We start from the raw sequence: 57671 nt of genomic DNA on the forward strand, positions 1-57671 counted from the left end.
ATGAACGAAGTTATAAATTAGTAAATCCTTCATACCTTTATATACGACAAAACGAGGGAAAACCGGACATTATTTTTTAAAATTTTTGAAAATTCTAAAAACTTGCCATATTCGTCGGTTTTTATTTTTTGGTAAAGAGTGCTTTTTACAGGCATTGACTGAATGATGTTGAATAACACAATCGAAAATTGGATGTTTTTGAAAGAATTTGATGACTTTACTTCCTTTCTCCAAAAAGAAACGCCCTGAATCGTAGGCACAGGGCGTTTTGTTTGGATCTATAGATTTTGCTGGAGCGCGCGCACTTGCTCGATGGAAAGCTCGGTATCCTCGGCAATTTCCGCAATGGGAAGGTTGCGCGCAAGCATTTTTTGAGCGAGCTGAATTTTTACAGCTTGAGAAATTTCGTCGCGAATCTCGTTCTTGACTTCGCTTTTCACTTCGTCGCGAATCTCGCTCTTCATTTCGTCACGAATCTCATTTTTGACTTCGCGCTTCACTTCGTCACGCAATTCCACCCGCATTTCCGCGCGGACTTCTTCCCACACCGAATCGGTAAACGTCATCATACTTTTTCGCTCCTTTCCATATTTGACTTGTCGCATTTTATCCCGCAAATTATCATGAAACAGCTGGTTTGGATTGCACTGCCGGAAATCGTGGATCAGTTTTCCCAGCGCAGTGTCCGTTTTTTCATAAGCTCCATTGACACAAACGATTTTTAAATGGGTGTCGACCACTTCTCCTGTTTCCAGTATACTACGTCCTAACGTATATTTGGGTAGATTCATTCCAAATACATCCGTTTCGGTAAAAAAGATGACCGTCACATCCGGAATCTGCTCATAGCTCGCTCCTTTGTTCAAGGCGGCGATAAACGTCAGCGCCGCATAAAACTCCATTCGCGGAAACAAAATGACGAGCCGGCCGTTGCGCTGCATTTCCAAAATATCAATTTTGTTTTCTTTCATCGCAGCATGCAGGTCAAAGACGCCATCGTGCTCTTTCAAGCTGTTAATGACACGATATTCGACTTTGGCATCCACACAAACAAGATCCGGTTCATCCAAAATCGTCCGGAACACGAATTCGACAAGCGGAATATCGTCGTGGAACATCATTTGAAACAATCCCGAATCCAAAATACGAAGCCGGTCAATGAGAGTGGAAATTTTGTCATAGTTTGTTGGCATAGCTTTTCTCCTTTCCGTAGGAGAAAGACCTCTACACCTTTCTATACGACAAAAAGGAGGAAAAGGGGAGAAAAAATGAAAAAAGTGAATGTTTCCGATTTTAAAGAAAACATCACACTTGAACAAAGCGTTTTCCTAAAACTGCTGCTTTTCCAAAAAGTTCAACAAATCATGACGAAAATGTCGAAGGGCGGACTCGTTAGCCCCGGTTTCTAAATAAAAGCGCATTTGCGTGACATATTCGTTTTCCAGCAATTCCATGGATTTTTTCTGTTTCTCCTGCTTCACATAGTGAAACAAGGAAAGAAACGTAAACAAATTGATGATAAACAAGACGCCAAGAACGATCCAGTAGTTTTTTAGAAAAAACAACACGTTGAAGGGTTCGAAAATATGACAGGCGCATAAAGCGACTAAAATCACATTCAGCATGAGTGAAATCAAATATCCGCTCATTTGCACGCTCGCAAGCCGGGCTTTGGAAAACCCGCGAATCATGCCAAACAACAAGAGAAGAAGCAGGCATGAAGCGAACAAATAGACAGAAAACATGTCGCCCATGTTCAACGCGTCGAATTCCGCCAATTCCGGCGGGCGATGCAAAAGAAAGTAGGTGAAAGAAACTGCTAGAATCTCCGAAACCACTAAAGCGATTTGACAAAGCAAAATACCGAAAAGCAACCGCTTTTTCGGCTCCTGCCGGATCGTCTGGCATAAAAACAAAAACTCCAGGGCGCAGTTGAAAACGTTTCGGAAAATCATGGCGCGACTTGGGATTAGATTGTTCACAGGGTACACCACGATCATCATGAACAATGTCATTTTCCAAAAAAATGAGAACCTTCGCTTCATAGAAAAAAACAGCGAATAAAAGAAAGCGATGGTCGCGGACTGGAAAGTCAAAATCAAAACAAACAATCCAAGTTCCATCAACAATCACGCTCTTCTTTCCAATGTCGTTCCCGGGCGCCCAGAATCCACAAATAAACCGCCAGCGCGAACAAAAAGGCGCTATACAAAAAGTAGCCCGGACTGATGCCGGCCACCCCGTTGGCTTTCAAAATAAACAACGTGATTTGAAGCGCGATGGAAGCGATCAGGCAAACAACACCACAAAGCGTCAACATACAAATTCCCCCTTTTTTCTATTATACCAAACTGCTTTCTTTTCCATGGAAAAAGAAAGGTTAAAATATAAGTTAGTATGATAAAAAAAGAAAAATATTTAAAAACAAAGACGTGTTTTCCATTCTTTCATCGGATAAAATAAAAAAGAGGAAAACCACATCCAAAAAGAAAGCGAGGAGGATGAAAAGACAAAAGGGAACAAAAAGCAAATGAATGGAAGTGAAAAAACCAGCGTTCTATAATGATTTTAAAGATGAAAGTAATCTCAAGTAAGGAGGACTTCTATGGATTTTGAAAAAATGTCCGAGAATCTGCAAAAGATCCTGATGAACGCCGTCAACGACGCGAAAGCGAATCAACACGCTTCCGTGGATACGATCGACGTTTTGGAAGCGATGTTCAAAGCCGACATTCTCGACGGTTTGTTCGACCGGTTGAATGTGGACAAGAAACTCGCCCTGACGATCATTGCGGATGAAGAAAAAAAGATCGTGAAGAGCTCTTCTCAAAACATCAATTTGTCGAACGAGGTACAAAAATCAATCGACAAAGCGGCAAAATGGGCGAGTCAGCACGATGAAATCTACTTATCCGTAGCTACACTGTGGATTGCGTTGATGTTCAACCGTTCCTATATTTCCCGCCGTCTCGTTCAAACGTTCAACTTGACGGAAAAAGCTTGCGAGCAAGCCGAACTCGATCGTCGAGGCGGACGCAAGATGGATACGCCAAACGCCGAAGACAATCTGGAAGCGCTGAAAAAATACGGACGCGACTTAGTCGCCGAAGTGCGCGAAGGAAAAATCGACCCGATCATCGGCCGTGACGACGAGATCCGGCGCGTGATGCAAATCCTGTCCCGGAAAACGAAAAACAATCCGGTTTTGATCGGTGAGCCAGGCGTTGGTAAAACCGCCGTCGTCGAAGGACTGGCTTGGCGAATCATGAAAGGCGACGTGCCTGAATCGTTAAAAGATAAAACTCTGATCGAACTCGATATGGGTTCCCTGATCGCCGGCGCGAAATACCGCGGCGAGTTCGAGGAACGCCTGAAAGCCGTATTGGATGAAATCAAAGGATCCAACGGCCGGATCATCGTCTTCATCGACGAGATCCACAATCTGGTCGGCGCCGGAAAGACCGAAGGGTCGATGGACGCCGGCAACCTGCTCAAACCAATGCTCGCGCGTGGCGAACTGCATATGATTGGCGCCACCACGTTCAATGAATATCGTCAATACATCGAAAAGGACGCCGCACTGGAACGTCGTTTCCAAAAAGTCAACGTCCGTGAACCGAACGTCGAAGATACGATCGCCATCCTGCGTGGATTGAAAGACCGCTTCGAAGGCTACCACGGTGTCCGTATTTTGGATGACGCGCTCGTTTCCGCCGCCACAATGTCCGACCGCTACATTACCGACCGGTTTTTGCCGGACAAGGCCATCGACCTTGTCGACGAGGCGTGCGCGACTTTGAAAGTCCAAATGGAAAGCATGCCGCAGGAACTCGACGAACTGGAACGTAAGATCATGCAGCTCCAAATCGAAAAGACGTCGCTCATGTCGGAAACGGATAAAAAAGCCGTGGAACGCCGCAGCGAAATCGAAGAGGAAATGGGCAAGCTTCAGGAAAAGCGCGACGAGCTCCACTCCAAATGGGAAGACGAGAAACGCATTCTCAACATGGCGCAGGAAGACAAGCTCGCGCTTGAAAAAGCGAAACTCGATCTGGAACAAGCGCAAAACGACCTTCGCTATGAGGATGCCGCCAAACTGCAATACCAGATCATTCCGGAACTGGAAGCGCGCATCAACAAAGACAATGGCGGATTGCCAAACGATGAAGGCGCCTTGATTCAGGAAACCGTCAACGAGGAACTCGTATCCAAAATCATTTCCCGCTGGACCGGTGTGGAAGTGACCCGTCTTGTCGAAAGCGAGCGCGAAAAGCTGCTCAACCTGCAAAAGGTTCTCGAGCGCCGCGTCGTAGGACAAGACCACGCGATCGAACTTGTTGTCGACTGCATTTTACGATCGAAAGCGCAAATCCAGGACGAAAACCGTCCAATCGGTTCGTTCATGTTCCTCGGTCCTACCGGTGTCGGAAAAACCGAAGTCGCCAAAGCTTTGGCCGAACAGCTGTTCGACGACGAGCGCCACATCGTTCGAATCGACATGTCCGAATACATGGAGAAACATAGCGTCGCCCGTTTGATCGGAGCGCCTCCAGGATACGTCGGCCATGAGGAAGGCGGACAGCTGACCGAAGCGGTACGCCGCAATCCATATTCGATCGTCTTGTTCGATGAAATCGAAAAAGCGCATCCGGATGTGTTTAACGTATTGCTGCAAATTCTGGATGACGGACGAATCACCGACTCCAAAGGCGTGACGGTTGATTTCAAAAACACGATCATCATTTTGACGAGCAATCTGGGAAGCCAGTACGCGTTCGAATACAAAAACGAACCGGAACTTCTTCAAGAGAAATACATGGAAGCGGTGAAAGCGCACTTCCGTCCGGAATTTATCAACCGAATCGACGAAATCGTCGTATTCAACGCCCTTCACGACAAAGCCTTTGTCAAGATCGCACGCAAGTTCATGGGCGAACTCATCGAGCGTTTGAAAGAAAAAGACATCACTGTCCATGTCAGTGACGCCGTTTACGACCGGATCGCGGAAAATGGCGTGGATCCGTTGTTTGGCGCCCGTCCGATGAAACGGTACATCCAGCGTCAGATCGAGACGGAAATCGCCCGTCAAATGATCAAAGAAGGCGCGATGCAGGACGCGACGATCCGCATCGACGTCCGCGATGGACACTACGACATCAAAGTGACAAAAAACAAAAAGTAAATCCTCAAAACCAAAGCCGGGAAGTCGATTTCCGGCTTTTTTCCAGCCAGAACGATCCCGCTTTGCATCGAGGAAAAAGAAGACTACAATAAAAGAAACAAGGAGGAAACAGTATGAATCCAATCAAGCAGTTACACGATATCATTGAGAAATCCGACAATATCGTTTTTTTTGGCGGAGCCGGCGTGTCGACCGAAAGCCACATCCCCGACTTTCGCAGCGACAACGGGCTGTATAAACGAAAGTATCCTTATCCGGCGGAAACGATGCTGAGCCACACGTTTTACACCCAGCATCCCAAGGAGTTTTTTGAATTTTATTTTAACGAGATGATTTATCAAGACGCCGTTCCCAACAAAGCGCATGCCGCGCTGGCCAAGCTGGAACAGGAAGGAAAGCTCAAAGCCGTCATTACGCAAAACATCGACGGCCTGCATCAAAAGGCCGGTTCTTTGAACGTGCTTGAGCTGCATGGTTCCGTGCTCCGCAATTTCTGCACCCGCTGCCATAAGGCGTTTACGCTCGAGGAAACGATCGCGCGCCGTGATCAGGACGGCATTCCGCGATGCGACGTGGACAACGCCATCATCAAGCCCGACGTCGTGCTGTACGAAGAAGGGCTCGATGAATCGGTCATTTACGCGGCGGTGGACGCCATCTCGCACGTCGACACGCTCATCGTGGGCGGCACAAGCCTGGTTGTGTATCCGGCCGCGGGACTCATTCAGTATTTTCGAGGAAAAAACCTTGTCCTCATCAACCGGGACAGCACGCCAATGGATGGAAAGGCGACACTGGTCATTCACGACGCCATCGGCAAAGTGCTCGACGAAGCCGTCAATGGATAAACAGAAAAGATCAAAGGAGAAGTAGAAACGCGCTTCTCTTTTCTTTTTCATAAAACGGCGGCTAGAACGTTTTGTCTTGTTCTATGGCGCGGACGTTTTCCATCCGATAGGACAAATGCTCGTCATAGTGGCGGGCAAAATAAGCCGAATACAGCAAATCGAGCAAAAAGAGAATGGAAACTTCCGAAGAATACGACGCGATTTTCGCAAACCAGTCTTCCTTGGAAAAAATCGTCAAAACGACATCCGCGCTTTGCCGCAAAACGTTATCGTGCCGTCCTGTCAAAGCGATCATGGGCACGCCGCGCGCCTGACAAAGCGGAATTAAAGCCATCGGCTCTCTTTGAGGCGGCATTCCGGAATAGGAAATCAAAATCGCGCAGTCACGAAAAGTCAATGTGTTGACGAAATAGCGGGCGTCGGCCGGCTCGCATAAGTCGACACGTTTTCCAAGCTTTACCATTTTTTGAATGAAGATCCGGCTCAAAGAGCGGTTGGCGCCAATGCCCAAAACAACGATCCGCTCGCTTTCATCCAAAATCGAGGCCGCCTTTTCCAACGCGGCGTCTTCGCACAAATCGTTCGTTAAATAAACGCTTTCCATATAGATTTGCGCCAAGTGGCTACGCATTTGCGCGGTGCGATCCTGCTTTGAAAAAGGAATGTTTGTGTCGACCCCCTCGAACAACCGTTCCGTTTCCTTTCTTTCGAAAACATACGCCTTGTGAAAGGCGGTCCAGCCAGAAAATCCGAGCGCTTTCGCGACCCGTACCAAAGTCGCCTTGGACGTAAAGGTCGCTTCGGCGACTTCTTGCATCGACATGTTTTCTAGTGCGTTGGCTTCCAGCAATAGAAAGCGGGCGACCGCGCTACGCGCGTCGTGGACTTCCTGGGCCAGACGCTCGATTTTTTCCCGAATAAGCATTGCGTTCCTCTTTCTAAAATTTCGTTTCAAATTTTTTCGTGGTTTTTCATTATTTTATCATGAAAGCGTAAAGACCCGAAACCGGATTTCAGCGCCATCGGGTACAATAAAAGCGAAAAGGAGAGTGTTGAAAGATGAGAACCATTCAAGTTGGAATGATTGGCAATGGAAAAAGCGCAAATCGCTACCACGCGCCGTTTTTGCTGGATCTACCCGAAAAATTCAAAATCAAAACAATTTATAGCCGGAACCATGCCCGGGATTCGTGGGCTGAAATAGAGGGTGTGTGCTACACGAACCAAATGGAACACGTGCTGCTGGATCCCGAGATTGAGCTTGTCGTGATTGCCACCAGACACGACACGCATTATGAATTCGCGAAACAAAGCCTGCTGGCCGGAAAGCACACGCTAGTCGAAAAGCCTTTTACCATGACCAGCGCCCAAGCCATTGAATTGTTCGCTTTAGCCCGCGAGCGAGACGTCATGTTGCAAGGCTATCAAAACCGGCGATTCGACAGCGACTACCTGACGATGAAAGCCGTGATCGAAAGTCAAAAGCTCGGTACGCTGCTCGAAGTGGAATTGTATTATGACTATTACCGGCCGGATGTGCCGCAAGCTGTCGAATCGTATTCGCGCATGAGCTCGTTTGTATACGGACACGCCTGCCACACGCTAGACCAAATGCTGGCGCTCTTTGGAAATCCCCAACGCGTTGTCGGGGATGTTCGCTCGCTGCTTGGCGCGGGCCGGATGAACGATTATTTCGATTTTGACTTATTTTACGAAGAGCCCTTGAAGGTTTCCGTGAAATCCAGTTATTTTCGCGCGAAGGCGAGGCCGAAGTTCATCGCATACGGGACGAAGGGAATGTTTATCAAAGAAACGGAAGACCGGCAGGAGGAAGATTTGAAACGATTTTACTTTCCGCAAGGACATCCGGATTTTGGAAAAGACCGGCCTTTCGAGTTTGGCACGCTCATATACTACGATGAACAAGGCGCGTATCACGAGGAAAAGGTGCCGACGGTCGAAAGCCGGTATTCCAGTTTTTACGAGGCGGTTTACGATACGATCGTTGAAGGCAAAAAACAGCTTGTAACGCCGGAACAAACGATTGCGCTCATGCGCCTGCTCGAAAACGCGTGCGCCGGTTTGGAAAACAAAAGCGAGGATTTAAAATGATCTTCGCTTTTATTCGTTGTCCTGTTCCAGAAAATTGAGCAAATCGTGACGCAGCCGCCGCCATCCGTCCTTGGAAGACTCGTTATTTAAATAAAAGAGCAGCTGGCCGTGATAAATGGTTTCCAGGCGCAGCTGGCTTTGGCGCAATCTTTCCAGCCGCGCAAAGCGGGAGAGCGAGAAAAGCGTCAAAACGTTCAGAACGAGCAGGATCGCCACCACGAATGGATAGGAAACGGAAAAAAAATCATCCCGCCTCGTTCCAAGCAGCTGGCAGACGCACAACACGAGCAAAATATTGTTTAAAAGCAGGCAGCCCAAATATGTGATCATTTTCGTGCTGGCAGTCAGCGTTTTGGAAAAGATTTGCAGCAAAGCGAAAACGATGAGCGTCATCCATCCGCACGCGATCCAAGTCATGATTTTTTGCACGTTGTCAAAAGCCGAAAAGTCCGTTGTTTTTCGCGTCAAGAGATACAGCATCGGAATGCCGCAAATTTCGACGAGCACAAGCGCGGTTTCATATAAGAGAACGGCGAAAACGATTCTTCTTGTCGTTTCCTGCCAAAAAAGAAACCGGCACAACACGCCAAGAAAGACGCAGTTGAAGAGATTTTTAATGATTAAATCCATTTCAGCCAGCCGCAAGTCGATTGGAAAGATGACGCCCACAAACGCGATCCATAAAACGAGAAATTGACGCCATGGTCGTTTGGCGCGCAAATACAAGGCGAATAAAGCCGATTGAACGGCAGACTGGTAAAACAGCGCCGCAATGTACCAGCCGGGCATCAGGATTCCTCCTTTGTCGTTTCCCAGAAGTTCAGCAAGTCGTGGCGCAGCCGGCGCAACACATGCTCGTCAGACTTGTCACGCACATAACAGGCCAGTTGTTTTTGATAGACGGATTCCAATGCGCGTTGTGCGCTTTGCGCTTTTTGGATTCGGATAAACCGGCGCAAAGAAACGAAAGTTGCCCCGTTAAAAACGAAAAGAAACGCCAGCGCGATTCCATAGGAACGGGCGAAGAACACGTGCTCGTCTGGGACGACGATGAACGCGCCGCAAAGCGCCGTAAAACCAACGTTCAGCAGCATGCCCAGCAAATACAAAAATCCCTTTTTCCGGGTCACCAGTCCGTTAGGAAACACTTGAAGCATGACAAGATACACGATGGTCAGCGCGAATGAACCGAGGGCATACATAAAGCTTTGATCGACGTTGAACCGTGTTGGATCCGGGCTGTGGCCGGTAAAGACGTAAAACGCGAAAACCGAAACGATTTCCGTAAGCACGAGTCCGAATTCGTACAACGCCGTCGCCATGATGATCGTGCGCCTTTTCAACGAGCGAAATACGATTTGGCTCGCGACGACAAGCAGTCCGAAGTTGAATATGTTTTTTAGCAGCGGCCACGTGGCTGGAAACAACGTGTCGAGCGGGTAGAGAACCAGCATGAACAATCCCAAATAAAACAGAAAGAGCCGCCGTTTTTCAGGCGAAGGATAGTAAAGCGCGAAAAACGCGGATTGCACGACGCTTTGATAAAGCAGCACAACAAAAAAAGCGGATGTCATCTGGATTCCTCCTTTGCCGCTTCCCAGAAGTTCAGCAAGTCGTGACGCAAGTGCCGCCACGCCATCGCGTCTCTTTCGCGACTGGCGTACAAGGCCAGCTGTTTTTTGTATTCCCGTTCCAGCCCCGAAAGCGTATGCTGACGGCGCGCCGCGTGGAAATGATGGTGCAGCGAACCGAGAATACCGGCCATCAAGACAACCATAAAGCCCGTTAAAAGGCTGTATGCGAGCGGATCGAAAGACAAAATCAGCAGGGATGCGCATAGCGCGGTCAAAATCACGGATACAAGCAGCCAGACCACATTCGTGGCGACTTTTATTTTGGCGGTGACTCTTTTCGAAAAGATGGCGAGCAAAACAAAGAAGACGAAGGTGGCGCCCAACGAGCCAAGTGTGTAAGTCAAAAGCTGGTTTTGATCCAAAGTGGATGGATCGGGCACAAAACCAAACGCGAGGTACAAGACCAAAATCAAAACCACCTCCGTGAGAAAGTAACCGATTTCCAGCAGGACGATTCCAAACGTAAGGACAAACCGCGGGACATCCCAAAGCAAAAGCGAGCTGGCGAACCATAAAATCAAAGCGTTCGCCGCGTTTTTCACAATGGGCTGCCGGGCGAAAAGCCACGTGTCCAGCGGAAACAGCACCAACACGAAAATGCCCATATAGCCTAGTCCAGTTTTTCTTTTTCGCGGAGCGTCGAAATAAAGTGTCAAAAACAGAGAGGAAATCAGCGCCTGGTATCCAACGAGCGCGGCATACCAAAGCGTCATGACTGGTTTTCCTCCCAGAAATTCAATAAATCGTGACGCAGCCGGCGCCAGCCTTCCTCGCGCTGGTCGTTTTCCATATAAAGAAGAAGCTGCTTCTTGTATTCGTATTCCAGCCGTTCCGCGACTTGACGCTGCCGTTCCCGCCGAATCACGCGAGTCAGCGAAAAAAGAGTAGCCAGATTGGCGCCAATCAAAACCGCGACCACGCCCCAGTAGCTGGATTCGAAAAACGAAGGGTTGTACGGTATGAAAATCTGGCAAACGGCCAACACGAGCAAAATGACGTTAAAGAGCAGGCAAGCCAAATACCAGAACATTTTCGTATGGGCGGACGGCGCTTTGGAAACGACAGAAAGCGTCCCAAAAACAAACACGGCCAGCCAGATGCAGGCAATCAACGTGAACACTTTTTGAATCGGTCCGTACATGCGCAAATCGGGCACGAAACCAAAAAGAAGATACATCGTCGGAACGGCGAGGATTTCAAAGAGCACGAGCATGATTTCATAAAGCAGCACAGCCAATATGATTTTTCTCATTTTCTGGTCGCGAAACAGAAACCGGCAAAGCACAACAAGGGACCCGCAAAAAAACGCGTTTTTGATAAAAAGGTCGTATTCGCCAATCCAGGAACCAATCGGAAACAAGACGAATACAAGCAGCGTCCACAAAATCCCAAACGCGCGGGCCGGATGCTTGCCGTTGAGAAAGACGATAAAAAAGATAGCGTGAAGCGCGGATTGATAAGCCAGCGCGGCGGCGTACCAGAGTGGCATAGCGACCTCCTTCACCCGTTGTTTTCGCACAGCGTGGCCGTGCAGCGGCACCGGGTTCCATCGGTTTCGTGTGTAAACAATCCATTGTGGGTTTTGCATGTGTGCTCGATGATCGCCAGGCCGAGGCCGTGCTGTTTTTGGTCTTTTTTCGTGGAACGGCCTTTGACCAGCGCCGCGTGGGCCGGAATGGTGTTTTCCACCTGGCAGACGAGCACGTTGGCACGCGTATGCAAGTGGATGTCAATCACCCGGTCTTTATCCAAGGCGAGCACCGCTTCGATGGCGTTGTCGATCAAGTTGGAAAGGACGCTTAAAATGGCGTAACCATCCAAATTCAGCTCAGCGGGCACGGCCGCGACAATCGAGTAGTCGATGCCATGCGATTTCATAATAAGCGATTTATGGTAAAGCAAGGCGTCCACGATTTTGTGCGGACAATAGTTGACGAACAGCGAATCGGCTTCCTCGTGAAGAAGCTCGTCGATTTTCGCCCGTCGAACCATCTCGTCCTGCGGGATATCCTTCATCATGGTTTTTAGTTTTTCCTGCAGTCTGGCCATGTCCTGCTCGGCTTTCATCGTCGCTAAAAGATGTTCTTTTTGAATCGCGTTTTGCGCGCGGAGCACTTCCTTGCGGGTGTCTTCCTGCATTTCCTCCAGCAGCGTGCGAATGAGCCGGACCGCGAAAAATCCCGAACCGCAAAAAAGCGCGAGAACGCAAAGAACCCATCCGGGAGCGAAGGTGATGCGAATCGTCCGGTTGGCAAGCGGAATGAGAACGATGAGCGCGGCTTCGAACAACAAATACATCGCCACGTTGAAGCGCGGTGAAGAAAAGCGTTTTTTCATAAAATTCCCTCCTTTGGATCGGTTAAATAGCGATGAAAGGAGGTCTTGATCGGCTGGATATAGCCTCTGGAAACCGAAAGAAGCTTGCCGTCGTCCATTTTCAAATCGTGAACCATATAAGAGCGGACGTAACGGAAGTTGACGACAAACGAGCGGTGGCAGCGGTGAAACGAATCGGGAAGCTGCCGGATCAGCGTTTCCAAATCCTCTTTGACTTTGATCGTTTCCGTCCGGCAGTACACGAGCGTGTACCGCTTGATGCGCTCCAAATAAAGCACCCTGTCGGGATCGAGCCGAATCGTCGAAGTGCCGGTGTGGGCGACGATTTCCTTTGGCCGGCTTTTCAGCAGCCCCACCGCCTTTTGCATCGCCGCTTCCAGACGGGTTTCTTTTTGTGGTTTGTAAACAAAATAGCAATGGTCGACTTCGTACACGTCGCACGCCTTTTCCAAATACGAGCTTAAAAACACGAGGATGCACGAAGGGTCGATTTTCTTAATGGTCTTGGCGGTTTCGATTCCGCTGACGTCGTTTTTGAGCATGATGTCCATGAGTACGATGCGCGGGATGCGCGCGGTTTGGATGTGCGCGATCAACGCGTTCTCGTCGGTAAATCCATGGATGGCGCCTTCCGGAAAACGGGCGCGAAGCCAGTCGATGAGCTTTTCGTTTTGCACGGGATCGTCTTCGCAAAGATTGATTTCATAATCCATAAAATTCCTACTTTCTTTATAAATAAAATTATAATTCAAGCGAAAAAAAGAAGGAAGCGGAACTTGAAATAAACACGGAAATTATAATTTAATACTTATATATTTGGATCAAAAAAGGCAGAATTGGCGGGTTCTTATGTTTTTTGGGTCAAAAAGCGTGCATTTGGGGACATAGAGGGGACAAATCGCATAAAAATCGGTAAGATATACTTAGAAGACGAGAACTGTTTTGTGGGGAAGCTGTTTGAATCTTGTTTCAAAAAAAAGCCGGAGGTAAAAATCCGGCTTTTTGCTACTGAGGATAGTGAAGGGAATCCGGTCCAATCGAATCCAGCGTTTGCGAAAGGTAGCGCCGGGCGACAAAACGGGCCATGGGCAAGTTCATATCGAGATAGTTGCCGCAGTCTTTCGGACTCGCGCCAGGGACATCGCCCTCGAAAGTGGCGATCCAGGCGAAAAGGGAGCGGACGAGTTCGACAACGTCCTCGGATTCCAAGTCGCCAGCCAAAATCAAATAAAAACCGGTCCGGCAGCCCATAGGGCCAAAGTAAATGACGTTTTCTTTCCAGTCCGGATCGTTGCGCAAATACGTGGCGCCTAAATGCTCGATCGTATGGACTTCTGCCGTGTTGAGCACCGGCTCGTCGTTGGGACTTGTCATGCGGATGTCGAACGTCGTCAGCGTCGTGTTTCCGGCATGGTCTTTGCGGGAAACGTAAATCCCGGGTTTCAATTTCAAATGATCCACAGTAAAGCTCGCTATTTTTTCCATCGGTTCCTCCTTGTTTTTGATTGATCGAAAAGGTGTTTTCAAATTTCTAGTAATTCAGCATTTCAAAATCGGACGCGCCAACCGGTTCAAGCGTCTGCACATCCACCGATTGGATTCGAATCCGGGGAATGCTTTCCATTTGGGAAATCAAGGCGTCGATTCGCGCTTTCGGCCCTTCGAGTTCCGCGTCCACCGAGCCATCTTCGTTGTTTTTGACCCAGCCCGCCAGCTTCATGTTGATCGCCCGGCGCCACATTTCAACCCGGAAGCCGACGCCTTGCACCGTTCCGGTAAAATGATAGCGGCGGCGGACTATGTCGTCTGTAGGCAGCGAATCGTACGCGTTCGCAACCGGATTTTTAGGATATTTGGTTTGATATTTTTTAAAGAAATTCATAGGGATTCTCCTCGTTTCTTTATTATACCATTCTTCAAAACAAGCGATGGATTTCTTTTTTAGAAAAAAGGCTGGCAAAAGCTGGAAGAATATTGTCTTTTTCGTATAATTGCCAGAAAAAATCGAAGACAATACAATACTTATGATATGATCCGTAAAAAGGAGGTTTTGCCATGTCAAACCAAACCAAAAACAGCGAGACGCTCTCCTGGGTATGTCTGGGCGTCGGCGTCGTTTCATGGCTTTTTAATCCATTCGCGCTGCTTTCGATCCTCGGCATCTTTTTGTACGTGTACACCCGTTCGACGTATGGCGTCAAAAACATCAAGCTGACCGCCGGAGGGCTTTTGTCCGGCATCGCGCTTTTGTTTTTTATACTCGCCATCTTGAAAATCGTAGGCTGGTAAGTGTTATACTGATAGCAATAGAAGAGAGGGTCCACGATGAAAACGTCAATCAAAAGCCAAATCGAAACGCAATGCGATCAAGGGCTGTCCGAATTTGAGGCAATTAGCGAATTTGTTTTCGCCCATCCCGAACCGGGAGGAAAAGAAGAGGTGTGCGCCCGGTATTTAAGCGACCGGCTCGAACAAAACGGCTTCAAGGTTTGGCGGGCGTACCAAGGCATGCCGACCGCGTTTCGCGCCGAATGGGGAAGCGGGCCGGTTACGATCGCGTTTTTAGCCGAATACGACGCGCTCCCAGGCTACGGGCCGGGCCATGACGAATGGGCGCACGCCTGCGGACACAACTGGATTAGCGCCACCGCGCTTGGCAGCGCCATCACGCTTTCACGCGTGTTCTCTTCCCGGGACATTCGTCTTGTCGTCTTTGGCACGCCGGCCGAGGAAACGTTGGGAGGAAAATGCGAGCTCGTTCAAAACGGGGCGTTTGACGACGTCGATTTCGTGCTCCAGGCCCATTTGGGCGGCCATACGATGGTCCGCCCGAAAACGCAAGCGATGGATTCCATCGAGTTTTCGTTTTTTGGCCGCGCCGCCCACGCCGCCATGTCGCCTGAGCAAGGCATCAACGCGCTTGAAGCCGTCTTGCTGCTTTTTCAAGGCATCAACGCGCGCCGGCCCTACTGGAAAAAAAGCGCTTCCGTCGCCGGGATCATTACCGATGGCGGGCAGGCGTGCAATATCGTTCCCGATTACGCCGCGTGCCGCTTTTATGTCCGCGACGCGACCCGCCAAGAGGTCGAAACGCTGACGTCCACGCTGCAAGCCATTGGACAAGGCGCGCAAGCGATGACCGGCGCGCGGATGGAAACGCGCTTTTTTGAAAACTCGTTTGACGAATTGCGCAACGACGAAACGCTTTGCTCGGTTGTCGAAGCCAATTTGCGCCGTCTTGGCATCGAGCGGTTTTACGAACCCGAGTATCCGGGTGGAAGCTCGGACATCGGCAACGTGTCCCACGTCGTGCCGACGATGTATTTTGAACTCGAAACCGGCATGGTTCCACCTGTCTACGCGCACGAGAGCGGATTTCTCGAGGCGGTTCACGGCCCGCTGGCCCGGTCCAGTTTACGGCAGGCGGTTTTGGCCATGACGTGGAGCGTAGCCGATATTTTGGAAGCCGGGAACAAAGAATAAATAAAAAAAGGCGGGTTTGAGAAAATCGCCTTTTTATAAGGTGTCGGATGGTTCGGTGTACAGCTTCCAGCCATCGCTTTCGCGCACGAGAACCGTCTTTTTGTTGGTGGCGCTGGCGTCCAATGCGTTTGGCGGCAGACGGACTCCGTTCGGATGGCTTTCATCGAACAAGAAAGGCGTTTGCCCGTCCCGAACAAAGACGGCGTCGTTGCCAACCGGGAAGGCGTCCTGAAAGGGTCCGCACATTTTGCCGCCGTCAATCACCAGAAACCCATCGTCGGTTTGAACGGGATACATGCCTTGGACCGGCGCGTAAAAGCGGGAAAGGCCATAGTTTTGAAACAAGTCGTTTTGATGGTGGTAAACGGCGTTTTGAAGCGGTCCGTACACTTCGCCGGTTTGCCGGTTCCAAATCCGGTACGCGCCATCGAGTTTTCCTTGCGCCACATCGTCCAGATCGTAAACGATATACGCCTCGCTTGAAAAGAGATCCGAAGGAATGTCCGTCCACGAAGCCCCCTTTGGATCCAGCAAATCGCTTGTGGTCGTATACCGTACTTTTTCGCTGTCCGGGTCGTACGCGAGCACGTTGGAGTCGACGCCGCCAATGCCTTCCAGCGCCTCTTTCTTTTTTCTCCCGGTCGCGTAGTCGAAACTTTGGGAATCGCCATCGCTTGTTCGAAGCAGCACGTCCTCCTCGATCCATAAGGCGTGGGTATACGTCGTTCGTCCCGCCTCGTTGCCTTCACTGTCCAAAATATGCAGGAGGCCGTCGTCCTGCTGCGCCAAATAGTAGCCTTTGTGGACTTGGGGGATGGAACGATCCGCCAAATGCGGCATGTCTTTTTTCAAAATATACGGACTGCCGGCTTGCCCGGGGCGGGCGCACGCAACCATCCCGCCAAGCAAGCACGCCATTCCAATCGTTTTCCATTTTTTCATCGCGCTCATTTCCTTTTTTCTTATCTTAGCATACAAAAAAGACAGTTTCGACGGGAAACTGTCTTCGGGTTCTTTACTGCAATGGCATGGCAGTCTGGACGCGATTGTCCTGCGCCAGTTGCGGCAAGGCAAGGTCGAGCGTTTCGCGCAAGACGTCTTCTACGGTTTTCACAGGGACGATCGTCAGGCTGTCCTTGATTTCCTGCGGCACTTCAGCCAGATCGGACTGGTTGTCCCATGGAATGAGAACTTTGACGACACCCGCGCGCTGGGCTCCAAACAGCTTTTCCTTAAGGCCGCCAATCGGCAGCACGTCGCCGCGCAGCGTCAGCTCGCCCGTCATCGCGATGCGCGCGTCCACTGGTTTGTTTAAAACGAGGGAAGCCAGCGCCGTAAACAAAGTGATTCCCGCGCTCGGTCCATCCTTTGGCGTGGCGCCAGCCGGCACGTGGATGTGCAAGTCCTGCGCTTTCAATCCGCTCGTCAAAGCCGGCATTCTCGATTTGAGCACGCTCAAACTAATGCGCGCCGACTCTTTCATGACGTCCCCGAGCTGGCCGGTCAAAATGGTTTGTCCGGTTCCGGGCATGGCGGCCGTTTCGATGAAGAGCACTTCGCCGCCGACCGCCGTCCAGGCCAGTCCTGTGACGACGCCGGCTGGGTTGCTTTCCTTCACTTGCTCGTGGCGGGCTTTTTTTGGTCCAAGCAATGGCTCGAGGTCGTTTTCGGAAACGACAATCGAGTCGCCGCCTTCCAAAATGCGTTCGGATTGGGAGCGGACAAGCGCCGCGATCTGCTTTTTCAATCCGCGGCAGCCCGCTTCCATCGTGTAGCCGCCAATGAGAGAGCGAATCGCCTCGTCCGTGATCGCGAACTGTTCCGGCGAAACGCCCGACTCGCTTAAAACGGCCGGAACGAGATGGTCTTTGGCGATGTGGAATTTCTCCTCGGCCGTATAGCTGGAAATCGAAATGACTTCCATGCGGTCGAGCAGCGGGGCCGGAATGGAATCCACGCTGTTGGCGGTCGCGATAAACAGCACGTCTGACAAGTCGTACGGCAAATCCAAATAGTGATCGGTGAACGTGTTGTTTTGTTCCGGATCGAGCACTTCGAGCATGGCCGCGGCCGGATCGCCGCTAAAGCCGCCTTGCATCAGCTTGTCGATCTCGTCGAGAATCATGACGGGATTGGTCGCGCCCGCGCGTTTCATCGACTGGAGGACGCGGCCGGCCATGGCGCCCACATACGTGCGCCGGTGACCGCGAATCTCGGACTCGTCTTTGACGCCACCCAGACTCATTCGCACATACGGCCGGTCCAGCGCTTCGGCAATCGACTTGCCCAGCGATGTTTTTCCCGTGCCGGGCGGGCCGACAAGCAAAATCGCGCTCCCTTTGTTGGAGTTTTTCAGCCGCATGATCGCCAAATGCTGAATGATTCGCTCTTTTACTTTATCCATGCCGTAATGCCGGCTGTCCAGGATTTGCCGGGCCTGGGCCAGATCGGCAAAGGACAAAGGCTGTTTTTCCCAAGGCAGGGCGAGGGCGAACTCCAGATACGTCCGCAAGACGTCCTGCTCGCTGCTGTTGGGCGCGAAGGCTGATTCCAGCTTCGCCACATCGTCCAGCAGCGCCTGCTCGATATCGTGAGGAAGGCGGGCGCTCAAAACGCGGGAACGCCAGTCGTTTGGATCGTCTTCGGATTCGCCAGTCGTTTCGGCGAGCTCTTTTTGCAGCGCCTCAATGTGCCGGCGCAGCGCCTGTTCCCGATACGTCTTATTGGCTTGCTCGGTGAATTTCTCGTTCATTTCCAAATTGATGGCGACAACTTCCTTTTGGCGCAGCAGCAAGTCGATAAACGACAGGGCGCGCTCTTTCAAGGAGTCGGTCCGCAGCAAGTCGTAGCGCTCGCTTTGGGTTAGCGGCATGTATTGGGCGACATAGACGATCAACTCGTTGATCGAGGCGATTTCCTCGGCTCGCGCAACGATCGCCTCGCCGCCGCGAAACGCCTGGGCCATGTCGCGGACGATGGAGCGCATGTATTCCAGCATGTCTTGCGTGGAGCGCGCCGGCAAATCGTCGCTTTCCGGCTGTATCGTGTAGGCGCAAGCGGGAAAGCGTCCTTCGACAACGTGCTCGATTTTGACGCGTTCGAGAGCCTTCGCCCAGACGCTTGTTCCTTTTTTCGTGTATTCGATGGAGGTGATTTCGCAGCGGATGCCATAAGGGTGAAAATCCGCGGCGCTCCAGTGGTCTTTTGTGTGCTCGGCTTGAACGAGTCCGGCGATGAACGATTCGTCGCGAATGCGGTCCACGTCGTCTTGACTCAAGTTTCGAAGCTGAATCGTCGTGTTCGGCAATAGGAGAGTGCCGAAGACGGGCACGATCACAGCGGCAGCCGTTTCGTTGTTTGTATTCATAGAAAATTTCCTCTCTTTCCATTTTGCCTTTTTTTGGCACTTTAAACGATGGAGTGCTTAAAGTAAGTGTATTATAACTCATGATAAGAAAAATGTAAATACACATAGAAAACTTACCTTGTTTATTTTTGTAATGAAGTATGGTATAGTGAATAAAAAGGAAAGAAGAGTTAAGAGATGATTGTATTTACGGATGAAACGTGCCCGATGCGCGTGGCGTGTCGGGCGATCGAGGGAAAATGGAAGCTGCCAATCTTGTATGTGTTGTGCGAAAACGGGACGCTGCGCTACAACGAACTGAAAAAGGCGCTCGGCATTACGAACGTCATGCTGTCGAACACCTTGAAGGAAATGGAACAGGAAGGGCTTGTGGCGCGTGTCCAGTACAACGAGATTCCGCCCCGGGTCGAGTATTCGCTCACCGAGGTGTCCGGCGCGCTTTTGCCAATCGTCCAGGCGTTTTGCGCCTGGGGCGAAACGCTTCTTTCTTTAGAGGAAACCGATTGACAGCGTCCTCTTTTCTCTTTATAATATCAATAACAAATAAGTTATATGTTATAGGAGGAAAACATGGCTTTGGATCAAACACTCAAGGCGCTGGACGACCCGATTCGGCGCTCGATTCTCAACTTGCTCAAGCAGCGTTCGATGACGGTACAGGAAATCGTCGAGCATTTTTCCATCTCGCAACCCGCGATTTCCCGGCATTTGTCCGTACTGAAAAAGGCGGATCTCATCCGTGACGAGCGGCACGGGAAATACATCGTGTACACGCTGAACACGTCGGTGCTTGAGGAAGTTATTTTATGGATGCAGGATTTGAAAGGAGAACGCTATGAACGCCAAGTCGTATCGAAAAGAACTTCTCGCTGACTCGCTGCTCATCGTCCTTCCGCTTTTCCTTGGCTTTTTTCTGCCGGTCAGTTCGGAAAGCGTGCTGCGAATCACGTGGCAGTTTGTCTTTCCGCTCACGACGCTAGGCATGTTTTGGCTTATCGCGTATTTGGGCATTTGGAAAGGGCGGTTTGAAACGATGAAGCCGGACGTCGTGCGCTGGACGCTGTTTTTGCAGCCAATGATCAGTTTGGCGGTGTGCGCGATGTTTGTCGGGCTCGAATATTTTCCAAACTGGAACGGACTCGTTTTTGTCAACGGCATGCTCGCCCTGATCTTTTTGGTCTGCGGCAATTTGCTGCCGAAGATCTCGCAAAATGAAATGATCGGGATCCGGACGCGCTGGGCGCTGGAAAACGCGGACAACTGGAACTACACGCAGCGCGTTGGCGGCCGCATTTGGGTCGTTTGCGGTCTGATCATGCTGGGCGCGTGTTTTTTTCCAAACGGGACAGGCGTCATCGTCGTTCTCGCCTTGATCGCTTCGGGGCTTTCCGTGTTCGTGTCGTGGAAGTACGCCAGGGTTCAAAAGGCGCAAGGTGTGGTGTTTTCCAAACCGAAGCCGTTCGACAAGAAAAATCTGCTCTGGCTAATCCTTGGCGTTCCGCCTTTGATTTTCGCCCTGGTGATCGTTTTTGCCGGGGACTATACCGTGCGAGTCGACCGCGGACAAATCACGCTGGACGCCAATTTCGTATCCGACACGGTCGTACCGTTTGACGAGATCGAATCCATCACAATGGAGCCGGACAGCGCGCCGGGAACGCGGGTGAATGGCTACGACGCGCGCTCGATTTTGATGGGACGGTTTGAAAACGACGCGTTTGGCCGCTACACGCGCTACACAAAAGGAAACGGGGACGTGATCGTGATCCAAACGAAAGAGGGAACGATTGTGTTCAACGAGGCGAGTCCAAGCAAGACAAAGGCGCTTTATCGTCAAATCCGGCAAGAAAAAGAAACGGATCACCGCGGAGTTTCCGCGGCTTTTTTTGTCGATCATGCCACAAAAACAGCCAAGTATGAAAGCGCTTTTCATTATAATTGACTTTGATGGTCTACGTTTGTAAACTGGACATAAAGGAAGGTGGAATCATGATCAGGAAAACAGATTACGCATTGCGTATTTTACGGACGCTTTCGGATGGCGGATTGTACTCGATGAAAGCTTTGTGCGCCAGCGAATGCATTCCGCAGCCTTTCGCGTATAAGATCGTCGCCTTGTTGCGCAACGCGGGACTCGTGCAAAGCCTGCCGGGCTCCAAAGGCGGATGCCGGCTGGCGGGGGATTTGCGCGATTTCACGCTGCTCGATTTGATTCGGCTCATTGAAGAGGACGAAGCGATCAATCTTTGCTTGCGCGAGGGTCATTGTTGCGAATGGACGCAGGCGCAAAACGAGCCGTGCCGCATTCATGGCGCGCTGGAAGACGTCCAGCGAAAAATCAACGCGGTGTACGCATCGTATACGTTGCATGACTTGATTCTGGGAAAGACAAAATAAATGAGAAAACCGGAAAAGCCGGAAAAAAGGGAGGTTAACATGTTTCGATGTACCGACGAGCACGAACAGCTTCGTGCCCAAATCCGTGAATTCGCGGAAAGCGAAATCAAGCCGTACGCGTTCCAGTGGGATCGGGAAAGCCATTTCCCGCGCGATGTCGTAGAGAAAATGGGCCAAAAAGGCTGGCTAGGCATTCCGTATCCGAAAGAATACGGCGGCATGGGAAAGGATATTTTGAGTTATTCGATCGCGGTCGAGGAATTGTCGCGCGTCGATGGCGGAACGGGCGTCATTTTATCGGCGCACGTCTCGCTGGGCAGCTGGCCGATCTTCGCGTTTGGAACGGAAGAACAAAAACAAAAGTATCTCGTTCCGCTGGCGAAAGGCGAAAAAATCGGCGCGTTTGGATTGACGGAACCGAACGCCGGTTCGGACGCGGGTGGCACGGAGACGACGGCCGTTTTGGAGGGCGACCACTACGTGCTCAATGGCGAAAAGATCTTTATTACCAACGGCGGCGAGGCCGACACGTATGTCGTGTTCGCAGTCACGACGCCGAACATTGGCACGCGCGGCATTAGCGCGTTTATCGTGGAAAAAGGCTGGGAAGGCTTCACGATTGGCGACCACTACGACAAGCTGGGCATTCGCTCGTCGGCGACGGCGCAGCTGCTGTTCGACGATGTGAAGGTGCCAAAGGAAAACCTGCTTGGCAAGGAGGGCGAAGGCTTCAAGATCGCGATGGCGACACTCGACGGCGGCCGCATCGGCATCGCTTCGCAGGCGCTCGGCATCGCCCAAGGCGCGTTCGAGAGCGCGAAAAACTACACGCTGGACCGGGTGCAGTTTGGCAAGCCGGTCGCGTTCCAGCAAGGCATGTCGTTCAAGCTGGCGGACATGGCGACACAAATACGGGCCGCGAGAATGCTTGTGTACAGCGCGGCCGAATTGAAGGAAAACCACGAAAGCTACGGTATGGAAGCGGCGATGGCGAAACAGTACGCTTCGGACACGGCGGTCAAGGTGACCGAGGAAGCCATTCAGTGCTTTGGCGGCAACGGCTATTTGAAAGGCATGGATGTCGAGCGAATGTACCGCGACGCCAAGATCACGCAAATCTACGAGGGAACGAACGAGATCATGCGGGTCGTGATTTCATCGCACTTGCTAGGCAAGCCGCCGAAAAAGGAAAAGGGCGCGGCGATGCCGGTCAAAGCGGCGAAAAACATCACCGGACCGCGTAAGAAAATCGTGTATAAAAAGGGCAGCGCGCAGGAGAAGGTTGACGCGCTCGTTGAGAACCTGAAAGCGGATGGCTACGATTTCACGGTTGGCATTCCGATCGACACGCCAATCACGAAGGCGGACCGCGTCGTTTCGGCCGGCAAGGGCATTGGACCGAAAGAAAATATGAAGCTGATTGAAGACGTCGCGAAGGCGGCTGGCGCGGCGATCGGCTCGTCCAGACCGGTGGCGGAAACGCTGCAATACGTGCCAATCGACCGGTATGTCGGTATGTCGGGGCAAAAATTCAACGGCAACTTGTACATCGCGTGCGGTATCTCGGGGGCTGTGCAGCATTTGAAGGGCATCGTGAACGCGGGAACGATCGTGGCGATCAACACGAATCCGAACGCGCCGATTTTCAAAAACTGCGACTATGGCATCGTGGGCGATGTCAACGAGGTTTTGCCGCTGCTGGCCGAGGCGCTGGACACGGGCGAGAAAAAGCCGGCGGGTCCGATGAAAAAAGTGCGTCGTGCGACGGTGAAGAAGGAAAAACCGGACTACGCGGTCATGGTTTGCGACGGCTGCGGCTATGAATACGATCCGATGAAGGGCGATCCGGCCAACGGCATCGCACCGGGCACATTGTTTGAACAGCTGCCGGAAGACTGGGTGTGCCCGGAATGCTCGGAACCAAAATCCAATTTTGAAAAGGCGTAAGGAGGGAATAACGATGCATGTCGTAAGAGAAGTAACGGATCAGTTAACGTGGATCGGGGCCAACGACCACCGGTTGACGTTGTTTGAAAATATCCACCCGATCCCGGAAGGGGTGAGCTACAATTCCTATGTACTGACGGGCGAGAAAACGGTGTTGTTCGATACGGTGGACTGGGACGCGTGCCGGCAGATGCTGGAAAATCTTGAATATGTGCTCGATGGGCGCGACCTCGACTATATCGTGGTCAACCACTGGGAGCCCGACCACGCGGCGAGCTTGCAGGAAGTGATCACGAAGTACCCGAACGCGCAAATCATTGGCAATACGAAAGGATTCCAGCTGGCGGAGCAGTTTGGTTTCCAAATCGACGAGGACAAGAAAATCGTCGTCAACGAGGGCGACGTGATCGACGTGGGCGACCACAAGCTGACGTTTTTGTTCATGCCGATGGTGCACTGGCCTGAAGCGATGGTGACGCTCGATTTGACGAACGGGGCGCTGTTTAGCGCGGACGCGTTTGGCTCGTTCAAGGCGCTGGACGGCAAGCTGTTCAACGACGAGGTGAACTACGACCGCGACTGGCTGGACGAGAACCGCCGCTATTTGACGAATATCGTAGGCAAGTACGGACCGCACATTCGCAAAATTTTGAAAAAGGCGGAGCCGGTGCTTGATCAAATCAAGTTTATCTGTCCGCTGCACGGTTTGGTATGGCGCAACGATTTTGGGTATTTGCTGGACAAATACAACCACTGGGCCAGCTACGAGCCGGAAGAAAAGGGCGTGACGATCGTGTACGCGTCGATGTACGGCAACACGGAGCAGGCGGCGCAGGCGCTGGCAGCAAAGCTTTGCGAGCTGGGCGTCGAAAATGTCGACGTGTTCGACGTGTCGAACACCCACGTGTCGTATTTGATTGCCGAAGTGTTTAAGAAGAGCCATCTTGTGCTCGCCTCGTGCACGTACAACCTGGGCATCTTCCCGGTGATGTTGAGCTTTTTGGAAGACATGAAGGCGCTCAACGTGCAAAACCGCACGGTGGCGGTCATTGAAAACGGTTCGTGGGCGATTCGTTCGGGCGACTTGATTTCCGAGTTCCTCGACGAGCAAATGAAGACGATGACCGTGCTCAACGACCGGCTGACGATCGCTTCCCGCCTCAAAGACGGGCAGGAAGAGGAGCTGGATGGTTTGGCGTTGTCGATCAAAGAGTCGATGCGCGGATAAGAAAGAGAAAGAATCAAAGAGCAGTCCAAAGAAAACGGACTGCTTTTTTCGATGGATCGAATAGAAATGGAAAAAATAGGTTTTTATCAGATATACTTGCGGTATCGTGTGAGAAGTTCAAGAAGCGTTCGAAAAAAAAGCGAGGCGATTTCATCGAATAGAAATCCCTCGTCTTTTTTACTGTACGCGCACATACTGGTCGGCGTCGAGCGGTTTGTTTGGATTTGTTTCCACGGAAACGGAATTGTCGTCGACCTCGATGTTCCAGTATATGTCCTCGCCTTCGCGGCTGACGATCAGTTTCGCCTGGCCGTCCTTGATATAGTCGGTGATGTCGAGCGCGAGATCGTGGTCATACACCATGATCGTGCCATCTTCTTTTTTGTCGACGTAGCGGGCGTTGGCTTCCAGAACGTCCTCGGCGGACAGCTTTACTTCCTTGCCGTTTTCAAAGGCGACGCCGCCTCCGCCCATGAACGGCTCGTCTTCGTTTTCTTTATAAAAGTTGTAGCCAAGATCGCCGTCGTCGACCGCCTCGATTTGGGTTTGTTTGCCTTCAAACCAGCTGGTGACGATCGTGCGGATGCCGCCGACGTCGTTCGCGTAGCAAATCGTTCCACCACTCAAAACGAGCACGAGCGCGCTCATCGCGAACGCCAAAGAAATTTTATGTTGTTTTTTCATCGTTTTTTCCTCCACTTTGATTGGTTCGATACACGTCAGTGAGGCGAACGTGTCCTTGTATTTTTGTTTATTCGTTTTCATCCCATTCCTCCTGAAGCTTTTGTTTGAGCGTGGCGCGGGCCCGGGACAGCCGTTTTTTGACGGCCGCCTCCTTGCATCCCAAAATCGCCGCGATTTCCTTGATGGAGTAGTCTTCATAGTAGTACAGCTGCATCGCGCTTCGTTGTTTTTCCGGCAGCCGCAGCACGGCTTCAAACAAGTCGCGGTGGCTGGAAGTGGCCGGATAGTAGGCGTCGACGACTTCGTCCAAACTGACTTTGTTCCGCTTCCAAAACGACTTGCGAATGTCTTTGGCCTGGTTGTACACGGTGCGAAACAGCCAGAGGCGAATGTGTTCCTCGCCATCGAACGCCTGACTGGACTGGTGATAGCGGATGAACGTGTTTTGGACCGCGTCCTGCGCGTCTGCCTGGTTTTGGGTGACAGAAAACGCGGCGCCAAAAAGATGGTCTTTGTAACGCGGAATCAATATTTCAACAGGTATGCGCATAAGCTCCTCACTTTCTTGGAAAGATCTTTCACCCATACTACGACGCAAACGATGAAAAGGTGACAAAAAAGATGAAAAAATGTAAAGGATACGGGGCTATCCAAAAAGCGTGAGCGTTCCTTTGTGGTTTTGATCATTCTACGCCGCCGACGAGCCGACCGGCGCCCTGGACCCGGAAAACCGGACGCTCGTTTTGCGATTGCTGCAAGGAATGCGCGATGCAGGAAAGACGATCGTGATCGTCACGCACGACGACTATGTGGCCAAAGCGTGCGACCGCGTCATCCGGCTTGATGGGATACAATGAAGGCCTATGATCGACAAATTCAACATGACGAAAACGGACAACGTGCTGGCCACAAGACGCGTTTTGCCCGATTCGATATGGAAGAGCGCGAATTTAGCGGGTATCCCGATTTCATACGCCCGAACGAACGATTTGTTGAACGATGTACCCGTTCCGGAAATAAAGCCTTCCGAATCGAACCGGATCCTCGCGCTTCGCGCCGCGTGGGAATGGATGCTGGACACGATCGACACGCCATTAGACTGGCGAACGGTCGAGATACTTCATCGCATTGTTGCTCCTTTCGGGCACGAGGGATGGTTGAAACGACCGGAACAGGCGAAGGCGGATTGGGATGGGTGGATGCGAATCGAAAACGAGACGGAGCGGGCGATCTCGGTTTTGATTGGGATGACGCGCTTGCCATGGTTTCAATATGACAGCGAAAGCGTCGCCCTGCTGGCGGCCAACAAGATCCTGATTGAAAACGGAAGAGGCGTACTTCAAATTCCGGTGGAACTGGACACGACGTTTCGAACGCTTCTTGATGGCGAGGAAAACACCTTGAAAGACTGGCTGTTTGCGCATTGCCTCGATGGCACGGTGTATTCGGAACAATTTTTAAAGGAGATGGAAAACGAAGAGGCTTGCAAGGCGTCTGTTGCGAAACGGAAGGAAAATTCATAATCCTTCCGTTTTTGCACATTTTCTTTGCTTTCATGAGATTTTGACAGGAAACGATCCGAAGCGGCTGACCGGTTTTATTGAAAAAGAAATGGAAGTACGAATCCAACATTTCTCGCGTGCACAAGTCTTGTACGCCAGCGTGATATTCTTTGACTTTTTTTATTCATCTCTTATCTGCCCTATTTGTAGGTTTTCATTCTTGTTTATGATATATTTAAAAAAAGGAGGTTTCTTATGAATCGTAACTATTCTATTTCCGATGAAACGGTTGTAAAACGCGTGCAAGCGGCGGTTGAACTTGAATTAGCCAAAAGAAAGGCGATGGATGTTTCCATTATTCGGTATGATCGGGGTTCCAATTCGATTTACAAAGAAAATAGCGATGGAACAATGGAAAAAGTAGGGACTCGTCTTAGAAAAGGACGTTATAGTGAACAACTCAAAAAAGAAGCCTGAAATTGTCGTATTCGCAGGGCCTAATGGCTCTGGAAAAAGCACGATTACCGAATTGCTAAAACCTCCAATCGACTATATCAATGCGGATGAAATCAAGAAAAATTTAAAGTGTTCTGATTTGGAAGCTGCCCAATTAGCAGAAAAGCAAAGACAACAACATGTTCAATCTATGTCTGAGTTTGCCTTTGAAACAGTTCTATCTACTCCAAGAAATTTAAATCTTTTGAAAGATGCGAAAAAGAAAGGGTATTTCATTCGCTGTTACTATGTATTGACAGCTGATCCCGGAATCAATGTGTGGCGTATAAAATCCCGAGTGGAATCGGGAGGACATGATGTTCCAGAAGAAAAAATCATCTCTCGATATGATCGAGCTTTAAAGTTACTGAAAGATTTGATTCCTGTTTGTGATATTTGCCATATTTATGATAATTCAGGTGATGCTCCTTTCCGAATATTCAAAAAGCGGAAAACAATTTTTTTCTTCGATTCTTGTGAAGACTGGCACTTAGAGGATATTCAAGCCTTAACCAATATTAAGGAGATAGAAAAGAAAAATTTAAATTATTCTCATTAAAAACGCAATCTGGATTTGACATGACGTCTGTTGCGAAACGGAAGGAAAATTTATAATCCTTCTGTTTTTTTTGCGCATTCTCTTTGCTTTCATGAGATTCTGACAGGAAACGATCCGAAGCGACTGACCGGTTTTATTGAAAAAGAAGCGGGGATCCGCCAAATTTTAACATCCTCTAATCCTGTTGTTCTTCGGTGTGAAAAACTTGTTGAGAAAACAAAGTATCTTCTTTTTCTTTTTGGTATCAAAAAAAGGAAGGAGTGTTTCCTTCCATTTATTCAAAACTCGTGATTTGCTTGAACGTGAACGCGTCGCTGGCGTCCAGCGTCACATCGTCCATCGCCGGGCAGTAGCCGCCCGCCTCCTTGCACGACGTGTTCGTTTCCGACTCGTATACAAGCCATGGGCCCTTGTCCATGTCTTGTTTCAAACCGTAAATTTCCGTCAGCAACGAACCATACTCGCCTTGCTCCATTGTGGCTTTCAGTTTCGGCGTGCTTTCCAGAAACTTCGTCAGCGTCGGCGCGTCGGTTTCAAAGTTTTCGTCCAGCACGGTTTTTCCATCTTGGTCCACGATCGTGACGTGCACTTCCTTGTAGCCGTCAACCGGCTCTTTTTTTGTCGTTTGGCTAAGCAGCCACGCGAGCCCGACCACGACAACGACCGCGATCAGCGCGGCGATCCATTTTTTATTCATTCAATCTCTCCTTCAAATTGATGCTGGTACATCCGGGCCCAGCTTCCTTTCTCCTCCATTAACGATTTCCAGATCGTACGATCTTTTTTAACGCGCGAACGAACGGGTCGTACAGGAACACAAACTCCAAAAACACGATGCCCGCTTGAATGATCGACGTTTTCAAACCCATGAGGATGTAGAGAATCGTAAGCTTTTTGTCAAACAGGATAAACGGCAAATCAACGAGCTGCCCAAGAAACAGGGCGGCGATGGCGCCGTTGATCCACGCGATCCACTCGTGCTTTTTTACCGCTTTTTTCAAAGTGGCAAACCAAAGGGCGTAGCCGGGGAAAATGAGCGCGTACGCCACGTTCCACGGCATGAAGCCATGAAAAAGCAGCTGCAAAAGGCCGGTCAAGGCGCACGCCATCACGACTTCCTTTCTTGAAAACACCTGGGCGCACACGAAAATGGAAAAGGTGATCGCTTCCACATATAAAAGATTGGCGAACATGTGGAACACGATATAAAACAGCGCGCCCAGCATGGCGCAATGCGTCAGCTCCTTAGCGGTGAGGGCGCCGTTTTTGGTTGCCATACGGTTTTTTATAGTCGCCCTTTGGCGGATACGGCTTGATCAAACACTTTGGCCCGGTCCCGATCAAATCCTCGCGACCCGCTTTGATGAGCGCCTTTTTGACGATGTCGTAGTTTTTCGGATACGAATACTGCATGAGCGCCCGCTGCTCGAGCTTTTCCTCAAACGTCTTGGCCACGTACACCGGCTTCATGTTGCGCGGATCCAGACCGGTGTAGTACATGCACGTCGCCAGCGTGCCCGGCGTCGGATAAAAGTCCTGCACCTGCTTTGGCGTGTGGTGGATCTTTTTCAAGTAGCACGCCAGCTCGATGGCGTCCTTGAGCGTGCTGCCCGGATGGGAGCTCATCAAATACGGCACCAAATACTGGTTCATGCCAAACTCCTTGTTTTTGGCGTTGAACTTGTCGACAAACTGAAAATACAGCTCTTTGCGCGGCTTGCCCATCTTGTCGAGCACTTCGGCGCTCACGTGCTCGGGCGCGACTTTAAGCTGGCCGCTAATGTGGTACTGGACGAGCCGGTCGAAAAAGTCGTCGTTTTTATCGTACATCAAATAATCGTAGCGAATGCCCGAGCGGATGAACACCTTTTTGACGTTCGGCAACGCCCGGACCGCGTCCAGCATCTCCACGTAGTGGGAATGGTCGACTTTCATGTTTTTGCATGGTTTGGGCCACAAGCACTGCTTTTTCGGACACGCGCCGTGCTCGACTTGCTTGTCGCACGCCGGGCGCGAGAAGTTGGCGCTCGGACCGCCTACGTCGTGGATGTACCCTTTGAAGTTTTTCATCCGGGTGATTTGCTTCGCCTCCTCCACGACGCTTTCGGTGCTGCGGGTGGAAATGACGCGACCCTGGTGGCTCGTGATGGCGCAAAACGTGCAGTTGCCAAAGCAGCCGCGGTTGCTCGTGATGGAAAACTGCACTTCCTCGATGGCGGGCACGTATTTGTATTTGGGATGGAACGTGCGCTCGTACGGCAAAGCGTACGTGAAATCCATTTGTTCCTGCGTGAGCGGCAGCGGCGACTGGTTAACGACAACGTACCAGCCATCGTACGGCTCGACAAGCATGCGCGCGTTGATCGCGTCCTGGTTCTCGTACTGGGTCATGAAGCTTTTCGCGTACGATTTTTTATTCGTTTTCACTTCGTTGTACGAAGGCAGCACGATGTAGTCGTCAAAAATGGTATCGAGCGACTTCGTTTTCCACGCCGTCCCTCTTATATAGCAAATATCTTTGACGTCCATGCCGCTGGCCAGGGCGTCGGCGACTTCGATGATCGTGTTTTCGCCCATGCCAAACATGAGCAGGTCGGCCTGGCTGTCCATGAGGATGGAGCGGCGCACCTTGTCGTCCCAGTAGTCGTAGTGGGCCAGACGGCGCAAGCTCGCCTCAATGCCGCCAATGAGGACGGGAACGTCCGGGAACAGACGCTTGAGCACTTGCGAATACACGATCGTGGCCCGGTCCGGCCGTTTTCCCATCACACCTTCGTCGGTGTAGTTGTCCTTGTCGCGCCGGCGCTTGTTGACGGAATAGTGGTTGACCATCGAGTCGATGTTGCCCGCGCTCACCAAAAAGCCGAGCCGCGGCGTGCCGAACTGGAGAAACTCCTCGTCATTGTTCCAGTCGGGCTGGGAGAGAATCGCGCACGTGTAGCCAAACGTTTCAAGCGTCCGGGTAATGATCGCGCACCCGAACGACGGGTGGTCGACGTACGCGTCGCCGCTCACATAGACGAAATCGACCTGGTCGAGTCCGGCTTCCTTCATTTCAGCGGCCGTTGTCGGTAAAAATGCCATAAGACACCTCGTTTCTATTTCTCGTAAATCGTTTCCATGGTACAAGATGGAGGAAAAATAATCAATGGTTTCCTCGTCGTCCGCGGCGTGTCGAAGTGTTTTGACGGGAAGGGGACTTTTTGCGAAACGTTGTTCCAAAAAAATGAAAGCGGTTGCGTCCAGGCAAAATTGGATTGATAATAAAGACAAAGAGAAAGGCGGAATTGTAAATGAGTTTTCGAGAAGATTTTTTGTGGGGCGGCGCGAGCGCGGCCAACCAGTATGAAGGAGGCTATTTGTCGGGCGGCAAAGGCCTGGCCGTCGCGGACGCGCTGACGGGTGGCGATGGCATCCATGGCGTTCCGCGCACGTTTATCGCGAAGATGCCGGATGGCACGATGAAAAAATTCGGCAACATGGAGGAAGTGCCGTTGGGCGCGGAAGTCATCGTCGACGAGAACACGTACTATCCAAGCCACGTGGCGACGGACTTCTACCATCACTGGAAGGAAGATTTGGCGCTGAGCGCCGAGATGGGATTTAAATGCTTCCGGATGTCGATCAACTGGACGCGTATTTTCCCGAACGGGGACGACGAGACGCCAAACGAGGAAGGCCTGCAGTTTTACGAGGATGTGTTCAAGGAGTGCAAGCGTCTGGGCATGGAGCCGCTTGTGACGATTTACCATTTCGACTGTCCGCTGCATTTGGCCAACGCCTACGACGGCTGGGTGTCGAAGCATACGCTGGAGGCGTTCAAACGGTACGCGAAGCTGTTGTTCGAGCGCTACAAAGGCCTCGTGCACTACTGGCTGACGATCAACGAGATCAACATCAACACCAACTTTATGATGAATGGCGTGCACGACCATATTTCGAACCGGCAAAACGCGGAGCAGGCGCGCTACAACTTGTTTGTGGGCAGCGCGTACGCGGTGAAAGTGGGACATGAGATCGACCCGGAAAACAAGATCGGCTTGATGATCGCCCATGGCGTGTCGTATCCGTACTCGTGCGATCCAAAGGACGTGTTCGCCGAACTCGACGACAGCCGGCATGGCAAGTGGCTGTATGGCGACGTGCAGGTGCGCGGCAAATATCCGCAATGGAAGATTAACGAGCTGAAGCGCGAAGGGATCACGCTCGATAAGGATCCGGGTGATGACGAGCTGTTGAAAGAAGGCGTCGTGGATTTCTACTCGTTCTCGTATTACAGCTCGCAGGCAATCGCGGCGAAAACCGACGACAAGGAGTCGAGCGCGGGCAACCAGTCGCATGGCGTGAAAAATCCGCACTTGCAGGCGTCGGAATGGGGCTGGACGATCGACCCGCTCGGCTTGCGGATCACGCTCAACGAGATTTACGACCGCTACCAGATCCCGTTGATGATCGTCGAGAACGGATTGGGCGCGCTGGACAAAGTCGAGGAAGATGGCAGCGTGCACGACCCGTATCGCATCAACTACATGCGCGACCACATCCAGATGATGAAGGATGCGGTGGAAATCGACGGTGTCGACTTGATGGGCTACACGCCTTGGGGCTCGATCGACCTCGTGTCGGCGGGAACGGGCGAAATGCGCAAGCGCTACGGCTTCGTGTATGTCAACATGGATGACGACGGCAACGGCGATTTGTCTCGGAGCAAGAAGGACTCGTTCTTTTATATGAAAAAAGTGTACGAGTCCAACGGGGAAGACCTGGATTAACAATAAGCAAAAAGAACGTCGGGACGCCCGGCGTTTTTTTAACGGCGCAAAAGAAGGAAATTCAAAATCGTGTTTGACAAAAAGGACAGCATCCATTATTATAAACGGGTAACGGAGAGTTGTCCGAGCGGCTTAAGGTGCAGTCTTGGAAAGGCTGTGTAGTGAAAGCTACCAAGAGTTCGAATCTCTTACTCTCCGCCATTTTTTTTTTACAACGCAAGCGCCGAACGATTTTCGCCCGGCGCTTTTTTCTTTTATTTGGATTCGCGCGCGATTCGATCCATCATTTGCGCGCAAGCCAGCGAGTCCTGAAGCGGCATGATGTCGCTTTCTTTTTTTCCTTCGCGCACAAGTTGTTCGAAGTGGGCGATTTCGCCATAAAAATCATCCTGTTCGTAAGGATAGACGAATGGGTTCGCCATTCCGTTTTCCTCCAGCGTCCAGCCTTCTGCCCGATGGAAGTTTGGAATCGTGATCGACCAGGTTTTCGCTCCTATGACGGCTTGGACGTCTTTTGTCCGGTCGCAGGCGCATTCCATGGCGCACGTCGCGCCCTCGTATGTGAAAATCACGCGGTCAAACACGTCGACTCCATGCGCCACGCGTGATTCGCACGCCACGTCAAGCAGTTTCCGGTCTTTCATCAAGTCCTGCATCAGCGCGATTCCATACACGCCGCAGTCCAGCAAAATGCCGCCGCCCGGCGTTTGGTACACGTAGGAGTCGGGATCGTAGGCGAACTGCCGATCCATTGTCACATCCAGATAGGCGGGTGTTCTGGCGCGCAAAGCATGTTTCAAGGCGTGATACGCCGGCGTGAAGCGCTCTTTCATCGCCTCCATGCACAAGGTGTCGTTTTTTTGGGCCGCCTCGATGATCATTTTTACTTCCTCGCTGTCGATCGCGAGCGGTTTTTCGCACAGCACGGGCTTTTTGCGAGCCAGCGCGGCAAGAACAGCGTTGGCGTGCAGTCGGTGCGGCAACGCGATATAGACGGCTTCGATGGCCGGATCGTTGAGCAGCGTTTCTGGATCCAGCGTATACCACCCGATTTCGAATCGCTGGCAAAATCGTTTGAGTTTTTCCTCGTCGCGTCCGCATACCATGGCAATCGAGGCGTTTTCCATGCGCGCGATGGATTGGGCGAACCGGTGGGCGATGTTCCCGGCGCCGATGATCCCCCATTTCATTTGCATCCCTTCTTTCTTTGTTTCTATTATACGGAAAGAAGGCAGGAAGTTAACATTGCGTGCGCGAAAACGGTACAATAAAGAGGAATGAAAATAAGGGGGAAGATGGAACATGGATGGTTTGTATCAATTTCATATTTCGGATTTGAATTTTGAAGCGTTTTTCACTCATCTCGGACCTTTTTTGGAAAAGGCGTGGATCCCGCTTCTGGAAGTCGTTTGCGGGGTCGTGCTCGGACCGTTCGTGAAGCGGATTTTGATGCGCGCGGCCCGCAACGCTCCCGATCAGGGCGCGCTGACGTTTCTCGCTTCGTTTTCAAATATCACGATTATCGTCTTTTCAATTATTCTTGCCATCGAGCAGCTTGGCATCAATATGACAAGCATCGTCGCGCTCGTGTCGGCTTTGGGACTGGGCGTGTCGCTGGCTGTGAAAAACAACATGGCCAACGTCGCGGGCGGCATTCAAATCCTTTTGACAAAGCCGTTTGTCGTGGGCGACTATATTCGCATTGACGAGCACAAAGGGGTCGTCAAGTCGATTGAGCTGATGTTCACGACGCTGGTGACCGACAACAACAAGCTGGTTGTCGTGCCCAACGATGAAATCGTGACCAATTTGGTCACGAACTATTCTCAAACGCCAACCCGCCGTTTGCGGCTCGTGATTCCGGTCAAGCTGCCGGACGACATTCCCAAAGTGTGCGCGCGCATCCAGGCGATTGTCGAAGGGGATCCGCGCATTTTGAAAGATCCGCCGCTGCGCGTGACGGTGGACAAAGTCGTGGAAGGCTACGCCAATATTTTGCTGATCGCGTACGTCGACTGGGAAGACTACGAGCGCTGCAAGGAAGATTTCAACTACAAGATCGTATCGAATTTGAAACAGTTTCAGCCACAGCCTAAAGCGGACGATTCCTCCTCCGATTCGGAGTGAATCGCTCCTTTTTTTATTGGAAGCGCGCGAACGCGAAAAAACGGATCCGGCCGGCCGCGTTCCATTGTGTGATTGTATGTGTTTGAAAGCAAGACACCTTGCAATTTGAATGAAAAATTAATAAAATTAACCCATGTCTAAGAATTCAATTTTACGACTCGCGTCGTATAATATCAAACGAACGATGGCGCTGGATCCAGCCGCCAAATCGAAATTCGAAGTGCTGTTTATTTATCCGCACATCAAGGCGTTGTACCATTATCGCATCGCCCACCACTTTTGGGTGCGCGGACACCATTTGCTGGCGCGCTGGATTTCGAACCGGGCCCGCCACAAGACGGGGATCGAGATCCATCCGGGCGCTCAAATCGGCAAAGGGCTAGTCATCGACCATGGAATGGGCGTCGTCATTGGCGAGACGACGATCATTGGCGACGATTGCCAGCTGTATCACGGGGTGACGCTGGGCGGGCGGGGTTCGACCGACTGCAAGCGGCATCCGACGCTGGAAGATGGCGCCTACGTGGGGTCGGGCGCGAAGGTGCTTGGCAACATCACGCTGGGAAAAGGCAGCAAAGTGGGAGCCAACGCGGTCGTCCTCGAGGATGTGCCGCCTTACGCCACGGCCGTTGGATTGCCGGCGCGCAATATTTTAAAAGAGGAAAAACTAGAAGAGAAAAAGGAAAATTATGTGGAAATATAAATGTAAGTCGCAGTTTTTTGTTTTACTCATTTCATTTTTTGCCGGTGTCTTGCTCATGGCGTTCACCTTTTCAAATTCCGCGATCATGAACGCCGACATTTTGCCGGCGGAAGTCATTTCGTTCATGAAGTCGAACATCGTTTTGACTTATGTGGCCGGTGGCATGACCGTGGCCGGCATCGTCAACGTGATCCTGATTACGCAAATGCTCATGCCGCTGAGCCAGTGGGCGCCGTTCATGATTTTCGCGATGTTGTTTATCGCGCCCGATTACGTGTTTATCGCCAGCATCGTGCTTGTCATCCCGATGATGATCTTGTCGTTGTACGGATGGCTTTCGCTGCGCTCGAACATGACGCGTGAAATGCGGTCCCGCAAAATCAGCGACGAACAGGAAATCGTGCGGATTTATCAAATCCACCACGCGCTGCTGCCCGAGTACAAGGAAATGGCGATCGCGTGCCGGAAAAACGTGGAGCGGGTTTCCGCGATTTACGCGCTGGGCATCGTGGCGATCTTCTGCATCATGTTGTTCGTCAACAACTTGTGGATCCTGATTATTGCTTTGTTTTTTTACATGATGGCGTTCAACGCCCTGCTTCGGTACCGGACGTCGTGCTTCATTCCGATCACGAAGCTGCTTTATGAAAAATGCGATCCGGAAGCGTGCGCGTCGGCCATCATTTATTATTCGACGAAAGGGAAAAAGATCCGTCTGACGCAAAAGGCGCTCTTCGCGCAATGCCTCATTTATATGAACGACCCGGAACTTGCCCAGGATGTGCTGATTACGTATCCGCGTAAAGATCCGGCCAGCTCGCTGACGTACTGGAGCTTGATGGCGTATATCGACTATTTGCTCAAAGACGAGGAAGCGCTTGAAAGAGCCGAGGAGGAGGCGTCGCGGGTTCGTTTGAATTTTGGTCCGACCGGCGTCATGATTCGTTCGGAGGAGCTCGCTTCCATCAAAAACAAAGTGAATCTCATGAACGGCGATTTCAACGAATGCAAGAAGTTTTACTTGAACGCGCTCAAGCGCTCTCCGTTTCCATTTCAGCAAGCGGACGCCAGCTACTATATTGCGCTCATTAGCTTCGTGCAGGAAGAATACAAAGTCGCGAAAATGTATTTTGAGAAAGTCGTGCAAATCGGAAACAAATTGTATTTTGTCAAAAACGCGAAAGCGTACCTCGACAAGATCGACAACATGGATTTGTCGGACGAGGAAATGTAAGACGATTGAAACGGAAAGATTTTGGCCTTTCCGTTTTTTTTACACCTTTCCTTGCGAAAGCAAAAAGGGTATATTCGTTGAAATAGGAATAACGGATGGAAGCATCGGCGTTTATGATTGCGTTGTGTTGACAAAAAAAGCTTTATAACATGCCGAACGAAACAACAAAAGCCGCGTTTTGGATTGCGATGCATAGAAAAAGTTCGCTTTCCGGTTCATTGACAGTTTTAACTGCACCAATATAATTAATTTGGAAAGTTGAAATTTCCTTTGAAGCCCGAGGATGACGGGATGCGAAAGCGAAGAATATTGCCTTTTTTTATAGAAAGGAAGACTATGGGAAGTCAAAATAAACGAAAAATCAAAGTTGGTATGGTTCATCATAACTTTTTTAAAGACCTTAAAGATTCAGATCCAGAATTGTTAACGGGTAAAAGAGAGAGATGCATAGAAGGCCCTGTCTCATCTTGATCAAGATAAAATACAAAAAGAAAGATTATACCTTTGCTTTGCCACTCCGCTCAAATATATCCGGTTTTTGTCCTAAAAACACTTATTTCGCATTGCCTACGCGTTCCACTACCCGTGATAGAAACCATCATGGAATCCATTATTCAAAAGCTTTTCCAGTTGACCCAAAATATTTACTCCCTTACCAAATGAATGACGACATGTATGGAGAACTTGTTCTTGCTTTGATTGAAAAAAAACATCAAACAAATCATTCGAGATTTTAGATCTTATATTGTAAATTACGAAAAAGGAATCCGTCCTAAATTTTGCGTTGACATGGAGAACGCAATCGAGAAACAAAATTTGTAGTCAATTCCTCTTTTTGATTCTTCCATCTATCGTCTAAACGAAATACAAGAAATCATCCTTTTCATTGCGGATATCTTCTTTTTGCTTTCAATACGAAACTTTCATTTTATACGGGCTGTAAAGGCTCAAAAACCGGTAGACGAATTTGACAGCGTGAAAAATGCGTCGTTTAACGTTGCCGATGGGACGAAGCGTTTTCCCTTCCCAATGACGTTTCATGGTTCGCGAACCAAACTCCACGCCAGCACCACATTGACGCCGACGCTAAACGCCATCTCGCACAAAGCGTTGACGTGGCCTGCGCTTGTCAGACATAAGAAGCTGAGAGCGAACACGGTCATCAAGGAAAAGCCCAGTTGGCGGTACGCTTTGGAAAGGGTGAAGACAGGCTGGAAAAACGTGACGATCCATTCAAGCATGAAGGCGCAAACGCACACGATCGCCAGCCACACGTGGATGTCGTTGACCCAGCCGGGCAGCCCGGGATCGTAAGGCACGACGCACGAAAGCGGCATGCCGGCGCAAATGAAAAGGTGGAGGAATTTTTGGTACGAAATATGGTACCTGTTCCAAATCGACTTGGAAAACCAGTACATACCAATCACACTCGACACGGCCCAAATCCACAAAAAGAGCGGATGGTGGAGGGTGTTGCCGATATAGCTTAAATTGTCATACGACGGGTCGATCATAAAAAAGACGAGCGCGTTCAGCGCCGGATTGAGCAGCCAGCCATACAAAAGAATCCAAAAACGTTTCATTCGACTATTGTAGCGAAAAGATGGAAATTTGTATATCGGTGCCGGCAAAAAAGCGGAAAGATTTGGAGAACGTGTGCCGATTTCCGGAAAATACGCTATGATGGAAAAGTGAAAGTGTTTCAAAAGCACGGAAAGGAAGTTTTTATGTATACGATTAAAAATCTCAAAAACAATCCCAATATTGAAATGACGGCCCAGGCCGGGCCGTTCACGATTTGGGAGTACAAGCAGGAGCGCTCGACTAACATCGCCGACGCCTCCATGGAATATTACGCTTCGAAAATGAACATCCGCAAGCGGCAGGTTTTATGCCAGGTAAGCCGCGGCGAAGGCATCGTGCTGCAAGCCGGCGCGATGCAGTGGACAGCCGGCAACGTCAACGCGACGACGGGCGTCAAAGGCGTCGGCGACTTTTTCGGGAAGATGATTGGCGGCAGCGTGACCGGCGAGGCCGGGATCAAGCCGGAATACCAAGGTGAAGGCGTCGTCATGACCGAGCCGACCTACAAATATTTGCTGCCGGTCGACGTGTCGGAATGGGGCAGCGGTATCGTGCTGGAAGACGGCATGTTTTTGGCGTGCTCCGAGCGGCTGGAGCGCAAAGTCGTTTCCCGCAAGTCGCTATCCAGCGCGGTGGCGGGAAACGAAGGTCTGTTTAACTTGTGCCTGCGCGGATCGGGCGTGGCGATTTTGGAAAGCCGCTATCCGAAAGAAGAGCTCATCGAAATCACACTGGAAAACGACGAGCTGAAAATCGACGGCTCCATGGCGGTGGCATGGAGTGCCGACCTTCAATTTACCGTTGAGCGGGCGGGAAAAACGCTTGTCGGTTCCGCTGCGAGCGGCGAAGGTCTGGTCAACGTGTTTCGGGGAACAGGCAAAGTGCTCATGGCCCCGGTTGCCTAGAAAATCAGGATGCTTCGGCATCCTTTTTTGCTGGAAATGGAGCCGTTTATTGGGATTGACTCACAAAATATGGGATGTTTTGAGCGTTACAATCTGTGTGAACAATGAAAAATGCTAAACTGAAATTGCTGGAGAGCACCTGTTCCATGTGCAAACCACTTTTAGAAAGGGGGAATTCCATGAAAACAGGATTGCGAGGATTGTTTTGTCTCGCATTAACCGGCACTTTGTCGGTTAGTTATGTTCTTCCTGTTCAAGCCGAAGAAGCCGGTTCTGAAGCGCCAGCCGAGGATCCATCCGTGGCGGAAACGACAGAAGAAACCGGCCAGGTAGCGGAAGAATGTGAAGTTCCCGCACCCCAACAAGAAATTCCGGTCGAATCCACAAATCCGCCTCCCGACTCATCCACACCAAATGACGTAGAAGAACCGGTGGAGGACACGCCGCAACCGGCCGAACCCGAGCAGCCAAAAGAGGAAGCGAAGGAAGAGGACGAAGAGAAGGATGACGTGGAAACGACGATTCGCGCCAACGGCATCGAGCTCACCGGCCTTGATCTGGCTGCTGTCAAAATCAAAGAGGAAACGACGGCGGCAAAAGCGTGGCGCGACACCCTGGAAACGGACGATGAATCGGTGGAATCTATCAAAGAATGGTCATTGAGTCCGGCAATCGCGGGCTCTTTCAAAGCGCGTTTTGAACTGGACGATTCCACGCTGCCTTGCGTTTTATACGAGGTAGTCGATGGCAATCTCCATCCGCTTGCCTCTTCCAACGACTTTAATGGAAACACGGTTTCCTTTGACGGAGAGCAAATTGAAAAAATCGTTCTCGCGCAAATGGCGCCAAAGGAAAAGCCGAAAAAGGCGCGCGCCATCGAGCGGGCCGCCCAAAAGGTGACCATCGACTTCAAGGTCCAGTATCCGGGCAGCACGTCGTATGAAAGTGTGACCAACTGGAGCGATACGACCCAGGAAATCAACGCGGGCGACACGTTGCAAGCGGTGACGTTTCCGACCAACGCGCAACTTGAAAAGGTAAAAGGCGACAACTTGTTAACGAACTGGTACACCGATGAAGCGTGCACCCAAAAAGCGGATATGAACGCGCCAGTCAACGCGTCGATGACCTTGTACGCCAAATACGTGGAATCGCGTTATGTGCGGATGCGAGAGCTCATCAACACGGAAAATCCGCCTTCCCAAACATTCACGTGGCATTTGACGGCGACGACGAATTCGCCGGCCGATATTTATACGCCGGCGATATCCAGCGACATCACGAAAAACGGTACAAACGACTATACGTTGAATTTGCCGGACGACAGCGATATTCGCTTTTACATGCCGGTCGGCACGACGTTCCAAATCGTGGAGGACGATTACTCCTCCCAGGGGTACGACACGTACTGGCAATGGAAGCACCAAATTGTCCGTGGAAACACGAGCGATCCGATCACGCTCAGCTCCAACGAATCGTTTTATTTCATCAACTGCAAGCAGCCATATATTCGATACGATGTGTATACGTACGCGAACGTGGTGTATTCCGATGATAAAAATACGACACTGCTGTCGGATTACGGAATGGGAACCGGAAAAGTCTGGGGACCAACTGTAACAAGACCAGGGTACTGGCCTCTAGGGTTGAACTTGTTTACGATGCATCCGGATATCCTTTATCCAAACGACAATCCGAATCAAAATATTTCGCCTAGCTTTACGGGAACGCAAATCAACGGATACGCCACGATCACGGTCGGCGGCTACACGTATCAATACGCCGCGACGCCGGAGCAGCAGACAAAGCCGGGCTATTTCACGGTGAACTGGACAAAAATTCAAAGCGCCTACAACCGGAGGCCCGGCAGCAACGATATGTATACAACGAGTGATAATCCTATTTCGTACTTGATGACAGGCGATGTCATTTTGAATCGAATCATCCCGCACGATGTGACGTTTAAGGTTCGCTATCCGGGCAGCACGAATTTTGAAACGATGCGCAACTTTAACCCCGGACCTCTCATTCAGGGGGATCCTTTGTCTTCGTTGAATCCGCCCGATTCCGATATGACACAAAACGGTGTCACCTACAAGCTATCCTCGTGGTACACAAACGAGAATTTAACGACCAAGGCGGATATGGACGGAACGGTAAACGCCAACACGACCCTTTACGCCACGTACATGCCGGTCAATGCGGTGTACACGTATGGAAACATCAAAGATGGCAGCGGTCAGGTGCTGGCGACGATGGGTCTTGGCACGGCAAGCGCGACCGGCGTCAATTTGCCGCTTCCCGGCCAGGCGCAAACGGGCGTGAATTTGATGGACAACTCCACGACGATCGACTATCCCGCGCGCTATCCGAACATTACCTATAACGGAATCACGTACGCCTATACGGCAGACGCGACGCCGGGAACCAACGAGTACACGATTCAATGGGATTCTCTGGAAGCGAAAAACATGGTGATTGCCGGCGACAACAGCGCCTACACGCCGCAAGCCGGGTCGGTTTACTGGCTCAACGGGACGATCACATTAAATCCGATGCGCTACACGTTCGCGATTTATTCGATGAATCCGGGCAGCACGACGTACACGCGGGAGCGGTATGGCTATGTTGACGAAGGTGGCGAGGTTACCAATATCGCCTTGAATTATATTAAATCATGGAATGGAAAAGAATATTATGCGACGCAGTTCTATACCAATCCGGAATGTACGATCAAAGCGGATTTGGTGCAGGAAAGCCAGACGTCAAGAACATACAAAACGAAAAACCCGGTCGAAAGCAATGTGACGCTGTATAAAAAATACGAGCCTATGAACGAGCTGATGATCAAGACCCAAATCAACGGACCGTCGGATGCGCAGCAAAAAGCCTCGTTCGCGATCACAAGCTCGAACCCGGGGCCAAACTTCACGATTCCGGCTGCCGGCTATCCGATCCACGCGATTCCGGCTTTTCAAAACACGCAGATGACCGAGACCGGGCCAGGAGACTATACGTGGAACATGCCGATTCAATCACAGGTTTTCCGGTTTTATTTACCGGATCAAACCACGTTCGACATTTCCCAGAACAGCCTTGCCCAGCAAGGCTACAAAACCTACTATCAATGGGACGGGCAAGTGCGTGAAACGCTTTCCACCGGCGATATTGTGATTCCGGCCGGGCAGAGCACGCTGGGCATCATTTACGCCAAAGGGCCATACATAAAACAAAATATTTATTCCTATGGCAAACTTCCGGATGGAACGTATGTCGGACTCGGTCAAGGGCAGGCGAGCGCCGGACCATTGTTGAGTGTGGATAAAGCGGCGGTCCAAACAAACTATATGGATTTCAATCCGGACATTACCGGACCGGCCATCTATCCGAATATCACGTATCAGGGAAAACAATACGTGTACGCAGACGCAAACAGCGCGCAAGCCCGACAGCCGGGCTACTACACGATTTCCTCATGGGATACATTGAAAGCGGTGCAGGCGGTGGAGCCTGGAGCGAACAACTTCTATCCCGCTTCGCAAACCGCCAACTATCGTTTGAACGGCACGATCCATTTGAACACGTACAACGAGATGACGTTTAAGGTAAAGGACGTAGGCTCGCAACAGTTTACGGATGTGCAAAACTACGCGCCAGTCAAACTGGACACGAACGATCCGTTGTCGAGTGTCGCGCCGGCGATGCCGGACAAGACGGTCAACGGAATCACCTATACGTTGAAGGGATGGTACACGAACGAGGCGCTGACGAACGCAGCCAACTTGAATGGCACGATGGCGCAGGATACGACCTTGTATGGCGAGTACACGCCGGCGATGAAGACTCTTACGTTGCGTAGCGACAATGTGAATGGCAATTTGGACGCCGACGCCCATCAGGCATTCACATACCGGATCACGCTGAGTCCATCCAGTCAAATGTCGGTCACGGCATCCAGCAATGTAAAGCTGGTAGGAAACAACACCTACGAGGTCACATTGGAAAGCGGGCAGGAGGCGACGCTGAATGTTCCGGATGGAACAACGTATTCGATCGTTCAAACCAATCCGAGTTCCTTGTATGAAACCTCGTGGCAGGCTGCCAACGGCAATGGATCCGTATCGGGAACGAACAGGTCGGCCGCGCAGCAAGTCGTTGGCGATTCGACGTGCACGTTCACGAACCGGCGCGCCAGTCCGCCGCCAACCGCCTACGACTCGAATGACTGGACGCCTTATCTTTTGATGGCGGGCGCCTTGATCGCGATGGCCGGATTTCTGCTGCGAAGGAGAAAAGGATGAGCGATGATCAGCAACGAAAAAAGGACAAAGCCGAAATCAAATTGTTTTTGAAGCGGCTCGCCATCTTCGTGGTGGCGATGGTCATCCTGTTTGGTTTCGTTTTTCGAATCGTCGTCATGCCAAGCGACGATATGAAGCCGGCCATCCGGATCGGCGATATCGAGCTGGTGTATTGCCTGCCTTCGACCAAACGGGTCGGACAGGTCGTCTATTACAAAGAGGATGGAAAAAAATACACGGGGCGGATCGTCGCGGGGCCGAAAGACACGGTTTCGATTCAGGACGAAACGTTGTATATCAACGGCAACCCGACATCCAATCCATCCATTTACTATGAAACGCCTGCGTATGAAGGCGATGTGAAATATCCGCTCACCTTGAAAGAGGACGAATATTTCGTTTTGAGCGATTTTAGGGAAGGGGCAGTTGACAGTCGAAGTTTTGGTCCGGTAAATAAAAGCCAGATCATCGGGACTGTCATCACGATTATCAGACGCTCGCAAATCTAGCGTGAAAAGAAAGAAATGAATCTTAGGAGATGAAAATGAATACATTAAAAAAAGGTTTAATGTCTATCGCCGCTTTGTCATTGGCGGCAGTGATGGGTGGGGCGATGTTGACACCGGCTTTCGCAAAAAACGGAAACACGAATACGCCCGGCATATCCATTGATATTGTAAAAACATTGCATAAAGATCCAAATGTGCCAGTTCCGCAAGATCCGGTTGTATTCAATATTCAACCAGGCACGCAGGCGGATATCAATGTGAGCAGCTACAATGGAAACCCGATCTATCCGGGAATCGCGAATGTCTTTCCTTCCACGGTAAGCATCGCTCCGGTTGCGAATACGACGACCATCATCCAATCGGGAAATCCAGTTGGTTATTCTAACCATGCTACATTGACACCGAGTTCGACGGCTACTTTCCCTCGCGCGGGAATCTACCGATATGTGGTAACCGAGCAGACGCCAACATATGATGGCTTGGCGCTAACGCCGAACTCCACGGCCTCCTATTATTTAGATGTGTATGTCACAAACAACGTGACAACAAACGCGAAGGAAGTAACGGATATTATCGCATGGAACGCAGGTCAGGCGGGCGCGAGCACAGCCAATCCTTCCACGTTCAAAGTCGATCAATTCGACTTCAGCAACACGTATACGACACACGATTTGACGATTCAAAATTACATCACAGGTAATGCTGCGGATACAAGTTTAGTATTTGACTATACTTTGAAAGTCAACACGACAGAACCAAATCAAACGTTGTACGTTCAAATGCCGGATGGTTCGTATCAAACCTTACAGGCCACGAATGGTGTGGCGACGCTGCCAAATATTAAACTGGGACAAAACCAGACGTTTACTGTTTATGGATTGAGCGCCAATGACACGTTCACGGTGACGGAAACCAATCCGCAGCCTGATTACAATGTCAGCATCAATTTGGCAAGTGGTGATAAATCCGACGATACGGTGGATGCGATGACAGAAACATTGACCGGTAAGGTTGGAACAAGCGATGATACATGGAACTTTGTGAACTATCGTCAGGGAACTGTTCCGACGGCGTTCTTCACAACATACGGTCCTTACGTAGCCGGCGTTGCCGTATTGGGCGGACTTGGCTATGCGATGTTCAGAAAGAAGAAGGACAACGAATAAGCCCTCTTCTCGTCTGCATCAAGCGGCATGCCTGGCACGAATCGGAAACAAGATCTTGTCGGTCTTGACGATTCTCGTGCTACTGATTGGAAGCGTGTACTGCTTTTACTGTCTTTTCGACGATTGGAGACAATCGCAAGCCGGACTGCCTTCGCAGATGGCGAAGTTCAAGCCGGACGCCGACGATCCGCTCTCGTTTGAAGAGCTGTTGAAGCTCAATCCGGATGTGATTGGCTGGATCACGATTGACAAAACGCATATCGACCAGCCGATCGTGCAGGGAAAAGACGATTTGGAGTACATCAACAAAGCGGCGGATGGATCGTTTTCGCTGGCGGGAGCGATCTTTCTCTCCCATTTAAACAATCCCGATCTGGACGATCCGTACAATATTTTATATGGACACCATATGAAAAACGGCGGCATGTTTGGCGATGTGATGAAGTTTACGCAGAAAAAATATTTTGACGGGCATGTGGATGGAACCGTGCTCACGAAAGACGGCAGGGAATACCGGCTGAAGATCTTCGCGGTGCTGGAAACCGACGCGGCCAACAGCGCGGTGTATTCCATGCGCGAAATTCACGAGCGGGACACGTCTTCTCTAGTCCGGTATTTGAAAAAGCATTCGAAATACTTTCGGGATCCAGTCGACGCTTCGCCGATGATCTTCGCGCTCAGCACATGCAACAGCGCGGAAACGGAAGGGCGGACGATCGTGTTCGCGCAAGTGGTAAAGGTGGTGGAACATGAAAAATAAACTCATATCATGGATCGGCATAGGCGCGGCTTGCGTGATGATGCTTTGGGGAAGTGTGCCGGCTTATTCGTTTACGAACAAAGTCACGGTCAACATTCCCGTGGAAGTGGTGTCCACCCGCGCGCCCAAACCGAAGACGGGGGTAAAATTCACGCTGGAAGCGGTGGATGGGTCCCCTCCTCCGGCAGGCAGCGAATGTGTCGTGCTTGCCGGAACGCGTTCGGTCATGCCCGTGATCGGGTTCGACCAGCCCGGCACGTACGTGTATCGCTTGCGCGCGGCAAGCGAGGATCCGTCCAAGGCGTCAATCGAGGGCGTCAGCGATTTTCGTGTCGAGATCCTCGTGACCAATGGCGAAAACGCCTTGCGGGCGGTCGTGGTCGCCTCGGATTGGAACGCGCCGGCCGGACAGCAGGCCAAAGAAACGATTCATGTCGTGCTCGATTCCGTCGCTTTGCCCGAAGCGGCGCCAAACCGCCCGAACACCTCGGCGCATACGCAGCGGGAGATGTGGGGGTATTTGGCGTGTGGAAGCGCGCTGCTGATCCTCGTTCTCGTTTGCTGGTACCGAATGGGAAAAAAAGAAAATGGATAAGCTTAAGCCTGATCTCATCGAAAGTTTTAAAAATGGAGATGGAGTCAGGCTTTTCCTTTGAAAGAGCAGAAAGGAGGAACCAAATTGAAGTTTGAAAAGGGAAAAAAGCGCCGGACGGTTCTTTACGGTTCGGGCAGGGAGCTGCTCATCGTCTTCGTCAATCTGGCTGGCGCCACGCTGCTGGGCTCGCTGTTTTGGAAGCTCGATTTTCCGGAAACGAATATCGTCTTGCTGTATTCTTTCGCGATCTTTTTGATCGCCCGCTTTTGCGCCCATCCGATCTATGGCGTGCTAGCCGCCATCGCCGGCACGCTCATCTACAACTACTTTTTCACCGAGCCGTATTTTACGCTGAACGTGTACGATTCCACGTGTCTGATCACGTTTATGACGATGACGATCACCTCGCTGCTCACCAGCGCGCTTGTCAGCAGCGACCAGGAGCATCTGGCGCAAACCAAGCGCAAGGAGGCGCAAGTGCGGGCACTGTATTTGCTGACAAACGAGTTGAACCAGGCGCGCGACGAGGCGCAGATCTTGGAAATCGGCACGCGGATGATTGAGCAGACGTTTCACCAGCCGGCGCGGTTCGTTTATGGCGCCTGCTCGAGCCGGGGCTGGTGCGTCCAGGGACCGCAAAAAGAATTTGGCATGTTTTTGTTCGATGAAAAGACGCCGGCCGTGCAGCCCGACCAGGAGGAATTCGTGCGCTCGATATGCGAGTGCATGGCCATCGCGCTCGATCGGGAATACAATGTGCAAGAAAAGATCCGTTCGCAGGAAGAGCGGATCCAGGAGCACGACCGGGCCAACTTGCTTCGTTCGATTTCGCATGATTTGCGCACGCCCCTTTCCGCGATCATGGGCAGCAGCGAGATGCTCCAACACGAGCAAAGCGGACAAGTACGCAAGCTGGCGGACGGGATTTATCAAAACGCGCGCTGGCTGTACGACCTCGTGGAAAACATCTTGATTTTGACGCGGATCAACGACGGACGGATGCAAATCCATAAACAACCGGAAGCGGTGGAGGAAGTCGTCGGCTACGCGGTGGGCCTTTTCGAAAAAAACAATCCAAACCAGCGCGTCGACGTGCGTCTGCCAAAAGACTTCGTGATGGTGGACATGGACGCCAAGCTCATAACGCAGGTGCTTTTGAATTTGCTGGAAAACGCGCGCAAGCACACGCCGCCAGGCCAGCCCATCGAGCTGACAGTAAAGGAAACCGACCGGGAGGTGCGCTTTTGCGTCGCGGACCATGGTGCGGGAATTCGCGCGCAGGACATGGAGCACGTGTTTGAAATGTTTTACACGCAAGCGGGGCAGGCGGTTGACGCCCACCGCGGCGTGGGGCTTGGACTGACGATTTGCGAAAGCATCGTCAAGGCCCATGGCGGTTGGATCAAGGCGGAAAACCGCGCGTCGGGCCAGGGCGCCATGCTGACATTCGCGCTCAAAAAGAAAGGAGAAAACGACCATGGAAACGAACAATCCCAAGACGGTGCTCATTGTCGAGGATGACGCCCAAATCGCCGGTTTCGTGCAATACGCCTGCGAGCAAAACGGCTACCGGGTGCTTTGCGCCAGCGATGGCGAACAGGGACTGGCGCTGTTTTTTTCACAGCGGCCGGATTTGATTTTGCTGGATTTAGGCTTGCCGGACATGGATGGCCTGCAAGTGCTGGAAGGCGTGCGCGCCGCCTCTTCGGTTCCGGTGCTCATTTTATCGGCACGCGACCAGGAGCAGGAAAAAGTCAAGGCGCTGGACGCGGGGGCGGACGACTACTTGACGAAGCCGTTTTCGGTGTCGGAGCTTTTGGCCCGCCTGCGGGTGGCGCTGCGGCACGCCCAGCCCGATGGACGAAAAATATATCGGGCCGGCGATTTGCGAGTGGATCCCTCGCGTCACGACATCGAGCTGGAGGGACGGCCGATTCATTTGACGCCGCTGGAATACAAGCTGCTGCTCGTTTTGTTTGAGAACCAGGGCAGCCTGATGACGACGCAATCCATTATCAAAGCGGTGTATGGTCCGTATTACGGGACGGACACGCGGGCGCTGCGGACGTTGATGGCTTCGCTGCGGCGGAAAATTGAGAAAAACCCCGCGAAGCCGGAATACATTTTTACGGAAATCGGCATCGGCTATCGCTTGCGCGGCGAGTAGAAAAGCCGGATTTCCTCACACGATTCTCACACGCGGATTGGATTCCTCACACCCTCCTTATACGTTTTGGCGTATAACAAAGGTACAAACAAGGAGGAACAAATCATGAAAACGAGAAAATTGAAAACAAAAGAACAAAACGCATTGGAAGAATTGTGTCAAACGGTTCAATCGTTCATCGAGCAGGGCCGCCTTGACGAGGCGGAAGGAAAGATCACGGAAGCCATGCTTTGGTATCCGCATTCGGCCATTCCGCACAACTTGATGGGAATCGAACAAGAATACCGCGGAGCCCACCAGCGGGCCCTTCGTCATTTTACAGCGGCTTTGGCTTTGGAGCCTGACTACGCGCCGGCGCAGGAAAACCTGCATCGGTGCAGCGCCGTGTACGACAGAAAGCGGAACCGATACATTTATTGCGACAATCAACGGAAAACAAAAGAGCGGTCATTGCTTGGCGTGGATTTGGCGGGCATGAATCGCGTGATGGATTGTTTTTCGTAGAAAGGAGATTACAATGCGAAATCAAAAGCAATCATTTTACACTATTATTATTGGCTGCGGACGCCTGGGAGCCACGCTTGCCGACGCTTTGTCGGCGCAAGGCAAAGACGTGACAATCGTCGACAAGTCGCAAAGCGCCTTCCGCAAGCTGTCTTGCGGTTTTGCCGGAATGACAAAGCTTGGTAATGGATTGAATTTGGACACGCTGTCCGAAATCGAGATGGCGCACGCCGACGAGGTGCTAGTCGTGACGGACAACGACAATGTGAATGTGATGATCGCGCAAATGGCGCAAACGATTTACCATGTCGACCACGTGGTGGCGCGGTTGTATGATCCGGATAAGAAAGTCATCATGCAAAACGCCGGCATGGACGTGGTTTGTCCATGCGAGCTTTCTTTCGCGGCGATGCAGGCTTTCATCGAGCCTGGAAAGGAGACGAGTCATGCGGCGTAAAGTAGTGATTGCCGGCGGCCGCAGCAAGGCGCGTTCGCTGGCGCTGTCGATGTTAAAACAAGGATATGAAGTCACTTTGATCAACTTGTCCCACCAGGACTGCATGGAACTGGCGATGATCGAGTCTTTGACGGTAATCGAAGGGGACGCCACGAAGCCATACGTGCTCGAAGACGCGGGCATCGAAGGCTTTGACGTGGCGATCGCGCTCAACACGAAAGACGAGGACAATCTGGTCATTTGCGAATTGTGCAAAACGCTGTTCCGGGTGAAAAAAACCGTTTCGCTCGTGAACGATCCGAAAAAGCAGGATTTCTTTTTGAAGCGCGGCGTCGATCACGTGATTTGCGCGCTGGAAGAGCTGGCAGAGCTCATACGGCAGCAGGCGTCGGTTGAAGAGATCAAGCGCGTCAGCGCGCCGAAAACCGACGCGTTGCACATCGAGGAAGTGACGATTCCGAAAAACGCGTGGTGTATCGACAAGCCGATTTGCGCGCTCGGTTTGCCAGACGACGTCATCGTTGCGTGCATCAACCGGCGTCACGACACGATCATTCCTAACGGCAGCACGCAGCTGAAGGCGAAAGACCGGCTCGTCGTGCTGACGACGGAAAACGAGAAAAGCGCGATCCGGATCTTGACGGAGAAAAACGGATATGGCGAGTAGACTGACAAAGTATTCGCTGCCCGGACGGATCATGATGCTCGTAGGGCTTCTCGTTTCCTTTCCAATCGTGCTTGCTCCGTTTTTGGAAAACGGCTTGCGCGAGGCGGTTTGGTTTCTCGTGCCTGGCGCGGGATCGGTCGCTTTGGGTATGCTCGTATGCGCCTTCTGGCGCCAAGACGGGACGATGGATACGGCGTGGCGGCCGACGTTGCAGCGGACGAGTTTGACGGTGCTCTTCGCCTGGGTTTGGGGAATCCTCGTAGGCTCGCTTCCGTTTTTGTTTGGTATGGGCCTGACGCCGGTGCAGGCGCTTTTTGAATCGGTGAGCGGCTGGACGACGACGGGACTTTCGGTCATCGACGTGACGAAGTGTTCCGATTTATTTTTGTTTTATCGCAGCTTCATCCAGTTTTGTGGCGGCTTGGGCTTCGTGGCGGTGATGATGGTCATCGTGGTGGAGAAGCAGTCGATGAGCTTGTACAACGCGGAAGGCCATTCCGATCAAATCAAGCCGAACTTGAAAAAGAGCGCGCAGGCGATCGGATTGATGTACTGCGGCTTTTTGCTGGCGGGAACGATCGCGTACCGCCTGGTGGGGATGTCGTGGTTCGATGGCGTCAACCACGCGATGTGCGCGCTGTCGACGGGTGGCTTTTCGACGCGTCTCAACAGCATTGGCGAGTACGAGTCGGTAGCGATCGACATCGTGACCATCGTTTTGATGCTCATTGGAACGACGAATTTCGCGGCGCTGATGCTGCTGGTCAAAGGGAAATGGAAAAAGTTCTCGAAAATCAGCGAGGTGCGGTTCATGGCGGTGGTTTTGCTCGTGGTCATTCCGATGATGACGGTTTCGCTTTCGAACGCGTTCCAGCTTTCGCTTTGGGACGGCTTCAAGCACGCGGCGTTCGACTCCGTGTCGGCGCTTTCGACAAGCGGGTTCTCGTCGATGGCTTACGACGCGTGGCCGCCATTCGCGATTGGCTTGATGATCGTGCTGATGCTGTTTGGCGGCGGGGCCGGATCGACGGCGGGCGGCATCAAGCTGAACCGGGTGTATTTGATGCTACGCTTTGCCAAAGACCATATGCGGGCGATGGTGTCGAACAAGCGCCAGGTGCATGTGTCGTACTATGAAACGGCGCAAGGAAAAACGGCGATCGACGAATCGCTCAAGGATGGCACGACGACGTTTGTGACCGTGTACTTTTGCCTGTTTCTGGTCGGCTCGCTGCTGATTACGCTAACGGCGGGCTGCGGCTTGACGGAGGGGATGTTCGAGTTCGCCTCCTCGCTTGGAACGGTTGGCTTGTCGATTGGCTTGACGAATCCGGCGACCGCGGCACCGGTTTTGCTGGTGGAAATGTTTGGCATGGTGTTTGGCCGGCTGGAAATCTTCCTGATTTTTACAGGTTTGTTTTGCGGCTGGAACGTCATCCGGTCGGCTTTTTCGAAAAGAGTCGGCGGATAAAGAATTCCGGGAAACACATCCCGGGATTTTTTTGTGGTTTCAAACCGTTCGCTGCCGGCTTGGAATTTGGCGGGTCAGCACGTATAATGGATAGGACGAATACGAGAGGAGGGATACGATTGCCCAAGAAACAAATGAAAAAAGTAAAGAAGCACACGTTTCGGTTTTCCGGCGCGGCGCCGGATGTCGATCGTTCGGTGTCGAAGCGGATCATCGTGTTCGCCAGCGTGATTGGCGGCGTGTTTCTTGTTTTACTATGCAGACTTGTGTATCTTCAAGTGTTTTCCTATCACGACTATGTGGTGAAAAAGGACGACTACACGTCGATCCTTCAATATACGAGCGCGCCGCGGGGACAGATTTACGACTGCAAAGGCCGGGTGCTGGCGAAAACCGTTGTCTCGCACAACATCGTCTTTACGTCGCCCAACAACATGACGACGGAGGATTATTTGATTTACGCCAACCGGCTGGCTACGGTGTTTGACGTCAAGCTGGACGACTTTTCGCTGCAGGCGAAAAAAGAGGCGTATATCGCCTGGAAAAACATGCTGGACGCCGACGATCCCGGGTACGCGGGAAACAACTTCCTGACGGAAAAGGAGCGGGTGGCGTACACCAGCGGCATGTGGGGATCGGACGCGGAATCGCGGAAGTACTCGATTTTGATGTCGCGGATCAGCGAGGAGGACCTGAAGGAAATGGGTGACGACGAGTTGAAAACGTATGTCATTTATTCGCGGATGGTTTCGAATCTTTCGACCGGGCAGGAAAGCGTCATTTTGGAAGACGTGCCGGACGAGGATGTGGCGTATCTTGTCGAGCATAAAACCGAGTTTCCGGGGTTCGATGTGGATTTTGGCGGCTGGAAGCGGGAATACCCGTATGGGGAAACGCTTTCGGACGTTCTCGGGCGCGTGTCCACGAGCACGGAAGGCTTGCCGGCCGAGTCGAAGGAATACTACTTGTCGAAGGGCTACCAGCTCAACGCGCCGGTCGGGGTGTCGGGACTGGAATACCAGTACAACGATATTTTGGCGGGCACCGAGGAAATTTCGAAGATCACGTACGATTCGAACGGCCTGGCGCTTAAGGAAACCGTGCAGAGCGCGCGAAAAGGCAACGACATCGTGATTTCGGTCGATATCGACTTGCAGCTGACGATGGACGACACGGTAAAAAACGTATTGCAGGCTAACGCCGGCACGCGGAACCGGGAAAACTTCACGTCGCTGTTTATGTGCACGATGAATCCAAACGATGGCTCGGTGCTGGCGCTTTCGGGGTATCAAATCGACCTGGAAACGAGAAAGATGACGTATTTCGCGTCGGGCAACTATGTGTCGCTGGCCAACCCGGGATCGTGCATCAAGGGCGCGACGGTGTACATGGGCTTGAGCGAAGGCGTCGTGAAGCCGGGCGAGACGATCATGGACGAGGTCATGAATATCAACGGCGAGGAATTCGGCTCGTTTGAAAACCACGGGCCGGTCAACGACGTGTCCGCTTTGGAAGTGTCGAGTAACGTGTACATGTTCCATGTCGCGATCCGGCTTGGCGGGGACACGTACCGGGAAGGAAAGCCGCTGGCGATTGGCGATGTGCAAGGCACGTTCAACAAGATGCGGCGCTATTACTCGATGTTTGGCCTTGGCAACAAAACCGGCCTCGACATTCCGGGCGAGGTGCAGGGCTACATGGGCGCGATCATGAATCCGGGCCAGCTGCTCAACTACTCGATTGGCCAGCTCGATATGTATACACCGATGCAGCTGCTACAATACGTGTCGGTCATCGCGACTGGCGGCGATATGTACGGGCCGCACTTTTTGGAGTATGCCAAGGAAGTGGGCGGCTCGCAAATTTTCGACGTGTACGGAAAGCGTCTGGAAGCGGTGCTTCCGGAACAAAACGACGCGTATTTGGATCGGGTCAAAGAAGGGTTCCGGGCTTGTGTGACGTCGGGCAACTGCGGCAACGCGCTCAAGGACATGGAGCAGCCGATGGCGGCCAAAACCGGCACGGCGGAAGTGGAGAGCGTGTGGACGACGGCGAACCTGCTTGGGTTTGGCCCGTACGACGATCCGAAAGTGGCGTTCGCGTGCGTGTCGCCGACGTCGTCGGTCAACAACGAGAGCGTCGCGGACAACATTTGCGGCTCTTCGGTTGTCGGACCGGTGCTGGACAAATATTTCGAATTGTATCCGCAGTAAAGTTTGCGTCTTGATTTGTCGCGTTCTTTGACGTTCTCCTTGCCAAGGAAACCGGGACTGTGGTATCATTTTGAAGTAATGTGAGGAGGACCGACCATGAGAGATCGTATAACGTTTAAATGTTCTGTTTGTGGTGAAGAAAACTACATTGGTACACGTAACAAGAAAAAACATCCTGAACGTATGACAGTCAATAAGTATTGCCCGAAATGCAATCAAAAAACTGAGCACAAGGAGAAACGATAAAAAAGGCCGGAAAACGGTCTTTTTTATTCGGATTCCAAGTTGCTCGAAGGAAACGAGGAAATAGAAATGATAAAAGTGTTTACCCAGCCTTTGGGGCCGGTGGAGGCCAACTGCTATGTGGTCGTGAAAGACCATCACGCGCTGGTAATCGACCCGGGCGACGATTTTTCCGCTTTGAAGCGGCTGCTGACAGAAGAGGAGGCGACGCTGGACGCGATTCTTTTGACGCATGCCCACTTCGACCACATTGGCGGACTGGATGGTTTGATTGAGGAATATGGTGTGGATGTGTATATGAATCCAAAAGAGTTTGATTTTTTGGACGACATGCGGCTGAACGGCTCGGCGTATTTTTACGCCAAGGTGAAATCGCACGCGGTGCCCAAAGCCGTCCATGACGGGATGCAGAAAATCGGGGCGTTCGAGGTGGAGGCCAAGACGCTGCCGGGCCACTCGGTTGGCTCGACGATTTACCGGATCGAGGACGCCTTGTTTACTGGCGACGTTCTTTTCCAGGGGTCGGTTGGCCGGGTCGACTTGCCGACAGGAAGCGAGCGGGATATGATGGCGTCGATTCAGTATTTGAAGACGCTGCCGCAAGACTTGGTCGTGTATCCGGGCCACGGTCCGGCGACAACGATTGGTCAGGAGCTGCGCTGGAATCCTTATTTTCGCTAAACCGGAGAGATCCGGTTTTTTTTCGCTTGAATAAAAAAAAGACGTCTCCATCGGAAACGCCACACACAGTACATCATGATTCGAAGGGATTCGATTATGAATAGTCTTATTTTAAAGCGGTTTGTCTAAATATTCCATTGCGAAAATTGCGCTATTTATACTGATACAGCCGGATTGCGCGAATCCGGTTGTCAAAGCGAATCAAGTCGAGTATCATAGGACTGCGGTTTTCAATAAAAACGGAGGGTTTCAATGAAAGATGTTTGGAAGTGGATTACAGGGGTGCTAGGCGTCGGAGTCGGCGTTCTGGCGGCTTGGTTTTCTTATCAGTTGATTACGCTGGGCATGGTTCCGAATAAGATTTTGGCGATGATCGTCGTGATTGTCGTGCTGTTGTGGCTCATCGCGCTTGTGCTCATGCTTCGGGTCCAGAGCGTGCTTTCCCGCGTGCTGGGCGTGGTGCTGGCTTTGGCTTTGGCGCTCGCGACGGGTTTTGGCACGTATTACTTGCAGGTGACCAACGGCGCGCTGCGCTCTTTGACGTATGGTGATCAAATCCGGAAAATTTCGAGTGTGTACGTGTTGAACAACCATGTCATTGAGAAGCCGGAGCAGCTGGACGGGCGCACGATTGGCTATGTGAACCCGGATGCGGAGGGAACGAAACGGGTGCTTGATGGCTTGAAGGCGAAAGGAATCGAGGTTGTGGGGAAACAATACGAGTCGTCGATTCAAATGGTGAACGACTTGAAGGGGCAGGCGATCGACGGCATCGTGCTCGATCAGTCGTACCTTGGCACCATCGAAGAGATGGAGGGGCAAAACCGGATTCGCGAGGAAATCGTGCCGGTTTTCGATGTGGAGTACGCGATTCAAAAGACGGATTCGTCCAGCGGCGTCAACACGGCGAGCGAGCCGTTCAACGTTTTAATTAGCGGCATCGACACGTATGGCTCGATCGAGGACGTTTCGCGCAGCGATGTGAACTTGATCGCTTCGGTCAATCCGCAGACGCACCAGATTCTTGTGATTTCCATTCCGCGTGACTTTTACGTGGAGACGGCGTGCGACGCTTCGGCGGGATGCGCCCAGGGGAAAATGGACAAGCTAACGCATACGGGGCTGCATGGCATTGAAACGACGGAACGGACGCTGGAGAAGCTGTTCGGGATCGAGATCAACTACAATGTCCGGGTCAACTTTTCCAGCCTTGTGACGATCATTGACGAGCTGGGCGGCGTGGATGTGGACAATGTCGACGAATTTACTTCTTTGCATGGAAACTATCATTTCGCGCCTGGCAAGGTGCATCTGGATGGCGATATGGCGCTTGGCTTCGTGCGGGAACGTTATTCCTTCACGGAAGGGGATCGCGAGCGGGGACGCAACCAAATGCGGGTGCTGACCGCGATTATCGACAAGATCACGTCGCCGGCGATTTTATCCAACTACGCGGGCATCATGAAGTCGATTTCCAAATCGTTCCAGACGAATATGTCGACGAAGGAAATCGCCGCGCTTGTCAACGCGCAGCTGTCCAGCGACGCGCCGTGGACGATTTACAATTATTCCGTCAATGGAACGGGGGGAACGGACTTCGCATACGAACTGCAAAACAACGCGTACGTCATGTATCCAAACGAAATGACGATTTCCAACGCGAAAGCGGATATCGACTCGATTTTCCATGGCGAGACGCCGCCGTATGTGAATCATTGATGAAAAGTCTTTCGGGACTTTTTTCTTTTCCTTGCAAAAAAAAAAGAGCGGGACTTATAATGAAATCGAAAAAGGAACCCATTATGTTCAATGATGGTTCGGATTTTTATAGAGATAAAAATAGCCTCTAGTCTTCCAAACTATTTGAGGGGCTATTTTTATTTTGTCTCTTCGTTTCGGATTTTTTCTTTTACTTGTCCTTGCCTTTTAAAATCGAGGATGCCAGAATGGACTTAACAAGGAGCAGGAAAGATGAGGAAGGTAAAAAAAGGAAAAGCGATTTTATTCGGGATCGGGTTGTCGTGTGTGCTTGGATTGGGCGGCGTTTCCGCGCTGGCCAATGAGAGCGAAGTTCAAAATGGCGAGCCGTTTTGTATGACGGATTTCGCGTTTTGCGTCAATCCGATGCGGGACTGCTATCAGCGGGCGCAATGCGTCATTGATGGACAGGTGCAGGAAGCATGCGCCCAAAAACGGGAACGCGCCTGGCAGCGACAACAACAGGCGCAAGCGCAGGCTGCCGCCCAAAACATTACGACGCAAGATGTGCCAATGGGCAATGGCGGACAGGGACAAAATTGCGCGCAAGCGCCAAACTGTGCGCCACAACAACCGAAAGGCTACGGTGGCGGGCATCATGGCCAGGGCGGGGGACATTGTCGTCGCGGATGGTAAAACAAGGATTGAGAGAAAATGGAGGGAATCCCTTGATTTTCTCTCTTTTTTATAGAAATAAGATTTTTGTTTTATTTCTTCGCCGAGTCAGTATATAATGAGATAAAAGAAGAAGGAGAAATTGAAATGAAAGGGTTTAAAGAAGGAAAAAACAATCTTTTATGTTTTGGCCTGGCGGCTTTGCTTGGAATGGGCGGGCTGGGCTTTGGCCTGACAAAAAACGGGGAAGTTTCCCGATTGGAAAGCGAGTTGGCGCAAGCAAATCAAGAAGTGGTTCATCTGACGGACTCGAATCAAACACTGGAAAACGAGAAGGACGCCTTGATTTCGGAATTGGAACAGACGCGGACGACGGCGCAGGAACTGGCAGTCAATGCGATGGCGAAAGCATCCAAACAAGACGTTCCGGCTTTTTCAGGTTCCGCCTCCTTTGTTGTGAGCGA

58 protein-coding genes and 1 tRNA gene (1 of these 59 running past the window's edge) are annotated in these 57671 nt (G+C 51.4%); 37 read left to right on the plus strand and 22 right to left on the minus strand.

Annotation, left to right across the window (positions count from 1 at the left end; genetic code table 11):
• Positions 1–278: 278 nt before the first annotated feature.
• From E5336_RS05800 to E5336_RS05810, 3 genes are all read right to left on the minus strand, one after another.
• Positions 279–1193 (minus strand): RpnC/YadD family protein, encoded by a 915-nt coding sequence (locus tag E5336_RS05800; protein ID WP_135980134.1) that lies wholly within the window; start codon positions 1191–1193, stop codon positions 279–281.
• A 135-nt stretch (positions 1194–1328) separates the two neighbouring features.
• Complete coding sequence (locus tag E5336_RS05805) at positions 1329–1955, minus strand: hypothetical protein (RefSeq protein WP_135980135.1); 627 nt, start codon at positions 1953–1955, stop codon at positions 1329–1331.
• Between the two features lie 167 nt (positions 1956–2122).
• Entirely contained in the window at positions 2123–2320 is a 198-nt protein-coding gene (locus E5336_RS05810) for a hypothetical protein (RefSeq protein ID WP_135980136.1), read from the minus strand.
• Between the two features lie 285 nt (positions 2321–2605).
• On the opposite strand from E5336_RS05810, the gene E5336_RS05815 reads away from it, so the two are divergent.
• On the plus strand, positions 2606–5182 hold the full coding sequence (locus E5336_RS05815; protein ID WP_135980137.1) for an ATP-dependent Clp protease ATP-binding subunit: 2577 nt from the start codon (positions 2606–2608) through the stop codon (positions 5180–5182).
• Positions 5183–5295: 113 nt separating this feature from the next.
• Positions 5296–6030: an NAD-dependent protein deacylase gene (locus E5336_RS05820; protein WP_135980138.1), complete on the plus strand. Its 735-nt coding sequence runs from the start codon at positions 5296–5298 to the stop codon at positions 6028–6030.
• A 61-nt stretch (positions 6031–6091) separates the two neighbouring features.
• On the opposite strand, the gene E5336_RS05825 is transcribed toward E5336_RS05820, so the two are convergent.
• A complete protein-coding gene (locus tag E5336_RS05825; RefSeq protein WP_135980139.1) occupies positions 6092–6955 on the minus strand; it encodes a MurR/RpiR family transcriptional regulator in 864 nt (287 codons plus the stop codon).
• Positions 6956–7089: 134 nt separating this feature from the next.
• On the opposite strand from E5336_RS05825, the gene E5336_RS05830 reads away from it, so the two are divergent.
• On the plus strand, positions 7090–8142 hold the full coding sequence (locus E5336_RS05830; protein WP_135980140.1) for a Gfo/Idh/MocA family oxidoreductase: 1053 nt from the start codon (positions 7090–7092) through the stop codon (positions 8140–8142).
• Between the two features lie 9 nt (positions 8143–8151).
• Here E5336_RS05830 and E5336_RS05835 read toward each other — a convergent pair whose 3' ends face one another.
• From E5336_RS05835 to E5336_RS12395, 8 genes are all read right to left on the minus strand, one after another.
• Positions 8152–8931: a hypothetical protein gene (locus tag E5336_RS05835; protein ID WP_135980141.1), complete on the minus strand. Its 780-nt coding sequence runs from the start codon at positions 8929–8931 to the stop codon at positions 8152–8154.
• Entirely contained in the window at positions 8931–9716 is a 786-nt protein-coding gene (locus E5336_RS05840; protein WP_135980142.1) for a hypothetical protein, read from the minus strand. Before E5336_RS05840 ends, E5336_RS05835 begins: the two co-directional genes overlap by 1 nt.
• Positions 9713–10489: a hypothetical protein gene (locus tag E5336_RS05845; RefSeq protein WP_135980143.1), complete on the minus strand. Its 777-nt coding sequence runs from the start codon at positions 10487–10489 to the stop codon at positions 9713–9715. Before E5336_RS05845 ends, E5336_RS05840 begins: the two co-directional genes overlap by 4 nt.
• Entirely contained in the window at positions 10486–11265 is a 780-nt protein-coding gene (locus E5336_RS05850) for a hypothetical protein (protein ID WP_135980144.1), read from the minus strand. The genes E5336_RS05845 and E5336_RS05850 overlap by 4 nt, the downstream gene beginning before the upstream one ends.
• Positions 11266–11276: 11 nt before the next feature.
• The gene (locus E5336_RS05855; protein WP_135980145.1) at positions 11277–12113 is read right to left on the minus strand and encodes a GHKL domain-containing protein; all 837 of its coding nucleotides are present in this window, start codon (positions 12111–12113) and stop codon (positions 11277–11279) included.
• Positions 12110–12826, minus strand: a complete 717-nt coding sequence (locus tag E5336_RS05860) for a LytR/AlgR family response regulator transcription factor (protein ID WP_135980146.1) — start codon at positions 12824–12826, stop codon at positions 12110–12112. The genes E5336_RS05855 and E5336_RS05860 overlap by 4 nt, the downstream gene beginning before the upstream one ends.
• Before the next feature lie 292 nt (positions 12827–13118).
• On the minus strand, positions 13119–13598 hold the full coding sequence (locus tag E5336_RS05865; RefSeq protein WP_135980147.1) for an S-ribosylhomocysteine lyase: 480 nt from the start codon (positions 13596–13598) through the stop codon (positions 13119–13121).
• A 46-nt stretch (positions 13599–13644) separates the two neighbouring features.
• Positions 13645–13995, minus strand: coding sequence for an acylphosphatase (locus tag E5336_RS12395; protein ID WP_168353574.1), 351 nt, complete (start codon positions 13993–13995; stop codon positions 13645–13647).
• A gap of 173 nt (positions 13996–14168) precedes the next feature.
• Between E5336_RS12395 and E5336_RS05875 the strand changes: the two genes are divergently transcribed.
• Positions 14169–14402, plus strand: coding sequence for a hypothetical protein (locus tag E5336_RS05875; protein WP_135980149.1), 234 nt, complete (start codon positions 14169–14171; stop codon positions 14400–14402).
• A 36-nt stretch (positions 14403–14438) separates the two neighbouring features.
• The gene (locus E5336_RS05880; RefSeq protein WP_135980150.1) at positions 14439–15596 is read left to right on the plus strand and encodes an amidohydrolase; all 1158 of its coding nucleotides are present in this window, start codon (positions 14439–14441) and stop codon (positions 15594–15596) included.
• A 33-nt stretch (positions 15597–15629) separates the two neighbouring features.
• Here E5336_RS05880 and E5336_RS05885 read toward each other — a convergent pair whose 3' ends face one another.
• Together E5336_RS05885 and lon are read right to left on the minus strand one after the other, a co-directional pair.
• A complete protein-coding gene (locus tag E5336_RS05885) occupies positions 15630–16538 on the minus strand; it encodes a hypothetical protein (RefSeq protein ID WP_135980151.1) in 909 nt (302 codons plus the stop codon).
• A 73-nt stretch (positions 16539–16611) separates the two neighbouring features.
• A complete protein-coding gene (lon, locus tag E5336_RS05890) occupies positions 16612–18963 on the minus strand; it encodes an endopeptidase La (RefSeq protein ID WP_135980152.1) in 2352 nt (783 codons plus the stop codon).
• A 177-nt stretch (positions 18964–19140) separates the two neighbouring features.
• On the opposite strand from lon, the gene E5336_RS05895 reads away from it, so the two are divergent.
• The 6 genes from E5336_RS05895 to E5336_RS05920 all read left to right on the plus strand — a co-directional run bounded on the left by E5336_RS05895 (position 19141) and on the right by E5336_RS05920 (position 24535).
• Positions 19141–19470 (plus strand): winged helix-turn-helix transcriptional regulator, encoded by a 330-nt coding sequence (locus E5336_RS05895; protein ID WP_135980154.1) that lies wholly within the window; start codon positions 19141–19143, stop codon positions 19468–19470.
• Between the two features lie 63 nt (positions 19471–19533).
• Positions 19534–19836: an autorepressor SdpR family transcription factor gene (locus tag E5336_RS05900; RefSeq protein WP_135980155.1), complete on the plus strand. Its 303-nt coding sequence runs from the start codon at positions 19534–19536 to the stop codon at positions 19834–19836.
• Positions 19799–20905 carry an SdpI family protein gene (locus tag E5336_RS05905; protein ID WP_135980157.1) on the plus strand — a complete coding sequence of 369 codons (1107 nt, stop codon included), beginning with the start codon at positions 19799–19801 and terminating at the stop codon, positions 20903–20905. The genes E5336_RS05900 and E5336_RS05905 overlap by 38 nt, the downstream gene beginning before the upstream one ends.
• Before the next feature lie 47 nt (positions 20906–20952).
• Positions 20953–21360 (plus strand): RrF2 family transcriptional regulator, encoded by a 408-nt coding sequence (locus tag E5336_RS05910; protein WP_168353575.1) that lies wholly within the window; start codon positions 20953–20955, stop codon positions 21358–21360.
• A gap of 39 nt (positions 21361–21399) precedes the next feature.
• A complete protein-coding gene (locus E5336_RS12755; RefSeq protein WP_135980159.1) occupies positions 21400–23307 on the plus strand; it encodes an acyl-CoA dehydrogenase family protein in 1908 nt (635 codons plus the stop codon).
• Positions 23308–23320: 13 nt separating this feature from the next.
• A complete protein-coding gene (locus E5336_RS05920) occupies positions 23321–24535 on the plus strand; it encodes an FprA family A-type flavoprotein (protein WP_135980161.1) in 1215 nt (404 codons plus the stop codon).
• Positions 24536–24712: 177 nt separating this feature from the next.
• On the opposite strand, the gene E5336_RS05925 is transcribed toward E5336_RS05920, so the two are convergent.
• From E5336_RS05925 to E5336_RS12590, 3 genes are all read right to left on the minus strand, one after another.
• Entirely contained in the window at positions 24713–25300 is a 588-nt protein-coding gene (locus E5336_RS05925; RefSeq protein ID WP_135980163.1) for a hypothetical protein, read from the minus strand.
• Complete coding sequence (locus tag E5336_RS05930; protein ID WP_135980165.1) at positions 25287–25769, minus strand: RNA polymerase sigma factor; 483 nt, start codon at positions 25767–25769, stop codon at positions 25287–25289. The genes E5336_RS05925 and E5336_RS05930 overlap by 14 nt, the downstream gene beginning before the upstream one ends.
• A gap of 133 nt (positions 25770–25902) precedes the next feature.
• Positions 25903–26073: a hypothetical protein gene (locus tag E5336_RS12590; protein WP_277820801.1), complete on the minus strand. Its 171-nt coding sequence runs from the start codon at positions 26071–26073 to the stop codon at positions 25903–25905.
• 9 nt (positions 26074–26082) lie between these two features.
• On the opposite strand from E5336_RS12590, the gene E5336_RS05935 reads away from it, so the two are divergent.
• The 3 genes from E5336_RS05935 (at position 26083) to E5336_RS05945 (ending at position 27775) form a co-directional block, all read left to right on the plus strand.
• Entirely contained in the window at positions 26083–26742 is a 660-nt protein-coding gene (locus E5336_RS05935; protein ID WP_135980167.1) for a hypothetical protein, read from the plus strand.
• Positions 26743–26976: 234 nt separating this feature from the next.
• Entirely contained in the window at positions 26977–27198 is a 222-nt protein-coding gene (locus E5336_RS05940; RefSeq protein WP_135980169.1) for a hypothetical protein, read from the plus strand.
• Complete coding sequence (locus E5336_RS05945; RefSeq protein ID WP_135980171.1) at positions 27173–27775, plus strand: ATPase; 603 nt, start codon at positions 27173–27175, stop codon at positions 27773–27775. The genes E5336_RS05940 and E5336_RS05945 overlap by 26 nt, the downstream gene beginning before the upstream one ends.
• Before the next feature lie 274 nt (positions 27776–28049).
• Here the strand turns inward: E5336_RS05945 and E5336_RS05950 are convergent, their stop codons facing one another.
• From E5336_RS05950 to E5336_RS05960, 3 genes are read right to left on the minus strand one after another with little or no spacing between them, the layout of a single operon-like run.
• Complete coding sequence (locus E5336_RS05950; RefSeq protein WP_135980172.1) at positions 28050–28472, minus strand: DUF4430 domain-containing protein; 423 nt, start codon at positions 28470–28472, stop codon at positions 28050–28052.
• A gap of 58 nt (positions 28473–28530) precedes the next feature.
• Positions 28531–29052 (minus strand): hypothetical protein, encoded by a 522-nt coding sequence (locus tag E5336_RS05955; protein WP_135980174.1) that lies wholly within the window; start codon positions 29050–29052, stop codon positions 28531–28533.
• Complete coding sequence (locus tag E5336_RS05960; RefSeq protein WP_135980175.1) at positions 29021–30859, minus strand: YgiQ family radical SAM protein; 1839 nt, start codon at positions 30857–30859, stop codon at positions 29021–29023. Before E5336_RS05960 ends, E5336_RS05955 begins: the two co-directional genes overlap by 32 nt.
• A 209-nt stretch (positions 30860–31068) precedes the next feature.
• Here E5336_RS05960 and E5336_RS05965 point away from each other — a divergent pair, with 209 nt between their 5' ends.
• Both E5336_RS05965 and E5336_RS05970 read left to right on the plus strand, forming a co-directional pair.
• On the plus strand, positions 31069–32547 hold the full coding sequence (locus E5336_RS05965) for a family 1 glycosylhydrolase (protein ID WP_135980176.1): 1479 nt from the start codon (positions 31069–31071) through the stop codon (positions 32545–32547).
• Between the two features lie 113 nt (positions 32548–32660).
• A tRNA-Ser gene (locus tag E5336_RS05970) sits at positions 32661–32748 on the plus strand.
• A gap of 53 nt (positions 32749–32801) precedes the next feature.
• On the opposite strand, the gene E5336_RS05975 is transcribed toward E5336_RS05970, so the two are convergent.
• Positions 32802–33737 carry a Gfo/Idh/MocA family protein gene (locus E5336_RS05975; protein ID WP_168353577.1) on the minus strand — a complete coding sequence of 312 codons (936 nt, stop codon included), beginning with the start codon at positions 33735–33737 and terminating at the stop codon, positions 32802–32804.
• Between the two features lie 112 nt (positions 33738–33849).
• On the opposite strand from E5336_RS05975, the gene E5336_RS05980 reads away from it, so the two are divergent.
• The 3 genes from E5336_RS05980 (at position 33850) to E5336_RS05990 (ending at position 36611) form a co-directional block, all read left to right on the plus strand.
• Positions 33850–34674 carry a mechanosensitive ion channel family protein gene (locus E5336_RS05980; protein ID WP_135980178.1) on the plus strand — a complete coding sequence of 275 codons (825 nt, stop codon included), beginning with the start codon at positions 33850–33852 and terminating at the stop codon, positions 34672–34674.
• 133 nt (positions 34675–34807) lie between these two features.
• Positions 34808–35377: a serine O-acetyltransferase EpsC gene (gene epsC, locus E5336_RS05985; RefSeq protein ID WP_277820802.1), complete on the plus strand. Its 570-nt coding sequence runs from the start codon at positions 34808–34810 to the stop codon at positions 35375–35377.
• Positions 35364–36611 (plus strand): tetratricopeptide repeat protein, encoded by a 1248-nt coding sequence (locus E5336_RS05990; protein WP_135980179.1) that lies wholly within the window; start codon positions 35364–35366, stop codon positions 36609–36611. Before epsC ends, E5336_RS05990 begins: the two co-directional genes overlap by 14 nt.
• A gap of 1037 nt (positions 36612–37648) precedes the next feature.
• On the opposite strand, the gene E5336_RS06000 is transcribed toward E5336_RS05990, so the two are convergent.
• The gene (locus E5336_RS06000; protein ID WP_135980181.1) at positions 37649–38194 is read right to left on the minus strand and encodes a hypothetical protein; all 546 of its coding nucleotides are present in this window, start codon (positions 38192–38194) and stop codon (positions 37649–37651) included.
• Between the two features lie 144 nt (positions 38195–38338).
• On the opposite strand from E5336_RS06000, the gene E5336_RS06005 reads away from it, so the two are divergent.
• The 18 genes from E5336_RS06005 to E5336_RS06090 all read left to right on the plus strand — a co-directional run.
• On the plus strand, positions 38339–39100 hold the full coding sequence (locus E5336_RS06005; RefSeq protein WP_135980182.1) for an AIM24 family protein: 762 nt from the start codon (positions 38339–38341) through the stop codon (positions 39098–39100).
• Positions 39101–39279: 179 nt separating this feature from the next.
• The gene (locus tag E5336_RS06010) at positions 39280–43401 is read left to right on the plus strand and encodes a DUF7601 domain-containing protein (RefSeq protein ID WP_168353579.1); all 4122 of its coding nucleotides are present in this window, start codon (positions 39280–39282) and stop codon (positions 43399–43401) included.
• Positions 43398–43910 (plus strand): signal peptidase I, encoded by a 513-nt coding sequence (gene lepB, locus E5336_RS06015; RefSeq protein WP_135980184.1) that lies wholly within the window; start codon positions 43398–43400, stop codon positions 43908–43910. Before E5336_RS06010 ends, lepB begins: the two co-directional genes overlap by 4 nt.
• Before the next feature lie 92 nt (positions 43911–44002).
• Positions 44003–45076, plus strand: a complete 1074-nt coding sequence (locus tag E5336_RS06020) for a DUF7601 domain-containing protein (protein ID WP_135980185.1) — start codon at positions 44003–44005, stop codon at positions 45074–45076.
• Positions 45042–45836: a class B sortase gene (srtB, locus tag E5336_RS06025; RefSeq protein WP_135980186.1), complete on the plus strand. Its 795-nt coding sequence runs from the start codon at positions 45042–45044 to the stop codon at positions 45834–45836. The genes E5336_RS06020 and srtB overlap by 35 nt, the downstream gene beginning before the upstream one ends.
• Positions 45826–46431 (plus strand): hypothetical protein, encoded by a 606-nt coding sequence (locus E5336_RS06030; protein WP_135980188.1) that lies wholly within the window; start codon positions 45826–45828, stop codon positions 46429–46431. The genes srtB and E5336_RS06030 overlap by 11 nt, the downstream gene beginning before the upstream one ends.
• A gap of 84 nt (positions 46432–46515) precedes the next feature.
• The gene (locus tag E5336_RS06035; RefSeq protein WP_168353580.1) at positions 46516–47952 is read left to right on the plus strand and encodes an ATP-binding protein; all 1437 of its coding nucleotides are present in this window, start codon (positions 46516–46518) and stop codon (positions 47950–47952) included.
• Positions 47909–48598 carry a response regulator transcription factor gene (locus E5336_RS06040; RefSeq protein ID WP_135980190.1) on the plus strand — a complete coding sequence of 230 codons (690 nt, stop codon included), beginning with the start codon at positions 47909–47911 and terminating at the stop codon, positions 48596–48598. The genes E5336_RS06035 and E5336_RS06040 overlap by 44 nt, the downstream gene beginning before the upstream one ends.
• Before the next feature lie 105 nt (positions 48599–48703).
• A complete protein-coding gene (locus E5336_RS06045; RefSeq protein WP_135980191.1) occupies positions 48704–49102 on the plus strand; it encodes a hypothetical protein in 399 nt (132 codons plus the stop codon).
• Positions 49103–49115: 13 nt separating this feature from the next.
• A complete protein-coding gene (locus tag E5336_RS06050) occupies positions 49116–49559 on the plus strand; it encodes a potassium channel family protein (RefSeq protein WP_135980192.1) in 444 nt (147 codons plus the stop codon).
• Positions 49549–50226, plus strand: coding sequence for a potassium channel family protein (locus E5336_RS06055; RefSeq protein ID WP_135980193.1), 678 nt, complete (start codon positions 49549–49551; stop codon positions 50224–50226). Before E5336_RS06050 ends, E5336_RS06055 begins: the two co-directional genes overlap by 11 nt.
• Positions 50216–51697, plus strand: coding sequence for a TrkH family potassium uptake protein (locus E5336_RS06060; protein WP_135980195.1), 1482 nt, complete (start codon positions 50216–50218; stop codon positions 51695–51697). Before E5336_RS06055 ends, E5336_RS06060 begins: the two co-directional genes overlap by 11 nt.
• A gap of 119 nt (positions 51698–51816) precedes the next feature.
• On the plus strand, positions 51817–53910 hold the full coding sequence (locus E5336_RS06065; protein WP_277820803.1) for a peptidoglycan D,D-transpeptidase FtsI family protein: 2094 nt from the start codon (positions 51817–51819) through the stop codon (positions 53908–53910).
• Between the two features lie 96 nt (positions 53911–54006).
• The gene (gene rpmG, locus E5336_RS06070) at positions 54007–54156 is read left to right on the plus strand and encodes a 50S ribosomal protein L33 (RefSeq protein WP_016319100.1); all 150 of its coding nucleotides are present in this window, start codon (positions 54007–54009) and stop codon (positions 54154–54156) included.
• Between the two features lie 66 nt (positions 54157–54222).
• Positions 54223–54834 carry an MBL fold metallo-hydrolase gene (locus E5336_RS06075; protein WP_135980197.1) on the plus strand — a complete coding sequence of 204 codons (612 nt, stop codon included), beginning with the start codon at positions 54223–54225 and terminating at the stop codon, positions 54832–54834.
• Between the two features lie 252 nt (positions 54835–55086).
• A complete protein-coding gene (locus E5336_RS06080; RefSeq protein ID WP_135980198.1) occupies positions 55087–56553 on the plus strand; it encodes an LCP family protein in 1467 nt (488 codons plus the stop codon).
• A 252-nt stretch (positions 56554–56805) separates the two neighbouring features.
• Positions 56806–57228: a hypothetical protein gene (locus tag E5336_RS06085; protein WP_135980199.1), complete on the plus strand. Its 423-nt coding sequence runs from the start codon at positions 56806–56808 to the stop codon at positions 57226–57228.
• Between the two features lie 126 nt (positions 57229–57354).
• Positions 57355–57671, plus strand: partial view of a hypothetical protein gene (locus tag E5336_RS06090; protein ID WP_135980200.1) — the 5' end (the start) only. The gene runs 790 nt beyond the window's last position; the window shows 317 of its 1107 coding nt (coding positions 1–317); it begins with the start codon at positions 57355–57357; its stop codon lies off the right edge, out of view.

Source organism: Dubosiella muris (assembly GCF_004793885.1).
GTDB classification, from domain to species: domain Bacteria; phylum Bacillota_I; class Bacilli_A; order Erysipelotrichales; family Erysipelotrichaceae; genus Dubosiella; species Dubosiella muris.

Bases quoted from the DNA above. Each gene is read 5' to 3' on its own strand.
- E5336_RS06050 (WP_135980192.1), top strand. From the start codon at position 49,116: ATGCGAAATCAAAAGCAATCATTTTACACTATTATTATTGGCTGCGGA.
- E5336_RS05860 (WP_135980146.1), bottom strand. From the start codon at position 12,826: ATGGATTATGAAATCAATCTTTGCGAAGACGATCCCGTGCAAAACGAA.
- E5336_RS05800 (WP_135980134.1), bottom strand. From the start codon at position 1,193: ATGCCAACAAACTATGACAAAATTTCCACTCTCATTGACCGGCTTCGT.
- epsC (WP_277820802.1), top strand. From the start codon at position 34,808: ATGTCTAAGAATTCAATTTTACGACTCGCGTCGTATAATATCAAACGA.
- E5336_RS05950 (WP_135980172.1), bottom strand. From the start codon at position 28,472: ATGAATAAAAAATGGATCGCCGCGCTGATCGCGGTCGTTGTCGTGGTC.
- E5336_RS12755 (WP_135980159.1), top strand. From the start codon at position 21,400: ATGTTTCGATGTACCGACGAGCACGAACAGCTTCGTGCCCAAATCCGT.
- E5336_RS05830 (WP_135980140.1), top strand. From the start codon at position 7,090: ATGAGAACCATTCAAGTTGGAATGATTGGCAATGGAAAAAGCGCAAAT.
- E5336_RS05990 (WP_135980179.1), top strand. From the start codon at position 35,364: ATGTGGAAATATAAATGTAAGTCGCAGTTTTTTGTTTTACTCATTTCA.
- E5336_RS05940 (WP_135980169.1), top strand. From the start codon at position 26,977: ATGAATCGTAACTATTCTATTTCCGATGAAACGGTTGTAAAACGCGTG.
- E5336_RS06055 (WP_135980193.1), top strand. From the start codon at position 49,549: ATGCGGCGTAAAGTAGTGATTGCCGGCGGCCGCAGCAAGGCGCGTTCG.
- E5336_RS05815 (WP_135980137.1), top strand. From the start codon at position 2,606: ATGGATTTTGAAAAAATGTCCGAGAATCTGCAAAAGATCCTGATGAAC.
- E5336_RS05955 (WP_135980174.1), bottom strand. From the start codon at position 29,052: ATGGCAACCAAAAACGGCGCCCTCACCGCTAAGGAGCTGACGCATTGC.
- srtB (WP_135980186.1), top strand. From the start codon at position 45,042: ATGCGATGTTCAGAAAGAAGAAGGACAACGAATAAGCCCTCTTCTCGT.
- lon (WP_135980152.1), bottom strand. From the start codon at position 18,963: ATGAATACAAACAACGAAACGGCTGCCGCTGTGATCGTGCCCGTCTTC.
- E5336_RS05845 (WP_135980143.1), bottom strand. From the start codon at position 10,489: ATGACGCTTTGGTATGCCGCGCTCGTTGGATACCAGGCGCTGATTTCC.
- E5336_RS05935 (WP_135980167.1), top strand. From the start codon at position 26,083: ATGATCGACAAATTCAACATGACGAAAACGGACAACGTGCTGGCCACA.
- E5336_RS05920 (WP_135980161.1), top strand. From the start codon at position 23,321: ATGCATGTCGTAAGAGAAGTAACGGATCAGTTAACGTGGATCGGGGCC.
- E5336_RS05880 (WP_135980150.1), top strand. From the start codon at position 14,439: ATGAAAACGTCAATCAAAAGCCAAATCGAAACGCAATGCGATCAAGGG.
- E5336_RS05895 (WP_135980154.1), top strand. From the start codon at position 19,141: ATGATTGTATTTACGGATGAAACGTGCCCGATGCGCGTGGCGTGTCGG.
- E5336_RS06080 (WP_135980198.1), top strand. From the start codon at position 55,087: ATGAAAGATGTTTGGAAGTGGATTACAGGGGTGCTAGGCGTCGGAGTC.
- E5336_RS05820 (WP_135980138.1), top strand. From the start codon at position 5,296: ATGAATCCAATCAAGCAGTTACACGATATCATTGAGAAATCCGACAAT.
- E5336_RS05965 (WP_135980176.1), top strand. From the start codon at position 31,069: ATGAGTTTTCGAGAAGATTTTTTGTGGGGCGGCGCGAGCGCGGCCAAC.
- E5336_RS05900 (WP_135980155.1), top strand. From the start codon at position 19,534: ATGGCTTTGGATCAAACACTCAAGGCGCTGGACGACCCGATTCGGCGC.
- E5336_RS06030 (WP_135980188.1), top strand. From the start codon at position 45,826: ATGAAAAATAAACTCATATCATGGATCGGCATAGGCGCGGCTTGCGTG.
- E5336_RS05875 (WP_135980149.1), top strand. From the start codon at position 14,169: ATGTCAAACCAAACCAAAAACAGCGAGACGCTCTCCTGGGTATGTCTG.
- E5336_RS05885 (WP_135980151.1), bottom strand. From the start codon at position 16,538: ATGAAAAAATGGAAAACGATTGGAATGGCGTGCTTGCTTGGCGGGATG.
- E5336_RS06005 (WP_135980182.1), top strand. From the start codon at position 38,339: ATGTATACGATTAAAAATCTCAAAAACAATCCCAATATTGAAATGACG.
- E5336_RS12395 (WP_168353574.1), bottom strand. From the start codon at position 13,995: ATGAATTTCTTTAAAAAATATCAAACCAAATATCCTAAAAATCCGGTT.
- E5336_RS05810 (WP_135980136.1), bottom strand. From the start codon at position 2,320: ATGTTGACGCTTTGTGGTGTTGTTTGCCTGATCGCTTCCATCGCGCTT.
- E5336_RS06020 (WP_135980185.1), top strand. From the start codon at position 44,003: ATGGGTGGGGCGATGTTGACACCGGCTTTCGCAAAAAACGGAAACACG.
- E5336_RS05805 (WP_135980135.1), bottom strand. From the start codon at position 1,955: ATGATTTTCCGAAACGTTTTCAACTGCGCCCTGGAGTTTTTGTTTTTA.
- E5336_RS06040 (WP_135980190.1), top strand. From the start codon at position 47,909: ATGGAAACGAACAATCCCAAGACGGTGCTCATTGTCGAGGATGACGCC.
- lepB (WP_135980184.1), top strand. From the start codon at position 43,398: ATGAGCGATGATCAGCAACGAAAAAAGGACAAAGCCGAAATCAAATTG.
- E5336_RS05925 (WP_135980163.1), bottom strand. From the start codon at position 25,300: ATGAAAACGAATAAACAAAAATACAAGGACACGTTCGCCTCACTGACG.
- E5336_RS06010 (WP_168353579.1), top strand. From the start codon at position 39,280: ATGAAAACAGGATTGCGAGGATTGTTTTGTCTCGCATTAACCGGCACT.
- E5336_RS05960 (WP_135980175.1), bottom strand. From the start codon at position 30,859: ATGGCATTTTTACCGACAACGGCCGCTGAAATGAAGGAAGCCGGACTC.
- rpmG (WP_016319100.1), top strand. From the start codon at position 54,007: ATGAGAGATCGTATAACGTTTAAATGTTCTGTTTGTGGTGAAGAAAAC.
- E5336_RS05840 (WP_135980142.1), bottom strand. From the start codon at position 9,716: ATGACATCCGCTTTTTTTGTTGTGCTGCTTTATCAAAGCGTCGTGCAA.
- E5336_RS06000 (WP_135980181.1), bottom strand. From the start codon at position 38,194: ATGAAACGTTTTTGGATTCTTTTGTATGGCTGGCTGCTCAATCCGGCG.
- E5336_RS05905 (WP_135980157.1), top strand. From the start codon at position 19,799: ATGAACGCCAAGTCGTATCGAAAAGAACTTCTCGCTGACTCGCTGCTC.
- E5336_RS06060 (WP_135980195.1), top strand. From the start codon at position 50,216: ATGGCGAGTAGACTGACAAAGTATTCGCTGCCCGGACGGATCATGATG.
- E5336_RS05865 (WP_135980147.1), bottom strand. From the start codon at position 13,598: ATGGAAAAAATAGCGAGCTTTACTGTGGATCATTTGAAATTGAAACCC.
- E5336_RS06085 (WP_135980199.1), top strand. From the start codon at position 56,806: ATGAGGAAGGTAAAAAAAGGAAAAGCGATTTTATTCGGGATCGGGTTG.
- E5336_RS05855 (WP_135980145.1), bottom strand. From the start codon at position 12,113: ATGAAAAAACGCTTTTCTTCACCGCGCTTCAACGTGGCGATGTATTTG.
- E5336_RS05850 (WP_135980144.1), bottom strand. From the start codon at position 11,265: ATGCCACTCTGGTACGCCGCCGCGCTGGCTTATCAATCCGCGCTTCAC.
- E5336_RS06075 (WP_135980197.1), top strand. From the start codon at position 54,223: ATGATAAAAGTGTTTACCCAGCCTTTGGGGCCGGTGGAGGCCAACTGC.
- E5336_RS05980 (WP_135980178.1), top strand. From the start codon at position 33,850: ATGGATGGTTTGTATCAATTTCATATTTCGGATTTGAATTTTGAAGCG.
- E5336_RS05930 (WP_135980165.1), bottom strand. From the start codon at position 25,769: ATGCGCATACCTGTTGAAATATTGATTCCGCGTTACAAAGACCATCTT.
- E5336_RS05910 (WP_168353575.1), top strand. From the start codon at position 20,953: ATGATCAGGAAAACAGATTACGCATTGCGTATTTTACGGACGCTTTCG.
- E5336_RS05825 (WP_135980139.1), bottom strand. From the start codon at position 6,955: ATGCTTATTCGGGAAAAAATCGAGCGTCTGGCCCAGGAAGTCCACGAC.
- E5336_RS06045 (WP_135980191.1), top strand. From the start codon at position 48,704: ATGAAAACGAGAAAATTGAAAACAAAAGAACAAAACGCATTGGAAGAA.
- E5336_RS05975 (WP_168353577.1), bottom strand. From the start codon at position 33,737: ATGAAATGGGGGATCATCGGCGCCGGGAACATCGCCCACCGGTTCGCC.
- E5336_RS05835 (WP_135980141.1), bottom strand. From the start codon at position 8,931: ATGCCCGGCTGGTACATTGCGGCGCTGTTTTACCAGTCTGCCGTTCAA.